Annotated in this window: 57 protein-coding genes, 4 tRNA genes and 1 pseudogene (1 of these 62 running past the window's edge); 18 read left to right on the forward strand and 44 right to left on the reverse strand. The window is 46.7% G+C overall.

What is annotated here, in order from left to right:
• A protein-coding gene (locus tag CHL76_RS06820; protein WP_094908162.1) for an MFS transporter crosses the window boundary here: on the forward strand, positions 1-189 show its 3' end. Its footprint begins 1,059 nt before the window's first position; the window shows 189 of its 1,248 coding nt (coding positions 1,060-1,248); its start codon lies beyond the left edge, outside the window; it ends in the stop codon at positions 187-189.
• Positions 190-206: 17 nt separating this feature from the next.
• Here the strand turns inward: CHL76_RS06820 and CHL76_RS06825 are convergent, their stop codons facing one another.
• Positions 207-476: a hypothetical protein gene (locus CHL76_RS06825; RefSeq protein ID WP_143747448.1), complete on the reverse strand. Its 270-nt coding sequence runs from the start codon at positions 474-476 to the stop codon at positions 207-209.
• Positions 477-881: 405 nt separating this feature from the next.
• Here CHL76_RS06825 and CHL76_RS06830 point away from each other — a divergent pair, with 405 nt between their 5' ends.
• The 5 genes from CHL76_RS06830 (at position 882) to CHL76_RS06850 (ending at position 6,505) form a co-directional block, all read left to right on the forward strand.
• Complete coding sequence (locus CHL76_RS06830; protein ID WP_079475046.1) at positions 882-3,062, forward strand: ATP-dependent Clp protease ATP-binding subunit; 2,181 nt, start codon at positions 882-884, stop codon at positions 3,060-3,062.
• A 437-nt stretch (positions 3,063-3,499) separates the two neighbouring features.
• The gene (locus CHL76_RS06835; protein WP_094908164.1) at positions 3,500-4,549 is read left to right on the forward strand and encodes an NAD(P)/FAD-dependent oxidoreductase; all 1,050 of its coding nucleotides are present in this window, start codon (positions 3,500-3,502) and stop codon (positions 4,547-4,549) included.
• A 54-nt stretch (positions 4,550-4,603) separates the two neighbouring features.
• Positions 4,604-5,119 carry a GNAT family N-acetyltransferase gene (locus CHL76_RS06840; RefSeq protein ID WP_147041511.1) on the forward strand — a complete coding sequence of 172 codons (516 nt, stop codon included), beginning with the start codon at positions 4,604-4,606 and terminating at the stop codon, positions 5,117-5,119.
• Positions 5,120-5,218: 99 nt separating this feature from the next.
• The gene (locus tag CHL76_RS06845; RefSeq protein WP_079474512.1) at positions 5,219-5,533 is read left to right on the forward strand and encodes a DUF3817 domain-containing protein; all 315 of its coding nucleotides are present in this window, start codon (positions 5,219-5,221) and stop codon (positions 5,531-5,533) included.
• 144 nt (positions 5,534-5,677) lie between these two features.
• Complete coding sequence (locus CHL76_RS06850) at positions 5,678-6,505, forward strand: DUF368 domain-containing protein (RefSeq protein WP_079474511.1); 828 nt, start codon at positions 5,678-5,680, stop codon at positions 6,503-6,505.
• 67 nt (positions 6,506-6,572) lie between these two features.
• Here CHL76_RS06850 and CHL76_RS06855 read toward each other — a convergent pair whose 3' ends face one another.
• The 9 genes and pseudogenes from CHL76_RS06855 to CHL76_RS06895 all read right to left on the reverse strand — a co-directional run bounded on the left by CHL76_RS06855 (position 6,573) and on the right by CHL76_RS06895 (position 14,085).
• Entirely contained in the window at positions 6,573-6,950 is a 378-nt protein-coding gene (locus tag CHL76_RS06855; protein WP_079474510.1) for a DUF423 domain-containing protein, read from the reverse strand.
• 18 nt (positions 6,951-6,968) lie between these two features.
• Positions 6,969-7,268 carry a DUF5327 family protein gene (locus CHL76_RS06860; protein WP_079474509.1) on the reverse strand — a complete coding sequence of 100 codons (300 nt, stop codon included), beginning with the start codon at positions 7,266-7,268 and terminating at the stop codon, positions 6,969-6,971.
• A 172-nt stretch (positions 7,269-7,440) separates the two neighbouring features.
• Positions 7,441-8,907 carry a nicotinate phosphoribosyltransferase gene (locus CHL76_RS06865; RefSeq protein ID WP_079474508.1) on the reverse strand — a complete coding sequence of 489 codons (1,467 nt, stop codon included), beginning with the start codon at positions 8,905-8,907 and terminating at the stop codon, positions 7,441-7,443.
• Positions 8,908-9,087: 180 nt separating this feature from the next.
• Positions 9,088-9,273: a hypothetical protein gene (locus CHL76_RS06870; protein WP_022792988.1), complete on the reverse strand. Its 186-nt coding sequence runs from the start codon at positions 9,271-9,273 to the stop codon at positions 9,088-9,090.
• 130 nt (positions 9,274-9,403) lie between these two features.
• A pseudogene (locus CHL76_RS06875) lies at positions 9,404-9,649 on the reverse strand (MerR family transcriptional regulator); the annotation flags it as partial.
• A gap of 48 nt (positions 9,650-9,697) precedes the next feature.
• Positions 9,698-10,405 (reverse strand): exonuclease domain-containing protein, encoded by a 708-nt coding sequence (locus tag CHL76_RS06880; RefSeq protein ID WP_079474506.1) that lies wholly within the window; start codon positions 10,403-10,405, stop codon positions 9,698-9,700.
• The gene (locus CHL76_RS06885) at positions 10,406-11,419 is read right to left on the reverse strand and encodes a DUF294 nucleotidyltransferase-like domain-containing protein (protein WP_094908166.1); all 1,014 of its coding nucleotides are present in this window, start codon (positions 11,417-11,419) and stop codon (positions 10,406-10,408) included.
• A gap of 3 nt (positions 11,420-11,422) precedes the next feature.
• The gene (locus CHL76_RS06890; protein ID WP_079474504.1) at positions 11,423-12,703 is read right to left on the reverse strand and encodes an ammonium transporter; all 1,281 of its coding nucleotides are present in this window, start codon (positions 12,701-12,703) and stop codon (positions 11,423-11,425) included.
• A gap of 332 nt (positions 12,704-13,035) precedes the next feature.
• Positions 13,036-14,085 (reverse strand): AbrB family transcriptional regulator, encoded by a 1,050-nt coding sequence (locus tag CHL76_RS06895; RefSeq protein WP_158219094.1) that lies wholly within the window; start codon positions 14,083-14,085, stop codon positions 13,036-13,038.
• 176 nt (positions 14,086-14,261) lie between these two features.
• Between CHL76_RS06895 and CHL76_RS06900 the strand changes: the two genes are divergently transcribed.
• Positions 14,262-14,750 carry a glutathione peroxidase gene (locus CHL76_RS06900; RefSeq protein ID WP_094908168.1) on the forward strand — a complete coding sequence of 163 codons (489 nt, stop codon included), beginning with the start codon at positions 14,262-14,264 and terminating at the stop codon, positions 14,748-14,750.
• 55 nt (positions 14,751-14,805) lie between these two features.
• On the opposite strand, the gene CHL76_RS06905 is transcribed toward CHL76_RS06900, so the two are convergent.
• A complete protein-coding gene (locus tag CHL76_RS06905; RefSeq protein WP_079474501.1) occupies positions 14,806-15,648 on the reverse strand; it encodes an aldo/keto reductase in 843 nt (280 codons plus the stop codon).
• Complete coding sequence (locus tag CHL76_RS06910) at positions 15,645-16,334, reverse strand: uracil-DNA glycosylase (RefSeq protein ID WP_079474500.1); 690 nt, start codon at positions 16,332-16,334, stop codon at positions 15,645-15,647. The genes CHL76_RS06905 and CHL76_RS06910 overlap by 4 nt, the downstream gene beginning before the upstream one ends.
• 199 nt (positions 16,335-16,533) lie before the next feature.
• Here CHL76_RS06910 and CHL76_RS06915 point away from each other — a divergent pair, with 199 nt between their 5' ends.
• On the forward strand, positions 16,534-16,806 hold the full coding sequence (locus tag CHL76_RS06915) for a DUF4190 domain-containing protein (RefSeq protein ID WP_079474499.1): 273 nt from the start codon (positions 16,534-16,536) through the stop codon (positions 16,804-16,806).
• 549 nt (positions 16,807-17,355) lie between these two features.
• On the opposite strand, the gene rlmH is transcribed toward CHL76_RS06915, so the two are convergent.
• The 22 genes from rlmH to CHL76_RS07025 all read right to left on the reverse strand — a co-directional run bounded on the left by rlmH (position 17,356) and on the right by CHL76_RS07025 (position 35,800).
• The gene (gene rlmH, locus CHL76_RS06925; RefSeq protein WP_079474497.1) at positions 17,356-17,835 is read right to left on the reverse strand and encodes a 23S rRNA (pseudouridine(1915)-N(3))-methyltransferase RlmH; all 480 of its coding nucleotides are present in this window, start codon (positions 17,833-17,835) and stop codon (positions 17,356-17,358) included.
• Positions 17,836-18,187: 352 nt separating this feature from the next.
• Positions 18,188-19,444, reverse strand: a complete 1,257-nt coding sequence (locus CHL76_RS06930; RefSeq protein WP_094908169.1) for a S1C family serine protease — start codon at positions 19,442-19,444, stop codon at positions 18,188-18,190.
• A gap of 213 nt (positions 19,445-19,657) precedes the next feature.
• Entirely contained in the window at positions 19,658-20,452 is a 795-nt protein-coding gene (locus tag CHL76_RS06935; RefSeq protein WP_094908170.1) for an MBL fold metallo-hydrolase, read from the reverse strand.
• Positions 20,453-20,470: 18 nt separating this feature from the next.
• Positions 20,471-21,406, reverse strand: a complete 936-nt coding sequence (gene yycI, locus CHL76_RS06940) for a two-component system regulatory protein YycI (RefSeq protein ID WP_158219095.1) — start codon at positions 21,404-21,406, stop codon at positions 20,471-20,473.
• Between the two features lies 1 nt (position 21,407).
• Positions 21,408-22,772 (reverse strand): YycH family regulatory protein, encoded by a 1,365-nt coding sequence (locus tag CHL76_RS06945; RefSeq protein WP_094908172.1) that lies wholly within the window; start codon positions 22,770-22,772, stop codon positions 21,408-21,410.
• Complete coding sequence (gene walK / locus CHL76_RS06950) at positions 22,769-24,619, reverse strand: cell wall metabolism sensor histidine kinase WalK (protein WP_079474492.1); 1,851 nt, start codon at positions 24,617-24,619, stop codon at positions 22,769-22,771. The genes CHL76_RS06945 and walK overlap by 4 nt, the downstream gene beginning before the upstream one ends.
• A 3-nt stretch (positions 24,620-24,622) precedes the next feature.
• Positions 24,623-25,333 (reverse strand): response regulator YycF, encoded by a 711-nt coding sequence (gene yycF, locus CHL76_RS06955; RefSeq protein WP_079474491.1) that lies wholly within the window; start codon positions 25,331-25,333, stop codon positions 24,623-24,625.
• Positions 25,334-25,559: 226 nt separating this feature from the next.
• A tRNA-Phe gene (locus CHL76_RS06960) sits at positions 25,560-25,635 on the reverse strand.
• Between the two features lie 182 nt (positions 25,636-25,817).
• Positions 25,818-25,893, reverse strand: a tRNA-Asp gene (locus CHL76_RS06965).
• A gap of 59 nt (positions 25,894-25,952) precedes the next feature.
• Positions 25,953-26,027, reverse strand: a tRNA-Glu gene (locus CHL76_RS06970).
• A 5-nt stretch (positions 26,028-26,032) separates the two neighbouring features.
• Positions 26,033-26,108 (reverse strand) — tRNA-Lys (locus CHL76_RS06975).
• 142 nt (positions 26,109-26,250) lie between these two features.
• Positions 26,251-27,543 (reverse strand): adenylosuccinate synthase, encoded by a 1,293-nt coding sequence (locus CHL76_RS06980; protein ID WP_079475045.1) that lies wholly within the window; start codon positions 27,541-27,543, stop codon positions 26,251-26,253.
• Between the two features lie 220 nt (positions 27,544-27,763).
• Positions 27,764-29,128, reverse strand: a complete 1,365-nt coding sequence (gene dnaB, locus CHL76_RS06985; RefSeq protein WP_094908173.1) for a replicative DNA helicase — start codon at positions 29,126-29,128, stop codon at positions 27,764-27,766.
• Between the two features lie 95 nt (positions 29,129-29,223).
• Positions 29,224-29,667: a 50S ribosomal protein L9 gene (gene rplI, locus CHL76_RS06990; protein WP_079474489.1), complete on the reverse strand. Its 444-nt coding sequence runs from the start codon at positions 29,665-29,667 to the stop codon at positions 29,224-29,226.
• Complete coding sequence (locus CHL76_RS06995; protein ID WP_079474488.1) at positions 29,664-31,634, reverse strand: DHH family phosphoesterase; 1,971 nt, start codon at positions 31,632-31,634, stop codon at positions 29,664-29,666. The genes rplI and CHL76_RS06995 overlap by 4 nt, the downstream gene beginning before the upstream one ends.
• A gap of 12 nt (positions 31,635-31,646) precedes the next feature.
• Positions 31,647-32,585, reverse strand: a complete 939-nt coding sequence (locus tag CHL76_RS07000; protein WP_094908174.1) for a YybS family protein — start codon at positions 32,583-32,585, stop codon at positions 31,647-31,649.
• A 249-nt stretch (positions 32,586-32,834) separates the two neighbouring features.
• Complete coding sequence (locus tag CHL76_RS16990; protein ID WP_158219096.1) at positions 32,835-32,972, reverse strand: hypothetical protein; 138 nt, start codon at positions 32,970-32,972, stop codon at positions 32,835-32,837.
• Between the two features lie 163 nt (positions 32,973-33,135).
• On the reverse strand, positions 33,136-33,372 hold the full coding sequence (rpsR, locus tag CHL76_RS07005; RefSeq protein ID WP_079474486.1) for a 30S ribosomal protein S18: 237 nt from the start codon (positions 33,370-33,372) through the stop codon (positions 33,136-33,138).
• Between the two features lie 44 nt (positions 33,373-33,416).
• Positions 33,417-33,905 (reverse strand): single-stranded DNA-binding protein, encoded by a 489-nt coding sequence (gene ssb, locus CHL76_RS07010; RefSeq protein ID WP_079474485.1) that lies wholly within the window; start codon positions 33,903-33,905, stop codon positions 33,417-33,419.
• A 27-nt stretch (positions 33,906-33,932) separates the two neighbouring features.
• Positions 33,933-34,220 (reverse strand): 30S ribosomal protein S6, encoded by a 288-nt coding sequence (rpsF, locus tag CHL76_RS07015; protein ID WP_022792961.1) that lies wholly within the window; start codon positions 34,218-34,220, stop codon positions 33,933-33,935.
• A 138-nt stretch (positions 34,221-34,358) separates the two neighbouring features.
• Positions 34,359-35,459 (reverse strand): redox-regulated ATPase YchF, encoded by a 1,101-nt coding sequence (ychF, locus tag CHL76_RS07020; protein WP_079474484.1) that lies wholly within the window; start codon positions 35,457-35,459, stop codon positions 34,359-34,361.
• A gap of 152 nt (positions 35,460-35,611) precedes the next feature.
• Entirely contained in the window at positions 35,612-35,800 is a 189-nt protein-coding gene (locus CHL76_RS07025; protein WP_079474483.1) for a DUF951 domain-containing protein, read from the reverse strand.
• A gap of 209 nt (positions 35,801-36,009) precedes the next feature.
• On the opposite strand from CHL76_RS07025, the gene yyaC reads away from it, so the two are divergent.
• Positions 36,010-36,732: a spore protease YyaC gene (gene yyaC / locus CHL76_RS07030; protein ID WP_079474482.1), complete on the forward strand. Its 723-nt coding sequence runs from the start codon at positions 36,010-36,012 to the stop codon at positions 36,730-36,732.
• Here yyaC and CHL76_RS07035 read toward each other — a convergent pair.
• A complete protein-coding gene (locus CHL76_RS07035; protein ID WP_079474481.1) occupies positions 36,670-37,380 on the reverse strand; it encodes a DUF554 domain-containing protein in 711 nt (236 codons plus the stop codon). The genes yyaC and CHL76_RS07035 overlap by 63 nt on opposite strands.
• 393 nt (positions 37,381-37,773) lie before the next feature.
• Between CHL76_RS07035 and CHL76_RS07045 the strand changes: the two genes are divergently transcribed.
• The gene (locus CHL76_RS07045) at positions 37,774-38,232 is read left to right on the forward strand and encodes a GNAT family N-acetyltransferase (RefSeq protein ID WP_079474479.1); all 459 of its coding nucleotides are present in this window, start codon (positions 37,774-37,776) and stop codon (positions 38,230-38,232) included.
• An 82-nt stretch (positions 38,233-38,314) separates the two neighbouring features.
• Here the strand turns inward: CHL76_RS07045 and CHL76_RS07050 are convergent, their stop codons facing one another.
• The 9 genes from CHL76_RS07050 to rpmH form a co-directional block, all read right to left on the reverse strand.
• Entirely contained in the window at positions 38,315-39,163 is an 849-nt protein-coding gene (locus CHL76_RS07050) for a ParB/RepB/Spo0J family partition protein (protein ID WP_079474478.1), read from the reverse strand.
• Complete coding sequence (locus CHL76_RS07055; RefSeq protein WP_079474477.1) at positions 39,144-39,917, reverse strand: ParA family protein; 774 nt, start codon at positions 39,915-39,917, stop codon at positions 39,144-39,146. The genes CHL76_RS07050 and CHL76_RS07055 overlap by 20 nt, the downstream gene beginning before the upstream one ends.
• 40 nt (positions 39,918-39,957) lie before the next feature.
• Entirely contained in the window at positions 39,958-40,800 is an 843-nt protein-coding gene (gene noc, locus CHL76_RS07060) for a nucleoid occlusion protein (RefSeq protein WP_079474476.1), read from the reverse strand.
• Between the two features lie 117 nt (positions 40,801-40,917).
• Complete coding sequence (gene rsmG, locus CHL76_RS07065; protein WP_079474475.1) at positions 40,918-41,631, reverse strand: 16S rRNA (guanine(527)-N(7))-methyltransferase RsmG; 714 nt, start codon at positions 41,629-41,631, stop codon at positions 40,918-40,920.
• Positions 41,632-41,749: 118 nt separating this feature from the next.
• The gene (gene mnmG / locus CHL76_RS07070) at positions 41,750-43,630 is read right to left on the reverse strand and encodes a tRNA uridine-5-carboxymethylaminomethyl(34) synthesis enzyme MnmG (protein ID WP_079474474.1); all 1,881 of its coding nucleotides are present in this window, start codon (positions 43,628-43,630) and stop codon (positions 41,750-41,752) included.
• Positions 43,631-43,676: 46 nt separating this feature from the next.
• Entirely contained in the window at positions 43,677-45,053 is a 1,377-nt protein-coding gene (gene mnmE, locus CHL76_RS07075) for a tRNA uridine-5-carboxymethylaminomethyl(34) synthesis GTPase MnmE (RefSeq protein WP_079474473.1), read from the reverse strand.
• Positions 45,054-45,269: 216 nt separating this feature from the next.
• Positions 45,270-45,956, reverse strand: coding sequence for an RNA-binding cell elongation regulator Jag/EloR (gene jag / locus CHL76_RS07080; protein WP_233133256.1), 687 nt, complete (start codon positions 45,954-45,956; stop codon positions 45,270-45,272).
• A 135-nt stretch (positions 45,957-46,091) separates the two neighbouring features.
• Complete coding sequence (gene rnpA, locus CHL76_RS07085) at positions 46,092-46,454, reverse strand: ribonuclease P protein component (protein ID WP_079474471.1); 363 nt, start codon at positions 46,452-46,454, stop codon at positions 46,092-46,094.
• Positions 46,455-46,553: 99 nt separating this feature from the next.
• Complete coding sequence (rpmH, locus tag CHL76_RS07090; protein WP_079474470.1) at positions 46,554-46,691, reverse strand: 50S ribosomal protein L34; 138 nt, start codon at positions 46,689-46,691, stop codon at positions 46,554-46,556.
• Positions 46,692-47,314: 623 nt separating this feature from the next.
• Here rpmH and dnaA point away from each other — a divergent pair.
• From dnaA to CHL76_RS07130, 8 genes are all read left to right on the forward strand, one after another.
• Positions 47,315-48,655: a chromosomal replication initiator protein DnaA gene (gene dnaA / locus CHL76_RS07095; RefSeq protein WP_079474469.1), complete on the forward strand. Its 1,341-nt coding sequence runs from the start codon at positions 47,315-47,317 to the stop codon at positions 48,653-48,655.
• Positions 48,656-48,801: 146 nt separating this feature from the next.
• Positions 48,802-49,944 (forward strand): DNA polymerase III subunit beta, encoded by a 1,143-nt coding sequence (gene dnaN, locus CHL76_RS07100; protein WP_079474468.1) that lies wholly within the window; start codon positions 48,802-48,804, stop codon positions 49,942-49,944.
• A gap of 202 nt (positions 49,945-50,146) precedes the next feature.
• The gene (yaaA, locus tag CHL76_RS07105; protein WP_079474467.1) at positions 50,147-50,371 is read left to right on the forward strand and encodes a S4 domain-containing protein YaaA; all 225 of its coding nucleotides are present in this window, start codon (positions 50,147-50,149) and stop codon (positions 50,369-50,371) included.
• Between the two features lie 10 nt (positions 50,372-50,381).
• Positions 50,382-51,500 carry a DNA replication/repair protein RecF gene (gene recF / locus CHL76_RS07110; protein ID WP_094908175.1) on the forward strand — a complete coding sequence of 373 codons (1,119 nt, stop codon included), beginning with the start codon at positions 50,382-50,384 and terminating at the stop codon, positions 51,498-51,500.
• A gap of 13 nt (positions 51,501-51,513) precedes the next feature.
• Positions 51,514-51,798 (forward strand): extracellular matrix regulator RemB, encoded by a 285-nt coding sequence (remB, locus tag CHL76_RS07115; protein ID WP_094908176.1) that lies wholly within the window; start codon positions 51,514-51,516, stop codon positions 51,796-51,798.
• An 82-nt stretch (positions 51,799-51,880) separates the two neighbouring features.
• Positions 51,881-53,797 (forward strand): DNA topoisomerase (ATP-hydrolyzing) subunit B, encoded by a 1,917-nt coding sequence (gene gyrB / locus CHL76_RS07120; RefSeq protein WP_079475044.1) that lies wholly within the window; start codon positions 51,881-51,883, stop codon positions 53,795-53,797.
• A gap of 119 nt (positions 53,798-53,916) precedes the next feature.
• Positions 53,917-56,385: a DNA gyrase subunit A gene (gyrA, locus tag CHL76_RS07125; RefSeq protein WP_094908178.1), complete on the forward strand. Its 2,469-nt coding sequence runs from the start codon at positions 53,917-53,919 to the stop codon at positions 56,383-56,385.
• A 149-nt stretch (positions 56,386-56,534) separates the two neighbouring features.
• Positions 56,535-57,563 carry an HD-GYP domain-containing protein gene (locus CHL76_RS07130; RefSeq protein WP_094908179.1) on the forward strand — a complete coding sequence of 343 codons (1,029 nt, stop codon included), beginning with the start codon at positions 56,535-56,537 and terminating at the stop codon, positions 57,561-57,563.
• Positions 57,564-57,671 lie beyond the last annotated feature (108 nt).

Genomic DNA, 57,671 nt, shown 5'->3' on the forward strand with positions numbered 1-57,671 from the left:
TCTTACATGGCAATGGAGTCAATGATGTATAATGCCGCCCTCCTTCTCAGCAGTTTTATGCTTACGGCAAGTGCCGTCATTCCTCCAGCGGGAATGTCGACACTATTCGTTCTCTTAGGCGTTGTCGGCTTCATCAGCTACCAGCTCTGCCTTCCGTTAACAAAAAGCGGGAAGGCTCGTGCTTCTTAATTTCTGCCCTCTGGCAGCTACCTTTTTTTTCGCCGGCGCAGGTCTACTGTCAGTGAAGGAATATCCACGCGGAGCAGTGTCCACCGGAACAGCTTTACCTTTAGCTCTCCGGCCACTACCACTGCTTCCACCGGATTCCAGTTTTCAACTCTTCGCGCTGCCTCTACCACAGGCACGTGCGGCTCCGGAAATGTTTTTCTTGGCACTGGACGACTTCCTCCAAACAAGTGGCGGGGCTCTGACAACCTATATATTTTAGTCGCTGGACGCTGCCCGCTGTTTCTCATCTTTTTCCTCCTCTTCTGTATAACTTCGTTTCTTTTTTCCTTTCCCTTTTTTCCGCTAAACCTTTCACCGTCTGTGTTTTTCTTCCAGTTCATCACTTTTTATTGGTCAGAAACGTTTAGACTTTCGCAAAAACGTTAATACATTCTCTACCGTTTTCCACAGATATTATTCGAGCATATTTCTTGAAACTCTCTTCTCCATTTCCTATTATGTAGGTGTAAATCAATTGGTCAGAGAAAATCAAATTTATCTCTTGCATTATACAGGAAGCGGGTATATAATACTGTTACAAGGTCAAAGATAGTCAAAGTCAACGAATTAATTCTGACCTTACGAAGATGAATACGAACGATGCACACGTCAATAATACTACTTTAAAAATAAGGAGGTTCGGTTCAGTTATGATGAGATGTGAACATTGTGAACAGCGTCCAGCACGCATTGAACTGAACATGAATGTTAATGGAAGCCATCAAAAGATGCACCTGTGCGAACGGTGCTATAGAGAAATCCGCCAAAGCATGAATCAGCCATCCGGTCAGGGCGGCTTCGGCGGCTCCCAGTCCCCATTTGACCAATTCTTTAATAATATGATGGGCGGCTCAGAGCAAAACGCAGGACAGGGGCAGGAACAGCAGGCTCAGTCCGGCGGCGGCCAGGGCGGCGGTCTTCTTGACGATTTAGGTAAAAATCTGTCCGACGTTGCACGTGCCGGCCTCATTGACCCAGTCATCGGCCGCGATAAAGAAGTTGAACGTGTCATTGAAACATTAAACCGCCGCAATAAAAACAATCCGGTTCTTATCGGCGAACCGGGTGTCGGTAAGACAGCGATTGCTGAAGGTCTTGCCCTCCGTATTTCGGAAGGTGATGTGCCAAACAAGCTGAAAAATAAAAGCATTTATCTGTTGGACGTAACCTCCCTCGTAGCAAATACTGGGGTACGCGGCCAGTTTGAAGAACGCATGAAGCAGCTGCTGAAGGAATTGCAGGAACGCCAGGATGTCATCGTCTTTATCGATGAAGTCCACCAAATCGTTGGCGCAGGTTCAGCAGAAGGCTCTTCTGACGCAGGCAACATTATGAAACCAGCGCTTGCCCGCGGGGAAATTCAATTAATTGGTGCAACTACACTTGCTGAATACCGCAAAATTGAAAAAGATGCAGCGCTTGAACGCCGCTTTCAGCCGGTCATGGTTAACGAACCAAACCTCGAAGACAGCGTAGCGATCCTAAAAGGCCTGCAGGCAAACTATGAAAAATTCCATCACGTTGCTTTTACCGATGAAGCACTAGAAGCCTGCGTCAATTTGTCCAATCGCTATGTACAGGACCGGTTCCTGCCGGACAAAGCGATCGACTTAATGGATGAAGCAGGCTCCAAGATAAACCTCGCCCACAGCGATGACGACAGCGAGTCCCTGCAAAGCCGCATCGAGCAGATTGCCGCAGAAAAAGAACGTGCCACCCAGCAGGAGGATTACGAACGTGCAGCTAAGCTTCGGGATGAAGAAGCCAAGCTGCAGGAGCAGGTAAAAGAAGCTGAACAAAACGGCAAGATTCAAAAAGAAACACCAACAGTGAATGTAGAAACGATCCAGATGATCGTGGAAAATAAAACCGGCATCCCTGTTCGCCGCCTCCAGCGCGATGAACAAAAGAAAATGCGCGATCTGCCTGAACGTCTAAATGCGAATGTCATCGGCCAGGAAGAAGCTGTAAGCAAAGTTGCCCGTTCCATTCGCAGAAATCGTGCCGGCCTGCGCCGCGGCAGCCGTCCAATTGGTTCCTTCCTATTTGTCGGACCAACCGGTGTCGGTAAAACTGAGCTTTCCAAAACGCTCGCTTCTGAAATGTTTGGCGACCCTGAAGCGATGATCCGCCTCGACATGAGTGAGTATATGGAAAAACACTCGGTATCCAAGCTTATCGGTTCGCCGCCAGGATATGTCGGACACGATGAAGCCGGACAGCTTACAGAAAAAGTACGCCGGAAACCGTACAGCATTATTCTTTTGGACGAGATTGAAAAAGCGCACCCTGATGTGCAGCATATGTTCCTGCAGATCATGGAAGACGGCCGCCTGACTGACAGTCAGGGACGCACGGTCAGCTTTAAGGATACAGTCATTATTATGACTTCAAACGCCGGCTCACAAATGAAACGTGTTACGGTAGGCTTTGGAGACAAGGACCAGGTAGAGCCAAAAATCATGGAATCTCTCAGCGATTATTTCCGCCCGGAATTCCTGAACCGTTTCGACAGCATTGTAAGCTTCAAAGAACTGGCTCGTGAAGATCTGGTCACTATCGTGGATCTGATGCTTAAAGACATCTTAGAAGCAGCCAGTGAGCAGGGATTGAACGTTACCGTCTCTGATGATGCTAAACGCATGCTGGCCGATCAAGGCTACGATCCTGCCTTCGGTGCCCGCCCTCTTCGCCGGGTAATCGAAGAAAAAGTAGAAGACGGCATTGCCGATCTCATGCTTGAAGAAGAGGATGTGCAAAACATTACGATCACCGTAAATGACACTGACATTCAGGTAGCCAGTGCCCAAACATCCGCTTCCACTGAAGAGTAATTCTTATACGAGGACAAGCCCTGCGGCATTCTGCTGCAGGGCTTTTTTGCTTAAGGAAATCTACTGTGAAATGCTTCCTTGTCTTATCCTTTTCCCGAAATCACGCATCAATCAAAGCAGCTTTTTCCGGTTTTAACGCCGCTTTTCCAGAAAGGTTGATTAGATGAGGTAAAATGTACTCTGTTTTTTGTGGGCAATATTTATACTATCCACGGTTCTTTTTACAGCAGCCGGCATTCAGGCTGGAGAATGGAATTTTTTCATCGTTTTATTAAGCACGGTGGCGGGCACGTATTATAAGCTCTCTCCTCTGAAATCTTAAATGTTCCACGTGGAACATTTTTTGTGTAAATATATTTCTCATCTTCCTTTTACTTTTACATAAAAAGAGCGTACAATGTAATTGATAACGATTATCACTAAAGGAGCTGGACACCTTGTCTGACTTTCAAATACATGACGTTACTATCATCGGCGGCGGACCCGCCGGCCTGTATACTGCTTTTTATTGTGGAATGCGGGCGCTTGATACTCACATTATTGAAGCACAGCCGGATTTGGGCGGAAAAATTCACGCCTATCCCGAAAAAATTGTCTGGGATGTTGGCGGCCTGCCCCCTTCCTCTGGAAAACAGCTGATGGATCAGCTGGTAGCCCAGGCAGAAACTTTCCGCCCCGCGATCACGACAAATGAAAAAATTATTCACGTAGAAAAAGACGAGGACGGGCTTTTTCGCCTGGAGGCGGAAACAGGCGGCATTTACTATTCCCGCTCTGTCATCGTCGCTGTCGGGCACGGCATTCTTCATGCCCAAAAGCTCGACATCGAAGGCGCAGAAAAATTCGAGCTTTCCAACCTTCACTATACTGTACAGCACCTTGAGCGATTTCGTAATCAGAGGGTTATCATTTCCGGCGGCGGAAACTCTGCCGTCGACTGGGCTAATGCTCTCTGCCCGATCGCAAGCGAAGTTACAGTCGTACACCGGCGCGATGAGTTCGGCGGCCATGAGCGGCATGTCCAGGAAATGAAGGACTCCGAAGTGAACGTGCAGACTCCTTTTGCCCTTTCCGGGCTTCGCGGCAACGACGCGGGCACCGCTATCGAAAAAGTGCTGTGCACAAATCTTGATACTGACGAACGTGTGGAAAAAGAAGTGGACGCCGTCATCGTGAACCACGGTTTCCAGATGGAATTTGAGCTTCTCGAAAACCTGCAGCTGCAAACAGAAGAAAATAAAATTCTCGTAAACGAGCGGATGGGCACAAATATCGAAGGTTTGTTTGCTGCCGGGGACATTACCAGCCACCATGGAAAGGTTCACCTAATTGCCGGAGCGTTTGTAGAAGGCGCTTCCGCTGCGAACAGCGTCAAGCAGTACCTGGAACCCGGCGCCGGGGCGAAAGCAATGGTTTCTTCCCATAACGAACGATTCGCAGAAAAAAACCAGGAAATTCAAAAAAATCTTCTTTCCAAGCAACTTTAAAAGAGTTTACCGAAAGACTGGGAGACCCGCCAGCTGCTAATTTTAATCAAAGAGGTGAAAGCGTTGCGACTCCCCCGCTCCACAGAACGTCTTTCATTTCGTTCTATGCAGCATAAAGACCACCCACTGCTGAAAAATATTTTTCAGGATAAAGACGTTATGCGCTATTACGCCGACTTAAAGTCCGAAAAAGAAATCAATGAATGGATCCATTGGAACAAAAGTCACTATCTATCATACGGGGTCGGGATGTGGATAGTGGAAGACCGGCACACTCAAAGCTTTATCGGCCAGTGCGGACTTGTGCCCGAAAGAATAGAAGGAAACATTTCTATTGAACTTGGGTACCTGCTCACCCCTGAAAACTGGGGACTGGGCTATGCTTCTGAATCAGCAGCTATGGTCCGGGATTTTGCATTCTATTCACTTGCCATCCCAAAGCTTGTTTCAGTCATCGATCCTGCCAATACGCCTTCTATTAAAGTAGCAGAAAACATCGGGATGACCTACCAGCGCCCTGTCAGGCGGTGGAACCGTTCCTTAAGCTTATATGCGGCTGAACGCTCCTAACGCAACTGTCACAATTCGTCCATTGTTCCGGCTTCCCTCTTGTGCTATGTTAACGATGTATTCTTATCGTGATTTTGCTATTAGAAAGGAAGGCCGTGCATGAATTCTCTCCAATCGCTTAGGTGGGCCGGTATTATTGAAGGAATCTCGTTTCTGCTCCTGCTCTTTATTGCCATGCCGTTAAAGTATGGAGCTGGCTTTGACATGGCTGTTACCGTTGTTGGAGCTGCCCATGGTGGATTGTTTATCTTATATGTAGCTATTGCTCTTTTTGTCTGGATCCAAAAACGCTGGCCGTTTCTGCGTATGCTCATTGCTGTTATTGTATCTGTCATTCCGTTTGGCCCGTTCGTGTTTGAACGAAGCCTCCGCCGCGAAGAAAATGACGAGCTCGAGCCTGACGCCGTTTTTTAAACCGAACCCTTTGTTCGGTTTTTTTCATGGACTGCTGAGGGTTATAGTAATTTCTTTTAAAACGTGATATAAAGAATTGAAGCTGTGAAAAATTTGCAGTTTTTACATAAACCAATTTCTGATGAACGAGGAGTCTCGATGTACATGATTGAATGGAAAAATATTTTACGCGGCATGGCCATGGGCGCCAGTGACGTTATCCCGGGCGTGAGCGGTGGCACTCTGGCATTGATACTTGGCATTTACTACCGGCTTTTGTCTGCGATCAGCCTGCTTTTTTCACGCCAGTGGAAGCAGCAGCTCGGCTTTTTAATTCCTTTGGGAGTAGGAATGGGGGCAGCTATCCTGTCGCTTGCCCATCTGCTCGAATGGCTGCTTGCCGAACATCCACAGCCAACGTTTTTCTTCTTTTTTGGGCTGATACTCGGAACGATTCCTTTTATTTTGTATAAAGTGAATTATAAAACAAATTTCAAAAAGAACCATTACGTCATTTTACTGCTCGCAGCCGTGATTGTCTTACTCTCCGGCCTTTTCCAGGGGGATGAGGAGACAGCTGTGATTGCTACCGGGAGCGCAGGAAGCTTTGCCATTTTGTTTTTCTCAGGCTGGCTTGCGAGCACAGCGATGATTCTTCCCGGCATCAGTGGTTCATTTGTGCTTGTGATTATTGGCGTTTATCAAACCGTCATTAATGCTCTGACAGAATTGAACCTGCCGGTGCTCTTCACCTTCGGCGTTGGCGTTCTTGTAGGAATAGCGATCATGAGCAAGCTATTGCGCTACATGCTGCATGCTCATACGGTGGGAACGTATGCAGTAATTACCGGCCTGCTTGTTGGTTCGCTTTATGTTATATTTCCAGGTTTAAATGACGGCGTAATTGCTTTCGTCGTAAGTCTCGTAACATTTGTTACCGGCCTCGGCCTGGCACTTTTTCTTGGCCGGATTGACCGCACAAGAGCAGTATAGTTTTTATTACAAACAGAAAAAGGCCGGCCGCGGATAAACCACCCGCAGCCGGCCCTTTTTATGCCTTTTAGGCTTTCAGCACATATATAATTAAACAAATCCAACCGGCAATAAAAGCAACTCCGCCTAAAGGAGTGACGGCCCCCAGCCAGGAAATGCCTGAAAGCGACAATGCGTACAAACTGCCTGAAAACAAAACGATACCTGCAAATAAAAGCCATCCGGACCACCCCACCAGTGCTGAACCTCCGCCGGTGTATGCTGCGACTGCACCAATAGCGATCAGCCCCAGGGAATGATACATATGGTACTGCGCGCCAGTCTGATACGTGTCAATCATACGGTCTGAAAGCCGGCCCTCCAGGCCGTGGGCTCCGAATGCCCCTATTCCTACAGCCATCGCAGCGTTCACTGCTCCTAATATCACGAGTACTTTCCAAAGCATGCCCAAATCTCCTTCTTTTTAAAAATCCAGTAAATTACCTTCCGTGGACGGAATTTCCTCTTCCTCCCCGGACGGTTCCCGGCGGGGGTTCCTTGCCGCAGTCACTCCCGAAGCAGAAGCTGGCGCCCCGGAACGAGGGGGCGATGCAACTGGCTGCTTCACTTCAGCCTCCCTTGAAGAAAGCAGAATATCGCAGTAGTTTCGAAGCGTTCTTGCATGCTCCTGCAGCGCCCGCTCGTCTCCTTTTTCCCCCTGCTCGGCGAGCTGGAGCAATTCCTCTTCCATTTTTTCAATCACGGTCTGAACAGATATCTGCATAAGCTCTGCCCTCCCTTTCTTTGCGTTCATCATAGTACAATTAGGATCCTGCCAAATTATATCATATGTGCAGCCCGCAGCCTTACGTTTCCTCTTATTGTCACGAGACGTTCGCAATTGGCTGATGCAAAAGAAATACCGGGGCGGAAAAACCGGCCCGGCAGGCAATTGCTTATTGACTGAACTCATTTTGAATTTCATGCATTTTCTGCACTTTATTTTCCCAGCATTTCGGGCTTAAGTCGACCGGGTATTCTTCCGGGTTTAACGAACGTTTGTATTCTTCCCATAAAAGCGGAAGATTTGATTGCATATAGGCCTGGATATCTGCCATGGAAGGCAGGCTGTAAACCAGCTTCCCATCTTTAAATATTGTTTCATGAAGATTCACAGCTTTGAAATTCCGGACCTTTTTGCTGATGTACGTATGCACGGGATGGAACATATGCAGTTCCTCCTGCTCGTTTGGCTCTTCCCCGGCAAGCGTAACGTAATCTCCTTCTGAGCGTTTGTTTTCAGTATTTATAATCCGATAGACGTTTTTCACACCGGGTGTAGTCATTTTCTCCAGATTACCGGATTTTTTTGCCCCAATCTTCATCGTGTCACGCATGCGGGCGTTATCGCCCTCAATGGCTACAAGCTTGTATACTGCCCCAAGAGCAGGCTGGTCATAGCCAGTAATAAGCTTTGTTCCGATGCCCCACGTATCAATCTCTGCTCCTTGGGATTTCAAATTGGTGATCGTGTACTCATCCAGATCTCCGGAAGCGATAATCTGGGTGTCGGTAAAGCCGGCTTCATCGAGCATTCGCCTCGCTTCTTTGGATAGATAGGCCAGATCCCCGCTGTCGAGACGCACGCCTTTAAAGCGGATATTTTCTCCCATTTCTTCTGCAACCTTAATTGCGTTAGGAACTCCGGAACGAAGGGTGTCGTACGTATCCACTAAGAACACGCAATCCGTATGGTGCTCAGCATACATTTTAAAAGCTTCATATTCAGTCTCGCAGGCCTGAACCATAGAATGCGCATGTGTGCCTGCTGTAGGGAGTCCGAATACCTTTCCTGCCCTGACGTTGCTCGTTACTTCAAAACCGCCGACAAAGGCTGCTCTGCTTCCCCATAAGCCGGCATCCAGCTCCTGGGCCCGCCGCAGGCCAAAATCCATCGCGCGCCCATTTCCCCCTGTCACCTGTTTAATCCGGGCTGCTTTCGTAGCGATCAGCGTTTGATAGTTCACCATGTTTAAAAGCGCCGTTTCGATTAACTGGGCTTCTCCAAGCGGCGCTTCTACTTTGAGCAGCGGCTCGTTGCCAAAGACAAGCTCGCCTTCTTTCATAGCATAAACGCTGCCGGTAAACCTGAGTTCCTCTAAATAGGAAAGAAAATCTTCTCCGTAGCCTGCTTCCCGCAAGTAGGCAAGATCCTCCTCTGTCATCCGGAAGTTTTCTAAAAAATTCACCACCCGTTCCAGCCCGGCAAATACGCCGAAGCCATTACCAAACGGAAGCTCCCGAAAGTATAGATCAAATACGGCATTACGGGTATGCATACCGCTTCGCCAATACGTTTCCACCATATTCACCTGATACAAATCCGTATGCAGCGATAAACTGTCATCTTCATAGCGTGTCATTCCAGTCCCCCTCCTAAAAAACCTGTCATTTATACTTTCCTGAGCCGTTTTTGCACTACTTGTACTTTTTCACTTCTTCTTTCCTTTGAAACCCGTTTCCATTTCCGCTTTTTTCCGGATTTATTTACATTTAAAAAAGAGTCCGCCCTAAAATTTAGGTGCGGACTCTTATACGTGTGTTTACTTCTCTACAAGCTCATAGCCATAGGCTTCGATCTTTGCGTAGTCTTCCTCATCAACCACCCAGTACTGGCCATCGTTATTGCGCACAATAACTTCCTTTTCCGATGCGTCTTCACGGGCGTTCTCAAGCTCGTCGAATTTTTTCGCCGGCACTTGAATATCTTCTACAATGATAAATGACATGAATAAAACACCTCCGTTGTTTCGAAAGTGTTCCCGTTCATTTCTTTATTCAAACAAATATAAAGAATTTTTTTGAAAAAGGGACTTTTTTATTAATACATTTCCAGCCTTCTAATTGTCAGCCGGAATTTTTGTTCCGGGCGGAGAGCACGGCTTTAATGCCGGCAATATTTAACCCCTGGTCAATAAGCTCTTTGATTTCCTGACACCGGTCAATATCATTCATCGAAAACAGGCGCTGGTTTCCTTGGTTTCGTTCCGGATCAATCAGCCCCTGCTCTTCGTAGTAACGGATTTGGCGAGCTGACAATGATGTGATTTCTTGTACCACGCTAATGGGAAAACAGGCAGCGCTACGAGGGATATTACCTTTCACCGCGCCCTCCTCCTTTTTAAATTTTTTCAGCCGGCCGTACGGGGCCGTTCATTTACGGCGGTGACTGAGATGGGCATAGACGTCTTGAAGTGTTTCGTATCCGAGCTCCTGGACTGTCTGAATGGAACGTACCCAGAGCTCGGCAGCCATAATGGCATCCCCGAGAGCATTGTGTCTTCCCTTTATAGGGACATCGTAATAGCTGCAGCAATCATCAAGCGAACGAAACTCAAAGTCCGGCGCAGCAATACTGAACACAAATGAAGTATCAAGCAGGCGGTGCTGAAGATTCGACCCCATTGTCCGGTACGTATACTTCTGCAAAAACTTTCGTTCATGACTGGCATGATGGGCTACGAGTATATCTGCCTGGGCAAATTGATAGAACTGCTCGAGAGCCTCGCTGATTGGCTGGCCGTCCGCCGCTAGCTCCTCCGCTGTTAATCCGGTAACCTCGCTTACCTCCGGGGACACAGCCTCCGGTTCACGAACAAGCGTATAAAAGGCGTCATCCCGCACCAGCCGGTTGTGTTTAATTTTAATAGCTCCCATCGACAATATCTTATCTCCGGCATCCGCATTAAAGCCCGAGGTTTCCAGGTCAAGGACGGTAACATTCAGCGAAGAAACCGATTTCTGCAGAGGCTGCTCCGCTTTTACGTCTTTTTGCAGCTGGCGCATGAAAGACTGGTGCTGGGGGTTCGTGGAGTCCAGGCCGCCAAATCGACTCGAAATACTGCGCATCCATTGGAACATTTAAAAATCACCCGACTCCATGATTTTTTTTGTATGCTGAAACAGGTGCTTTCCTTCTTTTAACGCAGCCTTCAGTTCGGACTTCTGGGTTTTCGAAAGCTGCTGTACCGGCACGTAGTGAACGTCTTCATAGGCGTGCTGCTGCTCGGAAAACGAGGCCCGCAGCTCCAGCAAATTTTTAAAATGTATGTCTTTGCCCTGGACATAAGCATGCTTTTCTGACACCTGGCGGATACGTTCTATCGTGGAAGAAGCATGCACTCTTTCATAAATGGCGAGCAGCCGAAGGGCATGGACATACGGGAAAAAACCTACGTCTTTTATATGCATCGAACCCGCATACGGCCCTTTCTCTTCCGGAAGCAGCTGCCTGAAAGCATTGAGCCCCTTATGCAGGTACGCGGTATTTTCCGATAAGCGTCTTAACACGTCTTCCTGGCCGGCCTGCTCAAAGACATGCTCCTTCACTTCCTCCAGAAGCTTATCTTCTCCAAGCAGCGTTCTGGCATCGATGAAGGTGAGGAGGTGGCGGAACGGCCCCCATTCATCGGCTTCAATCCAGCCGTCCACCTGCTTTTTCCATCCTTCCACATCGTGACACCAGCGTTTATGCGAAGCCATAACCAACCCTTCGCACCGCGGATAGCCAACAACCGCCATCCCTTCCCGTATTTCCGCTCCCAGGCCGAGGAAATAATCCTGATGTTCATCGTCTCTGCCCTCGAAAACAATTCCATGGTCCTGATCACTGAATTTTGCCTGCTCCTGCCTTCCTGCGCTTCCCATAAGAAAAAAAGCAAAGTGAGCAGGAAGGTCTCCCCGCTCACTCTGGTGATGATGAACAGCAAGAGTAACCGTCTCTGAAATCCACTTATCGTGGGCTTCATTAAGCTTTACTGGCTCTCCCGCCAAATCATTCATCTTCTCTTCTTTGTCTTTTTTTATTTCTTCATAGCTCTTAAAGGAAGGTTCTGGTGAAAATCCCTGTACTTGTGAGAATGAAGAATTCGACATATTTTATGCTCCTGTTCTTTCTGAAGAATTGTCCAGAGTAGGCTGCACGTTCTCCGGATAACCGTATGCACCGTGCTCACTCATATCAAGACCCATAATTTCTTCTTCCTCCGATACGCGAAGTCCGCCGATAATCGATTTCGTAATCAAGAGTAGAATATACGAAGCAATGAAAGCGAACAACCCGCATGCTACGACACTGATAATTTGTACCCCAAGCTGGGTTAACCCGCCGCCGTAGAACAACCCGGCGCGGCCGCCATTCATCTCAGCAAGCTGTGGTGTAGCGAAGAAACCGGTAGAAATCGTTCCCCAGGCGCCGGCCATGCCGTGCACTGAAAGGGCGAAGATCGGATCGTCGATGTTGCGTTTTTCAAAGAAACGAACGCTGAAGAAGCAGAGCATACCGCCAATTGCACCGATAACCACAGATGCCCATGGTGCTACAAATGCGCAGGAAGCGGTAATTGCTACCAGCCCTGCAAGTGCTCCGTTGAGCATGCTTGGTACGTCTGCTTTCCCAAGTACCGCCCAGGCAATCAAAAGCGCTGCAAAAGCACCTGCTGCAGCTGCAAGCTGCGTGTTCATAGAAACGTAACCAAAGAATCCGTCCGCTACCCCAAATGTACTGGCACCGTTAAAGCCGAACCAGCCGACCCACAGCAGAAGTACACCTAAGGCAGTAAATACCTGGTTGTGGCCTGGAAGGTTGTTAACTGAGCCATCTTTATTATATTTCCCAATCCGCGGCTTAAGTAAAATTGTTGCCGCAAGAGCACCCATTGCACCAGTGAGGTGGACTACCGTGGAACCGGCAAAGTCCTGTTTGCCAAGACCGGAGATCCAGCCGCCGCCCCAGATCCAGTGTGCTACGATTGGGTATACAATAGCAGAGAATAAAATAGCGAATACTACGTAAGCAGCAAGCTTGGCACGTTCAGCGAATCCGCCGAAAGCAATCGTAAGGGCAATCGCTGCAAACGCCAGCTGGAAGATAAAGTCGACGGCAGGCGTTAAACCGTCTGCAGTGCTTGCATCTCCGTAAAAGAAGTTCGAAAGCCCAATGATACCACCGACATCGTTGCCGTAAATAAAACCGTACCCGACAGCCCAGAAGACAAGTGAGGAAATTCCCAGTGTGAAGATTGTTTTTCCTGCAATATGACCCGCGTTTTTCATCCGGGTCGAACCTGCTTCCAATAGAATAAATCCACCCTGCATAAGAATAACTAAAATAAATCCAATCATAACCCAAAGGTTATCAAGCAATACTATCGGATCCACGTTTTTTCCCCCTCTGTTATTATCGTGCAAGATTCATGTGAACTTAGTTAACATCTTGCGTTAAATAGTATTTTACCGTTTAAATTTTCAGAATCTAGTATTGTGTAAGATAATCTCACACAAAAATATTGCCCTGATTATTTAAAAATTCGAAAAACCAGTGATACATAAGGAGTTCAAAAGGTTTGCTTTTTACGAAATAATTTTATTTCTATTATCATTGAAGCGTTATCGTAAAAAGCCAGCTCTTTTTAACATTTTCACCTCCAAAGAAAGCAAAAAAGACGATAAAATTAATTATCGTCCCAACTGTTTATATCTATTTGTTTCAGCTATGCAGACTGCTTCTGGATCAGTTTCTGCAGCAGACGTACAAAAAACGGCAGGCAGATAAATAACACAAGCACTCTTATAATGTGAAGGCTCGACACAAGAGTAGGCTCAAGGTCTAACGCAATCGCTGTGCTGCTCATCTCCGCTGCCCCTGCCGGTACTGTACTGAGCAGACTCGTTACATACGGCAGGCTGGTCGCAGCGTGAAACAGCAGAGCAAGCAGCAGGCTGAAAATGAAATAAAACCCAAGAAGCACCGCGCTCGGCCGCCCAATCTCTTTTAATTTGTAAAATGTCGGGCGATCAAAACGGATACCCACCATCGCTCCGAGCAGAGCCTGTCCGGCTCCGCCAATAACAGACGGCAGCCCATGGGCTGTGGTCACCACCCAGTGGCCGGCCACAAACCCGATAATCAACCCGTAAAACAGTGTCCCCGCCGGCACTTTATACAAATAATACAGCAGGACTGTCACTGCAACGCAAATGCCGAAGACGCCCATTACTACTGGAGAAACTTCGGACATTGCTGGTCCGGCACTTCCCATCGAACCAATGTCTGCCGTGGTCGTAAGACCAATAAAAATTGGTATTGTTAACACAAACAGCGTTATGCGCGTAGTGTGAAAGGCAGCAACCATCCGGTTATCAGCTCCGTAATCACTGCTCAAGCCGATCACCTCCGAAGCCCCTCCCGGCACACAGCAAAAATAAGCCGTCAGCGGATCCAGGTCCGTCCAGCGGTTCATCAGCCATCCAAGCCCGACACCAAGCGCCATCGTTAAGCTGAGCGTAAGAATCAGCGGAAAAATGTACTGCCCTAGAAGGGCAAAGATGCCGGGCTCCATCATAAAACCAATGTTGCATCCAATCAGGGCAAGGATGGTGCGGAACGGCCAGCCATCAAAGACGAGCCGTCTATATGCCATGCCGCAGGTAACTCCTGTGACAAGCCCGCCGAGCAGCCATCCTGCCGGAATCTGTAAGTAGGAGAACAAGCTGCCTGTGAATATGGCAGCTGACAATAAAAGTAGTTTTGTTCCCTTCATCATGATGCCTTCTTTCCTCATTCATCCATATCGGTTACTATTATAGCACCCTGATGCAATTGAAAAACCTTCCTGCTATTTCCTGCATTAATTGCATTTTGTTCACAGCAAAGGAGTTTAAACGGAAAATACGAAGGTTATACGGAAAGTATCATTCACTCTAAAGGAGGAAACATATGACAGCCGGCATTTATAATATCGAGGCCGTCGAGGCTGACGGCACGGAAAAAACGCTGAGTGAGTACCAGGGAGATGTACTTTTAATCGTCAATACCGCTTCAGAATGTGGATTCACTCCGCAGTATGAGGAACTGGAGGAGCTGTACCAACGCTACAAAAATCGAGGCTTTCAGGTACTGGGCTTTCCTTCAAACGATTTTGGCGGCCAGGAACCAGACACTATTGAAAACATCACGGAGTTTTGTGAAACCAACTACGGAGTCAGCTTTGACATTTTTGACAAAACCCATGCCAGAGGAAATGAAAAGCATCCATTGTTTGCCTGGCTTCTGGACCAGACTGCCCCCGGCCGCGAAATCGAATGGAATTTTGAAAAGTTTCTTGTTTCCCGCCGCGGCGAAGTTTTAGGCAGCTTCAAAAGCAGCACCAGGCCTACTGATCCGCAAATAACAAGTATGATCGAAACCGGGCTTGAACAGTCTTAAAAATTTCACATAAAAAAACAGCCGGCATCACGAATGTGCCGGCTGTTTTACTGCGTTATTTTGTCGTTGATGCATAATCGAATTCATCCGGGTGCATCCCGTAACGGGCGTTTTCGTTCATGCCGTTAATGGTGTCCATATCTTTCGTATCGAGTTCAAAATCGAAGACCTCCGCATTGGAGCGGATCCGTTCGGCTGTTACTGATTTAGGAATAGACACAACGTTGTGCTGGAGTGCCCAGCGTACGAGAACCTGTGCCGGCGTTTTGCCGTGCTTGTCAGCAATTTCTTTCACAGCATCGTGTTCGAGAAGGTCGCCCTTGCCAAGCGGTCTCCATCCTTCAAGTTGAATGTCATGGTTTTGGCAATATTCCAGCAGCGCTTTTTGGAACAGGCGCGGATGGAACTCTACCTGGTTAACCATCGGTGTGATTTCCGCTGTTTTTAGCAGCTCTTCGAGGTGCTGGTCCGTAAAGTTACTGACGCCTATGGCGCGCACCTTGCCATCTTTATACAGCTTTTCGAGCGCTCCCCAGGTTTCTTTAAACATTCCGGGCACCGGCCAGTGGATTAAATAAAGATCCACTACATCGACACCGAGTTTTTTACGGGAACGCTCAAAGGCTTCCAGCGCTTCGTCGAAGCCATGTTCGTTGTTCCAGAGCTTTGTGGTAATAAATAATTCATTACGCGGCACTCCACTTTCCTGAATCGCTTCTCCGACACTTTCTTCGTTGTCGTAAAAGGATGCAGTGTCAATAGAGCGGTAGCCTGTCTGCAGGGCTGTTAACACAGCATTTTTCACCTCATCGCCCTTTTCTGCCTGGTAGACACCAAGGCCGAGCCAAGGCATTTTTACTCCGTTTGCTAACGTTGTTGCAGATGTTTGGATACTCATGTCTGATCTTCCTCCTCTGTTGGAATACACCAGTCAATCTCCGGCCGCCCGGCTTCTTTTAAAAACTGATTTGTTTTTGAAAATGGACGGCTGCCGAAAAATCCCTTGTTTGCGGAAAACGGACTCGGATGTGGTGATTTAATGACTAAATGGTGCTCATTAGTAATAAGTTCTTCTTTCGCCTGAGCATGGCGCCCCCACAAAATAAATACAACAGGATACTCTTTTTCATTCGTCAGCCGGATAACTTCATTCGTGAAGTCTTCCCACCCTTTTCCTTTGTGCGAATTTGCTTCCCCTTTTCGCACCGTAAGTACTGTGTTTAGCAGAAGCACTCCCTGCTTTGCCCAGGAAACCAAAGACCCATGCCGGGGCCTTTCACATCCCAGATCTTCTTCAAGCTCTGCGTGAATATTTTTTAGCGATGGCGGAATAGAGACCTCCGGATTCACTGAAAAACTTAACCCATGAGCCTGGTTTGGCCCATGATAAGGGTCCTGGCCGAGTATAACTACTTTAGTATTTTCATAGCCAGTGTAATGCAGCGCATTAAAGATGTCGTGCATATCAGGATAGACGGCATGCTCCTGATATTCCTTTTTTAAAAATTCCCGCAGCTCCTGATAGTATTCTTTGTCGAACTCTTTCTTGAGTACAGGATCCCAGTCATTCTGCAGAATTTCCATCACGGCGTCGACTCCTTCATCAGCTGACTTCTTTTACTGTCCATCCTAAATCATTAATATCCTTTTTTTCGACAGATCAAACGTAGCCCGACCCAGAATTGTCAATAGAAAGCCACTCCTATCCATTGTTTTTGCTTTACGGGCGCGTTACGATAAAAGAACATGAATGTGAGACAGGAAAGTGAAGGAGCGGCAGGCCATGAACGATACTCATACAGAAGCAAGACAGCCAAGCAGCATTAAAGCCATTATTTCGTTAGTACTTGGTTTTGATGCATTTATTTTTCTTGTAATTCTTTTTCCTTTCAGCCTAATTTTTGGCATTATCGGTTTGTGGACCGGCCTCAAAGCATTGAAGGATATTAAGAACCATCATTACCGAGGCAGAAAAGCGGCCTGGGCCGGAGTGATTTTCAGCTTAATTGGAATGGTGACAGGAGCCATTATTACGTTAAATGTATTTGTGCTATGAGAAAAGGCCGGCGGTTTCAGATGTGTATATTCTGATAGCGCCGGCCTTTTTTGCATAAAAAAAGAAGCACCTGGCAAATAAATGTTTGTTTATCCTCTGCTAAAACAGTACTATATAACCACTAAATACATTTTACAGAGAGGTATACGAATAAAAAGTTTGCCCTTTCCGTAGGTCTTGTTTCTTTACTCTCATTGTCAGCCTGCAGCACTTCCGCAAATTCTGAAGCTGCTGGAGGGATCTTCTGCGAAAGAAGAACTGCAGGAAGAAACGGCAGAAACTTTCCTTGAACCCAGCAAAGAGACAGAAGCTACACCAACGTTATTGCTTCTATTACGGAAAGCGACGCAGACGACCGCCTATCAAAACTTATCAGAGCTTTCCATCCAATACCGGTTCGAAAGAAACACTGCTGCAACATGCTTATGACACCGGAAATACATCTTTGTTATAGTCGAATTCGCATATGAAGAACAATTAAGTGGCTACAATGATTAAAACTCACTCAAGCGCATACTCCTTCAAGAATAAGCGCTTTTTGCATAGCTTTTATTTATGATACGGACTTCCTGCGTTAATCTGTACAGCCCGGTAAATCTGTTCTGTAAGCATCAAGCGTATTAATTGGTGCGGAAAAGTCAATTTGGAGAATGACCATTTAAAATCAGCCCGTTTTAATACTTCTTCAGAAAGACCGAGCGATCCCCCTATAACAAAAATGATAGTACTGGTTCCCTGTACAGCTGATTCGTGAAAGGTTGCAGCCAGTTGTTCAGAAGAAATCATTCTGCCTTCCGGCTCAAGAGCGATCACATACCCACGTTCGGGAACCTTTTTGAGAATACGTGCCCCTTCTGTCTCCTTCACCTGCTCCTTCTCCTTCTCGCTTGCCTGTTCCGGTGTTTTTTCATCCTTTACTTCCACAATTTCCACTGAGCCTTGTTTCGTTAGTCTTTTTCTATACTCAGCGATTCCTTCATTGATAAATGCTTCTTTGCATTTGCCGACAGCAATGATTAATATATTCACAGGTACTCCTCCAAAGTCTTAATTTTCCACAGAAATTGTCCACATATTCACAAGTGAACGACCTTAAATTGACACGGTAAATACTGATCTTTTTGTAAAATACTCACAGCCTGTGGATATTTTTTAGTGTTTATCCACAATTTTATACACACCCGGAGCTTTTTCTCTACCGTTTTCCACGGCATCATCCAACGCTTCTTCTAAGCGTTCTTCACAGCAGTATACCAAGGGGTTCCGTTGTTTCGCTTCCCGATTTTTTCAGCATCCATTGTAGCACAAATTCTTTTTCCAGCCATCGCCCTCCCTATTTATCCACAAAAAAAAGACCTTCGTTAAAAGGTCTTTAAATAATTTATTCACCTGTGGATGCAGTTTGGGTTAATTCTATCTCTGTAGTCTGCTTCTCTCCGTCCCGGTAATACGTTATAGTAACCGTATCCCCAATCTCAGCACTATTATACAGATACTCCCGGAGATCGCTGCCTCCCTGCACTTCTTCACCGTCAATTTGCGTAATGACGTCGTTTTGCTCAAGGCCTGCCTCCTGGGCATCAGAATTTGGCTGTACCTGAGTCACATATACTCCGTGATCCACGTCTTCCGGAAGCCCTAATTCTTCCGTCCAGTTATAGCTTGACAGCTCAGAAATAGATTGAATGGCTACTCCCAGCTGCGGGCGTTCTACTTCACCGTCTTCTTCTAAATCCTCAATGATCGGCACAGCTACCGACGTCGGAATTGAAAAGCCGATGCCTTCCACGGAAGATTGTGCAATTTTCATCGAATTAATTCCGATTACCTGGCCGGCACTATTAACCAGAGGGCCTCCGCTGTTACCTGGGTTAATCGCAGCGTCTGTCTGCATAACGTCTGCTTCCCAGTCATTCTGGCCGTCCCCGTTGTAATCGACAGGGATACTTCGGTCTTTTGCGCTGATAATCCCTTCAGTTACCGTCCGTGTTAAGTCTGTACCGAGCGGGTTCCCGATAGCGATAGCCTGGTCGCCAACCTGCACATCCTCGGAGCTGCCAAAGTCCGCGACGGTATTTATTTTTTCGCCGTCTACTTTTAACACAGCCAGATCAGTATAAGGATCGGTGCCGACAATTTCTGCTTCCAGCCGCGTATCATCCGCTAAGCTGATTTCTACAGAATTGGCTCCTTCCACTACATGATTGTTGGTCACAATAAATGCCGAGCCGTTTTCTTTTTTATAAATGACACCAGAGCCGGTTCCCTGTTCCACAGAGCCATCTTCCTGCCCCTCACTTCCCTGGCTGCCTTGAACGCCGGCGTTTTGTGCCTGTACCTGGTTAAATACTCCAACTACAGCGCCGGAGACTTTATCCGCTGCTGCTGTCACCGTACCGGAATCAGCGCTTACTTCCTCCGTGGAAACATTGGACCCGGAGCTGTCGTTTGAAAGATCAGCCGTCCCATCAACCGTTTCCGTGTTTTCCCCTGAAACTGAATCATATATAAAAGGTGCTGATACTGTCATTACCCCTGCACCGATAATGGCCCCCACAAAGCCTGCGATACCTACATTTCTGCGATTTCTTTTTTGTTTATGGCTTTCTTTTCTTGCATGATCATCATAATAACCCATATTCCGACACTTCCTTTTCCATAAGATACCGGGACTTCTTCCAGTGCTTTTGATGCAGGTTGAAACAAGAGCCCTTTATCATACCCGTCTCGGGTGCCGGGATGTATATTTATTGTACGAAGAAAAAGCACGCTCCGTCTAGTAAAAGGGCGTGCTTTTGATAATTTTTTACGTTTATAAAAAATACCCGGCAGGTGTACTACATGTCTTAGGTTAGAGGGTATGCAGGCTGGTGGGAACAAACGGATCCGTATCGTAAAGGTGAAACGTATGGCCTATCCCTGTTTCCTCTTCCTCAAGTACCTGCTGCACCGTCATTCGTGCCAGGTCTTTCATATTATTATCCCGACTTAAGTGAGCAAGATAAATTCTACTCGTCCGGTCACCGACAACATCAGCGAGTGCATAGGCGGAGTCTTCATTCGATACGTGGCCGGAATCACCAAGGATACGTTTTTTAACATTCCACGGATAGTGGCCCATGCGCAGCAGATTAATATCATGATTTGACTCAAAAATGTACGCATCGGCATTTTTTACCGTGCCTTTGATCTGGTCGCTGACATACCCCATGTCTGTGGCAAGCGCCAACTTTTTACCTTCATTATGGAAAACAAAAAACATTGGATCCACAGCATCATGCGATACATGGAACGGTTCGAGCTCAATGTTTCCGAACAACGCCGGCTGATTCCGTTCAAGATGAAATTTTTGTTCGAGAGGCACCTTGCCGATCAGCCCTTCCATGGCCTGCCAGGTTTTTGGGTTGGCATAAACCGGCAGCTGGTATTTTCGGCTTAATACTCCCGCACTTTTAATATGGTCGCTGTGTTCATGCGTGATAATCAAGGCATCCAGTGCCGCTGGATCAACGCCAATGGCACATAAATTCTCCACTATTTTTTTGCCGCTCAAGCCTGCATCAATCAACAAACGCTGCTTTCCGGTCTGTACGTATATGGCATTACCTGTACTGCCGCTGGCAAGTACGCTGAACTGCAATGTCATTCTATCCTCCTGCTTTCTCTATTCACCGGCCGGTGCTTCTTCCCCGTTTTCTGCCGGTCCATTCTCTTCCGCATTTTCCTCAGAGCCGGTGCCGTTCTCAGGCACTTCCGGCTCGACCATAACGTCTTCTTCGCCGTTATTCTCCATAACCTGATCCCATGACTGGACACGCTGAGTTCTTGCGTTCACCAGGTACCTGGATTCTCCATTTACTTCTACAATATACATGGGTGTATATAAATAAACGTTTTCCCCCTGTGGTGTCACCTGGTTAAAGTAACCGACGCTCACATCGGTCACCGTATCGTTAGTCTGCAAAATACCGTTACTTGGGTTCCCCAGGGCTTCGATAGCATCCTCTGGGGGAATTGTACTATCGGCAGGAGTGGCGTCGAGCTCAAAATATGACTGGCGGAAGCCGACAATCTCGTTTTGGTCGTTAAACACCAGTTCAAGCTGAGCAGACGTTTCCGGCTTATATATTTGTTTATTGTCAAATGTCTGGTAGTAATACTGCCTGTTTAACTCTTCATCCATCTGGCCCTGCTCATAGTCTTCCGCTCTCCAGACATAATTGTTTAAAAAGGCAGCCAAATCTTCGTTCCGGTTATCCTCAGATATTTCTACCGGCTCCTCGAGGGTAGCGCTCATTCCAATCAATCGTTCGTTTGATATATACGTAATATCGTTGATGTTTGAATTACCCTCTACTTTCTGGGAGCGGTTGCCGCTTTCAAAATCCATGTAGCTCGCTTCGAGGTGAAGCTGTTCAATCCGCTCCGGAAGCTCCTCTTCCTCGTAACCATAAAGCCGCTGTTCCGATTCTTCTCCGCTCGTTTGAGAGGCGGAGCTTTGCTGGTAGTTGGTCTGCTGTTCTAAATAGCTAGAGAGCAAAAACGTATTAAGAAGCAGGAAAACAATAATAAAAATGGTCTTTGTTCTTGCCCAGTCCATCTTATTCTCCTCCTTCTCCGTTGTCGTCTCCATTAAAGTCCACAGGGGACCAGCTGCCGTCGCAGCGGACAAACCATCCGGGCTCCAAGTCATAATAGCCGGAATTCTCCCCGTTCCTTGAAATGCTGTATCCAATTTGGAGATCCTCGATCAGGGAGGTACTGCACTGCTCCTGGACCGTGGCGAGCGTCTCTTCCCCAGTGGGAAGATCGGTGGAAACACTAGCGTCCCCGGTTCTGACCGGGTTGTTTTCCAAATCAAACAGCGGACGCGAGTATCCACTCGTCTGCGTGCCCACATTAGACACCTGAATGGAAGCAAAATCGCTGCCGTTGGAATCACGAAAGACGGGCAGGCCCCCTTTATTCATCCTGAACGTAACCGTCGTTTCCCCGTCCAGGGTATTAGAATCATAATACTGGTAATCATCCGACCAGCCGGCGTGATTATTTACAAATTCAAATGAAGAAACCAGGCTGCTCGTGTTATTCCCGTCTGTCTGCTCGGAGTAAGTCGGATTAGCGTAGCGAAGGTAATCGCCGGCATTGTTAATCCGCAGCTCTCTCGTGCCGTCTGTAATAACCTCTGACGAGTCATAGTTATACGTCTGAAGGTTTTGGCCATTTCCTTCCGGCAGCAATACCTGCTGAAAGCTGTCGGCTGACAGACTTGTTGAAGCGTAAGTATAGTTCGTACGGGAGCCGGGATTCTCAGGAATATAAATATGCTTTTCATACCCTTCCTCATCAGTGCTGTATGTGAGCATGCTTTCGTGCTCTGTGAGATACCGTTCGTACTCTACATCGCTTTTATCAAGGCTTGTATTGCTGTTTACAACGACACCTTCACTATAGGAAACAAATGCAGCGTTCAGTTCTTCGCTTCCAGGTGAAGCTGTTAATATAATACGGTCAATTGAGCCGTCCAGGATGCTGGAGGCTTCCTCGCTTTCATCTTCAAAGCTGAATAACTCGTTTACCATCGACCACGACACCGGTGACGGAAATACAAACTCCGTGGAGTACTCCGCTGAGGAAGCGTTTTGATACAGTTCGTCATGATCGAGATCGGTTGCTGTTGTTTCTGTAATACTCGCTTCCTCAAGCTGCCGGAAGGCTTTATCCAGATCGGTTGAAGCCTGGTCCTCTGTCATGAGAACATTTCTTCCATTTGAACGCACGACTGCCTGATTCGGGCGGATGACTTCTCCTGCTTCCCGGGTCTCTGCTATTTCCGTCGTTTCCTGTACGCTTTCAGAAGAATTGACATTATCATATTCGGGCTGAAACGACCAATTCTGCCAGGTAAGAAGCAGACTTCCCAGCACTAGAATCGTCAACACCCAGGATTTAATGGTTTCTTTCATGATCCAGCCTCCGCTTTATTAATTACTGAATACGGCAGCGTAATTAATATAGTGGTTCCTTTTTTCCATTCGCTGTCAGCCGCAATCCTTCCACCGTGTGCGTGGATAAATTCTTTGGCAATCGCAAGCCCCAGGCCGGTACCGCCAAGATTTCTCGCTCTTGCTTTATCCACCCGGTAAAAGCGATCAAAAATACGGTGCTGGCTTTCTTTTGGAATTCCAACGCCCTGGTCGCTGATTTCAACATCTACAGCGTCAGCACGCGTAAACATCTGCACACTGATTTCTCCTCCATCCGGTGAGTATTTCACGGCATTCGAAAGCACATTATCAAATACTTGATAAATTCTGTCTTTGTCCATGTCTACATATACCGGGTAGGAGGGGACCTCTTTATAGAAAGCAATGTTTTTATCTTTATTAATCATTTCAAAACGTTCAATGACCTGGTTTATCATTTCAGACAGATCCACTGTAAAAAACTCCAGGCTGATTTCGTCACTATCCATCCGTGAAAGCTGAAGCAGATCATTCACGAGCCGGATCATTCTGTCCGTTTCATTCTGGGTTACCTGTAAAAACCGGGGCCCAAGATTTTCGTCCTGCATCGCTCCGTCCTCCAGGGCTTCCATGTAGCTTTTCAGCGTAGTCAGCGGAGTTCTTAATTCATGGGAGACGTTCGATACAAATTCCCGGCGCTCTCTTTCGATTTTTTCCTGCTCCGTGACATCATGAAGCACTGTAATCAGCCCGGTCACCGGCCCGTCTTCGTTCCGTACGATCGAAAAGTTTGCCTGCAGCAGAAAATCCTGTTCCTCGCTGCTGAAATCAAGCATAATCGCTTCATTATAATCGTACAGATCACTCGACGTTAACGTCTCTGACAGGTGCAGCGCCTCCGTAATGTACGTGCCTTCCATTTCATCGCTGTTTTTGTTCAACAGCTGCTCGGCACGCTTGTTCATCAAAATAATACGGCCAAGTTCGTCAGTAGCTATAACGCCATCCGTCATATGGGTCAACACCGAGCTTAATTTCTTTCGCTCGTCTTCGGTGCTTGCCTGGCTTTCTTTTAATTTCAGCGTCAGCTGGTTAAAGGAATGGGCCAACTGCCCAATCTCATCGTTACCATACACACGAACTCTGCGGGAAAAGTCTCCCTCTCCCATAATTTTCGCCTGGCGCTGCATATCTGCGATTGGGCGCGTAATTGTGCGCGCAAGCAGAATTCCAAGGATGGCATTTAAAATCAGCACGATAATGCTTGCTGCAATCAAAATACTGCTAATATCGTTTACCAGGCTGTATACGCTCGACATGTCAGAACGCACATACAATACGCCCAGAATTTCCCCATCCTCTTCGATCGGCCGCACAATTAAGCTGACCCTGTGGCCGCTCTCGGCATCCCAGCGTACTTCCTCCAGCGTATTTCCTAATAACGCCCGCTGCACAAGGTCATCGTTCGATTGATTATTGACGATATCCTGCTCATTTATATTCGACGTACCTAAAATAATTTGATTGGAGCCGATGACCCTTGCTTCCGGACTCGAGTGGCCGGGATCATTGTTGGCTCCTGAGTTGGCAAATTGGCTTAATAAACTGTCGATATCTTCCTGAACCGTATTATCGTCTTCTCCCCGACTCTGTGTCAGTTCCTCCTGCACATTATACTCCAGAAGATCTGTCTGCTCGGCGAGCGTATCATTAAAATTCTCTACGAGCGTATCTTCAAGCGCGCTCGTAAAGAATACGGTAATGAACTGCATCGCTACAAAAATCAGCAGCACGAAGATCAAAATGAGTTTAAAATGAATCGATTTGAAAAAATCGATAATCTTCATACCTTACTTCTCCTGTTCTGGATGTTTTAAGTAGTAACCTACCCCACGTCTTGTCACAATCCATTCAGGGAAGCTCGGATTGTCTTCTACTTTCTCTCTCAGACGGCGTACCGTTACGTCCACGGTACGTACGTCCCCAAAGTAATCGTAGCCCCACACCGCCTGAAGAAGATGCTCTCTCGTCATCACCTGGCCGATGTGGCGGGCAAGATATAGCACCAACTCAAATTCACGGTGCGTAAGATCCATCGGGTCCCCGCGTTTTGTTACCAAATACGCATCCGGATCTACTAGAAGGTCGCCGATTTTTATAGCGTTCTGGGGCTCCGTACTTCCTTCTTCCGCTGCCGGCTGTTTCCTGCGGAGATTGGCTTTCACTCTGGCCAGAAGCTCCCGGTTGCTGAACGGCTTTGTTACATAATCATCTGCTCCAAGCTCCAGGCCGAGAACCTTATCGATTTCCCCGTCTTTGGCGGTTAACATAATAATCGGCATATCAAACCGTTTTCGGACTTCTCTGCATACTTCCATGCCATCCTTGTTTGGAAGCATGACGTCGAGAAGAATAAGGTCAGGACCGAAATTGTCCACCTTTTCTAGTGCTTCATCACCATCGTAAGCACAAACGACCTGAAACCCTTCTTTTTGAAGATTAAACTCCAATATATCAGCAATTGGCTGTTCATCATCGACTACTAATATTTTCTCGTCCATGTTCCCACCGCTCCATTCCTCAAATGTGAAAAGGCATAAATTCACTCATCTATGTGTAGTAACACTCAGCACGGGCATGCCTTTTTATGTTTATTGCAAAATATTTAAGCGGATTACAATACTCTTTCATATTGTAACATAGCTCTTTATCTCTTCCTATCGAGGCCCGGAGCCTGTGAAAAAAGCGCCTGGACGTTGAAGTCCAGGCGCTGGTTATCTTATAAAATGGTGGCTCGAGACGGAATCGAACCGCCGACACGAGGATTTTCAGTCCACTGCTCTACCGACTGAGCTATCGAGCCATAATAAAAGAGTATTTCTGCTTGAATGCTTTTCTTGCCTTTAGACTAATTGTCCTTATCCTCATTCTTTGCTTATTCGATGAAGCAATTAGGGACGGACAACTCGCAGAACATTCGGAGAAGTAATGCTTGCTGTTCTACTGACCGAGCCGCCTTAAAATTTGCAAATCAGAAAATTAAAATGGCGGGCCTGACGGGATTTGAACCCGCGATCTCCTGCGTGACAGGCAGGCATGTTAACCACTACACCACAGGCCCTTTTAAAAAGAATACACCGTGAATCTTTAGTCTGTTCCATTTCTTTTTGCTAAAGAAAATGGTGACCCGTACGGGATTCGAACCCGTGTTACCGCCGTGAAAGGGCGGTGTCTTAACCACTTGACCAACGGGCCTTTCATGGTGAGCCATGGAGGATTCGAACCTCCGACCCTCTGATTAAAAGTCAGATGCTCTACCAACTGAGCTAATGGCTCTTGATACGAAGAAATTGTCGCTGTGGATAACGACAACATGAGTAATATTATCACGTCACAGTATCAATTTCAACTAGTTTTATATGAAAAAAATGATTCTTGGAAAAAAGCATCTGCCTCTGTGGCAGATGCTTAGTGATTTTTATTGGATCGCCCATACACCGCGGACCATATTTGTCTGATTCCGATCCGGGCCTACGGAGAAAATGCTGATAGGAATGTTGGTCAGCTGGGAGATACGTTCAATGTAGTGACGGGCGTTTACTGGAAGGTCCCCGAGCGAAGAAGCACCGGTGATGTCTTCTGTCCAGCCGGGCAGTTCTTCATAAATCGGCTCGCACTCGGCAAGTACTTTAAGACTCGCAGGGAATTCTTCCATAATCTCTCCCCGATACTTGTAGGCTTTACATATTTTCAATGTTTCAATACCGGTCAAAACATCAATGGAATTTAAGGATAAATCGGTAATACCGCTCACTCTGCGCGCATGGCGTACGACAACGCTGTCGAACCAGCCAACTCGGCGGGGCCGGCCGGTAGTAGTTCCGTATTCGTTTCCAACTTCACGAATCTGCTCTCCGGTTTCGTCGGAAAGCTCTGTTGGAAACGGCCCGTCACCCACACGGGTTGTATATGCTTTAGAAACACCCACCACATGCTGAATTTTGGACGGTCCTACCCCGGAGCCAATAGTTACGCCGCCGGCAATAGGATTCGAAGACGTTACAAATGGATATGTGCCCTGGTCAATATCAAGCATGACACCCTGCGCGCCTTCAAACAGTACACGGCGGCCTTTATCGATCGCTTCATTCAATTCTACCGAGGTATCACATACGTACTTCGCAAAAAACTGGCCGTAGTCGTAGTATTCATCCAAAATATCTTCAAGTTCAAATCCTTCTGCGTCATACATTCTTTCCAGCAGGCGATTCTTTTCTTTTAAATTCCGTGACAGCTTTTCCCGGAATTCATCTTTGTCCAGAAGGTCCGCAATACGGATGCCGACACGCGCCGCCTTATCCATATACGCCGGGCCGATGCCTTTTCGGGTCGTTCCAATTTTATTTGTGCCTTTGCTGTCTTCTTCCACAGCATCGAGACGCAGGTGATACGGTAGAATAACGTGCGCCCGGTTGCTGATACGCAGATTGCTTGTATCCACCCCGCGCTCATGAAGATATTCCAGCTCTTCGACAAGCGCTTTCGGGTCGATAACCATGCCATTTCCAATGACACAGGTCTTGTCATCATAAAAAATTCCGGACGGAATTAAATGAAGTTTGTATTTAGTTCCCCCGAACACAATCGTATGACCCGCGTTATTTCCACCCTGGTAACGAGCCACAACCTCTGCATTTTCTGATAAGTAATCCGTCACTTTTCCTTTTCCTTCGTCTCCCCACTGAGTTCCTACAATTACTATTGACGACACAGCGTCCACCTCCACAATCTCTCCTGCCGGCACCTTAGGCATGTTTTTTCTTTGCTTATTCGATAACGTTCAGTTGGCTTCATTTAAAACTTTCATATGAATTCCACTCTGGAGAAAATCCCTTAGATAGTCTATCAACCACGGCTGACAAAGTCAATAAAACACGAACATTAAAAGTTTTATTAGCTTAATTTGTTCGTTTATGTAAAAAGCCCGAAGCTTAAGCTCCGGGCGGGATTTGATTATCGTCATGTCGCCGGTCCAAATTAACGAATTTATTGTATTCCTTAATAAAAGCAAGCTCTGCCGTACCGACCGGGCCATTACGTTGTTTGGCGATAATAATTTCAATAATATTTTGGTTTTCAGATTCCTGGTCATAGTAATCATCACGGTACAAAAACGATACGATATCTGCGTCCTGCTCGATACTTCCAGATTCCCTCAGGTCAGACATCATCGGGCGTTTATCCTGCCTGGACTCTACTCCGCGGGAAAGCTGGGACAGCGCAATCACTGGCACATTGAGTTCACGGGCAAGAGCTTTTAAATTACGGGAAATTTCCGAGACTTCCTGCTGGCGGCTTTCTCCGCCCCTGCTGCTTCCCTGGATCAACTGCAGATAATCAATCAAAATCATGCCAATACCCCGTTCCTGCTTCAAACGAAGGCATTTTGCGCGTATGTCGTTTACCCGGATGCCCGGGGAATCATCAATAAAAATGCCAGCCGAAGATAAGCTTCCCATCGCCATCGTCAGCTTTTCCCAGTCCTCTTCCTGCAAAGCACCGGTACGAAGACGATTGGCGTCAATATTTCCTTCCGCACAGAGCATACGCTGCACAAGTTGGGCAGCACCCATCTCCAGGCTGAATATTGCTACGTTTTCTTCAGACTTTGTCGCAATGTTCTGGGCGATATTTAAGGCAAAAGCTGTTTTCCCCATCGAAGGCCTGGCAGCTACAATAACTAAGTCACTGCGCTGAAAACCGGCTGTCATATGGTCAAGTTCGGCAAAGCCGCTTGCGATTCCGGTGACATCATTTTCCCGGTTTTGCAGCATTTCAATATTGTCATATGTTTCAATGAGTACGTCTTTAATAGAAACAAAGGCCGAGGACCGGCGTTCCTGTGATACTTCCATAATGGTTTTTTCAGCTTCATTAAGTACTTCCTCTACATCGTGTTCTCCGCTGTAGCCTTCATTTACTATGTTGGTTGCTGCCCTTATCAGCCGCCGAAGCAGGGATTTGCTGTATACACCCTGGCTGTAATATCCAACGTTTGCTGCTGTCGGTACAGCATTTGCCAGATCGGTCAGATACGACAGGCCGCCGATTTCTTCAAGTGCCTGCTTTGTCTGCAGTTCCGTGCTGACTGTAATAAGGTCGACCGGTTCTCCCCGTTCAGACAGCTCAATCATCGTATTAAAAATACGCTGGTGCGACTGGCGATAGAAGTCTTCCGGCACCAAATGCTCCGTGGCAGTAATGAGTGCTTCTCCCTCTAGAAAGACAGCACCTAAAACGGCCTGTTCTGCTTCAATATTCTGCGGGGGGACCCGTTCTGTGAAAATATCATTCATTGCTTTCACCTCGATAGAACGTGTTGAAAAAAGAGCCTGGTTCTTACCCTCTGTTTATGACGGGGAAACAGGCTCTTTATTCATCCACGCAGCTGTTACTCTTCGGTCACGTGTACGTTTACGACAGCCGTGACTTCAGGATGGATCTTGATTGGTACTTTTGTGTAGCCAAGCGAACGAATTGGCTGGTCAATTTCTATTTTTCTTTTATCTACTTTCATGTCCATGCTCTTCAGTTTTTCAGCAATTTGTTTTGTAGAAACCGCTCCGAACAAACGGCCGCCTTCGCCCGCTTTAGCTGTGAGCTCCACATCTGTTTTTTCGAGCTGCTCTTTAAACTTCTTCGCCTGCTCGAGCTCTTCCTGCTCCCGCTCTTTTTGCTTTTTCTGCGTAGCTTCCAGGTCCCGCAGGTTGCCTTTGCTCGCTTCTACGGCAAGGTTTTTCTTTAACAGGTAGTTTCTGGCGTATCCTTCGGAAACGTCTGCAACTTCACCTTTTTTCCCCTGGCCCTTTACGTCCTGCTTCAATATAACTTTCATTCGGTTGTGCCCCCTTGCAAATATTCATCAATGGCCTGCTTCAGGCGTTTTTCCGCTTCATCAATCGTAACGTCGGTCAACTGCGTTGCTGCATTCGTCAAATGACCGCCTCCGCCTAAAGCTTCCATTATTAACTGCACGTTCACTTCACCCAGTGAACGGGCGCTGATACTAATTTTATCATCCTGGCGCTTAGATATCACAAAAGAACCTTTAATATCATTCATCGTAAGCAGGGTGTCTGCTGCCTGGGCGATTAAAATCTGGCCGTACATTTCGTCTTCTGCTGCTGCTGCGACAGCCATTCCATCCCGGTACACTTCTGCCCGTTCGATAAGGTGCGACCGCTCCACGTATTGATCGAGATCTTCTTTTAACAGCATCTGCACCATCGTCGTATCGGCCCCGTGCATTTTTAAAAATGAGGCTGCATCAAATGTTCTCGATCCTGTCCGGATGGCAAAGCTTTTCGTATCCACAATAATGCCTGCGAGCATTGCTGTTGCTTCAAGCACGTCCATGCTGAGCTTTTTCGGCTGATACTCCAAAAGCTCCGTTACAAGCTCGGCTGTGGAGGAAGCGTACGGCTCCATATATACAAGCACCGGGTCTTCAATGAACTCTTCTCCCCGGCGGTGGTGGTCAAGCACAATCGTACGGTTCACGCGGTCAATCAGCCGCGGCTCAATAACCATGGATGGTTTGTGTGTGTCCACGACAACAAGCAGCGTATGCTTTGTCACTTCATCCATTGCTTCTGAAGGCGTAATAAATTGAGACCACAGATATTCATGGTTTTCGATTTCTTCCATCAGCTTTTTCACGTCCGGATTAATTTCATCCGGGTCCACTACAACATACGCATCCGTATTGTTTACTTCCGCGATTTTAAGTACACCGATCGCAGCGCCAATCGCATCCATGTCCGGGTTCTTATGCCCCATTACAATAACCTGGTCGCTTTCAAGCACGAAATCACGCAGCGCGTGGGAAATAACTCTAGCGCGAACTCTCGTGCGTTTTTCGACTGCGTTGGACTTTCCGCCATAAAAACGCACTTTTCCATTAGCATCTTTGATGGCTACCTGGTCGCCTCCACGTCCAAGCGCCAGATCCAAACTGGACTGAGCCAGCGAACCAAGCTCCTGGAGCGAAGGCTCGCCCGCTCCAATGCCAATGCTCAGCGTAATGGTTACTTTTTCTTTACTGGTAATATCACGAACGTAATCGAGTAGTTCAAACTTTGTCTGCTCGAGATGATCAAGGGCCCCCTGATTCATGACAGCAATAAACCGGTCCACTGCAATACTTCGCAGTAAAATGTCATGATCGCCCGCCCATTCATTTAAAGCGGTGGTTACATGACTCATCAGCCGGCTTCTTGTCTGATCATCCATGCCCTGGGTGACTTCGGTGAAATTATCTAAATAAATAAATGATACAACGGATTTTTCTTTTTGATAAAGCGCCTGGGTATCTATCGTTTCGGTCATATCAAAAAAGTACAGCAGGCGTTCTTCGCGGTGAATATACACTGTGTAATGGCGATTTCTCATCGTCAGCTGTATTTCACTTTCGCCCTGCTTAATCGCTGCAGACAGACGTTCAGAAACAGTACTGAGCGGTTTTCCCATGAACTCTTTCGGTAGATAGGAAAGAATAAAGGGATTTGCCCACTGTACTTGATAATCCCTGTCGTACAGCAATATGCCTATGGGCATTTCAGTGACTGCTTCTTCCCCCGCCTTGTTCACCCGGTGGGTCAGCGTAGATATATACCGCTCCAGCTCTTTTTCAAATGAACGCTCCGCCTGGATAACATAAACAGCCAAAGCTCCGAGCAAAATAAAACCTACAGCCCCTATTTCCCATTGAAACCATGTGAGAAAGGCCAGGGCTATTCCGGCTAGTATGAACAATCCGACGATATGATAGCCGTACCACCGCCGTATTAAAAACTTCGGCATGTAACTCAACCCCTACTTCGTGTCGGTTTGAATGCGTTGCTTCAAATTTAGACCTAAATCTATTATACCTAAAATGCGGGCTAAAAATAATGCTATTGTTGATAATAATATACTCCCGACGATAATGAGAACCCCGTAGTATTTTGGATAGGATTTGGCATGCAGAAAATAGAAAATAACGGTAAAGCCCTGAATCGCTACAGCCAGCTCCAAAAGAGGGAAAAGGTTCATGACAACAATATACATAGCTGTGCCTTCTTCAAGCCCAATCAAAATAAATATAGAACCGGTCAAATAATACCATATAAGGGACCTCGGAAAGTTCCAGTTTCGAAATGCCGGAAACTGCTGATAATCCACCCGGACACGCTTCAGAATAATGTGGGCAAACGCCTGAGTTATAAACGAAAGAATAATGCCTGTACCGATAAGGAGAACTGGGCCGATATATTGAATCAGCGTAACCATCTCAGCCAGGGCGTCCAGGTTCGAGGTATTTTGATCAATGCTTTCCATCATGCTTCTCGCCTGGGAAATAGACTCGTTCAGTGTTTGTTGTATTAATTGGATAGGGTCAATATTAAACAGAAAAACGGAGCTCAAATAAAATAGAACCAGGCCGGTTATATATGCCACAGTCCCCGCAGCAAACACAGCAAAAGCGGGTTTCCTTTGATGAATAAGTGCCCCGGCCGCAATGCCTCCAAGACCGAAAATCAAAGCCGTCGGAAAGCCGATCCCACCCGTAAACAGAGTGGCAAGCAGCGCACAGACAATAAACATAAAAATGCCCGGCTTCCATCCGTTTCTTGCTACAAAAATAATAAACGGAAGCGGCATCGCTATCGTTAATAAACTCCCCAGGACCGGCACAAAAATCAACAGCAGTACCAGCACCAGGAACACAGCGCTAAAAACAGCTGCTTCTGCGACACTTCTAGCGTTTCTCACTTCACGTTCACCTCATTTGCAAAGGCAGTCAAATAAATGTACAGCAGCCGCTCAGCGCTTTCACTCCAACATTATCCCCGTGCTGCCTTTATTCCTTCGTATTCATGGAAATTCCATTCGTTCATTTTAGCTTATTCCTTTTCAAAAAGAAAGACGAAAAGCCGAATAGTCAAAGGCTGTCCATATTTAAAAAGCGCTGACTTCCGCCAGCGCCCTGTTTCATTTATTTGCTTGCTGAAAAGCTTCTTTCTATTCTTCCTTCGGCAGTTTGAAAGAAGAGTTATCCGGCACTTCTGCTTCTATGTTTTCCTCTGCGGCCTGAATATCATCCTGTTTCAGTTCTTCCAGCTGTTTATTAATTTTTGTAATATAAGACTGAACGTCCATACAAAAGCCTCCCTCTTGGTGTATAAAGTGCGTCAACGATTACTTTATGTATACCCTGGAGGAAAAACACTAAACATCGAGACGATGCAAAACAGCTCCGCCGAAAAAAACAAACACCCCTTTCCAGGCATGAAACCTGGAAAAGAGTGTTTAGATGTTTTCCTTACTGCTCACGCACATAAGGAAGCAATGCTACGTGACGGGAACGCTTAATAGCGCGGGTCAACTTACGCTGATATTTCGCACTCGTTCCAGTTACGCGGCGTGGAAGAATCTTCCCTCTTTCTGAAATAAACTTCTTCAAGAGTTCAGTATCTTTGTAATCGATATGAGTAATTTTGTTTACTGTGAAGTAACAAACTTTCCGTCTTTTTCCTCTACGACGTGCTGCTGCTGCCATTGTTTATCCTCCTTTATAAAAGATTGTTTATGCTCTCAGGGGTTTTAGAATGGCAAATCGTCATCTGAAATGTCGATTGGCTGCCCGTTGTCCGAAAACGGATCATCGTTTAAATTAGACGAATCGCGATTTTGCTGGCCTGAACCTGAGCTTTGGCTGTTCTGCTGCTGAGAATAGCCGCCTCCCTGCGAAGAACCTCCGCCTCCGGATGCTCCGCGCGGCTCAAGGAACTGCACGCTCTCCGCCTGAACTTCTACTACTGTTACACGACGGCCTTCCTGGTTTTCATAACTCCGGCTCTGCATACGTCCGTCTACACCGGCCAGGCTTCCTTTTTTCAAGTAATTGGCCACATTTTCTGCCTGCTTCCGCCAAATGACGCAGTTAAGAAAGTCTGCTTCACGTTCGCCCTGCTGGTTGGTAAATGGACGATTTACCGCAAGGCGAAAGTTAGCGACTGCTACGCCGTTCGGGGTATAACGCAGATCAGGGTCCGCGGTCAGCCTGCCGACTAACACGACACGATTTATCATTTAAACCCCTCCTGATTGTTAATGAAATTAGTCGTCGTTACGAACAACTAAGTGGCGGATTACGTTATCATCGATTTTAACCAGACGGTCAAATTCGTTGGTAGCGTCCGCGGTGCCTTTAATGTAAGTTACAACGTAATACCCGTCACGAAAATCATTGATTTCGTATGCGAGACGTTTTTTCCCTACTTCGTCTACTTTTTCAATTTCAGCGCCGTTATCTGTTAAGATTTTGTTGTACCGTTCGATTGTGTTTTTCACACCATCTTCGTCAACATTCGGGCTGATAATGTAAAGTACCTCATAATTCCGCATGCTGCGTCACCTCCTTTTGGTCTTCGGCTCTTTTCCAGTGGAAAAGAACAAGGAGCAAAAAACGCTTCTCCGTTTTTAACTCGCAAGTTAAAATTATATCAGCTTGACTTTCATTTTACAATATTCCCGGCAGAAAAATTAAACGTTAAAGCGGAAGTGGACAACGTCCCCGTCTTTAACAATATATTCTTTGCCCTCAAGCCTTACCTTGCCTGCGTCTTTGGCACTGTTCATTGCACCTGCCTGCATTAGGTCTTCATAACCGACTACTTCTGCACGAATAAAGCCCTTTTCAAAATCACTGTGAATAACTCCGGCTGCCTGCGGTGCTTTTGTATTTTTGCGGATCGTCCAGGCGCGCACTTCAGGTTCGCCTGCAGTAAAGTACGTCTGCAGCCCAAGCAGGGAATAAGCTTCCCGGATCAGCTGGTCGAGTCCCGGTTCTTCAATGCCGAGATCCTGAAGAAATTCATTTTTTTCTTCTCCCTCAAGCTCTGCAAGCTCCTCTTCAATTTTCCCGGAAATAACGACCACGCCGGCGCCTTCAGCTGCTGCAAATTCTTTTACGCGGGAGACATGTTCATTGTCCCCTTCCTCCATTAAGTCGTCTTCACTGACATTGGCTACGTACAATACCGGCTTCATCGTGAGGAGCTGGAAGCCCTTGACGATTTTCAGCTCTTCCTCGGTCCACTCCAGGCTGCGCACTGGCTGCTCTTCTTTTAATGCTTCGATGATTTTTTCGAGAACCGCATGCTCCTGCATCGCGTCTTTATCTTTGGACTTGGCAAGCTTTGCTACCTTATCAATCCGCTTTTCTGCTGTTTCAAGGTCTGCAAGAATCAGTTCAAGGTTAATTACTTCGATATCGTTAATCGGATCTATTTTCCCGGACACGTGGGTGATGTCATCACTATCAAAGCAGCGTACTACATGGGATATCGCATCCACTTCCCGGATATGAGACAGAAATTTATTCCCGAGGCCTTCCCCTTTGCTTGCGCCTTCCACAATGCCGGCGATATCTGTAAATTCAAATGCGGTAGGAATCGTTTTTTTCGGCTGAAACATATTTGTTAACTGCTCGAGCCTGCTGTCCGGAACTTCTACTATGCCTACGTTGGGGTCAATGGTGCAGAACGGATAGTTGGCAGACTCCGCCCCTGCCTGCGTAATCGCATTAAACAATGTTGACTTCCCGACATTTGGAAGCCCGACTATACCTGTAGTTAAAGCCATTTATTATTTCCTTCTTTCTTTCAATTAATATTTCTCTAAACATAACAAAGAGGACAACCGCAGCTGTCCTGTAAAGCAACTCTTTATCGTTAGTATATTGCTTTGAGTATAGTATAATTTCTTTTCTGCGACAACAAGAGCGGCTTCGATGGTTATTCGAGCACCTTTTTTACCTTTTTATTGAACTCTTTTCTCGGAAGCATCACGCTGTGCCCGCACCCCTCACATTTAATCCGGATATCGGCGCCCATCCGAATAATTTTCCAGCGGTTTTCTCCGCACGGATGCTGTTTTTTCATTTCTACAATATTATTGATTTCAAAAGGCTGCTTTTCCGCCATAGCTCCCGTTTCTCCTTTCCCATCATTTTTACCTGAACAATTTGATACTTTTTATCCTATCTTACTCCGCCGCAAACCTCAATAAAACCAGCATTTCCTTATTCACGAAGCCTGTCGCTTAAATATAACCGTTATTTTTGCCCACACGCGGGTATAGTAGGCTAATATCATTTATTTTTGGCTGCAATTCCGGAAAGGGGCTATCTGCTATGGGGAAAAAAGCTGTTTCACGTGAAACCTATCGTACTCACTGCCATGTCAGCATGAATGAGCCCGAAAGCGCTGGAGAACTGGCAAAATGCCTGACCAGCCATCTCCGTGAGCGTGTCACAGACGAAGACATTATAGTCGTGTGTATCGGAACAGACCGATCCACCGGAGATTCACTCGGCCCTTTGACTGGCAGCAAGCTTCTTGAAAAAAGACTGGAAAATTTTTATGTATATGGTACTCTCCAATACCCAGTACACGCTGTTAATTTGGAGGAAACGCTCTCTCTCATTGAAGCAGACCATCCGCATGCTTTTGTTATCGCTGTCGACGCCTGCCTTGGCTATCTGCAGAATGTCGGAAAAGTTACTTTGAATGAAGGAGGAGTAACTCCAGGGGCTGCGATGAAAAAGAAACTCCCTATAGTTGGAGATATGCACATTAACGGCATAGTGAATGTCAGTGGGATGATGGAATATTTTGTACTGCAAAACACCCGGCTTTATACTATCAATACGATGGCTTCTTTAATAGCAGACACCTTTCTTCTCGTTGATCAGTCATTATCAAAGCAGGATATTTTACGCAGGGGAAAAGCTGCTGCTCTTCCCGTTACATTTCATAATGATGATGATCATATCCGTTTTCTGCGTGAAGCTTCATCCGCCGAACAGGCGGATAATAAACACAAAAAAAGCCACCATCGGTATCGCCGGAAGTAGATTGGCTACCCGGATTTCTAAAAGCCCCACTAACTTCAATCCAATGGCGATAATCATCACGCCGCCAGTAGCCGTCATTTCGGTAATAAAGGTATCCATGGCTTCCTGGGGTACCAGCCTGTCAATTTGGACAGCAAAAAGAGCGATTGATCCCTGATAGAGGACAACAGGTATAAATGAAAAAAGCACACCTATCCCCATCGTCGTTGTAAAGATAAGCGCTGAGAACCCATCCAGCATTGATTTTGTAAATAAAACGTCGTGTTCCTGGCGCAGGCCGCTGTCCATTGCTCCAAGAACCGCCATCGCTCCCACCACGTAAACCAGCGTGGCCGTTACAAAACCTTTGGCTACTTTATTATCTGCACTACCGCTTCCAATCCGTTTTTCCACCCACCGCCCAAGAGATTCCAGTTTGTCCTCAATTCGTATCCGTTCTCCTGCCCAGGCTCCTGTCACCAGGCTGCCTACGACAATTAAAAATTGTTCTGTCTGCAGTCCCATCTGTATGCCGAGAAGTACAACAGCCAGCGCCAATGCCTGCATAATGGTAGTTTTCATTCTTTCCGGAATACGGTGAAATAACAATCCCATTAACGATCCAATAATAATGGTCACTCCGTTAACCAGCGTTCCTGTAAGCACCATAAACGTCCGCTCCCTTTTCCTGCTTGTTTCTTTGTTTTTATATGTGCCCATCCAGAACTCAAAATCATAACGGTAAACGTTTGTCAGAAGCAGGAACAGGCTTTGCTTTCCTCTTCGTTTTCTTTCGGGAGTTCTTTTCAGCTGTCATTTCATTCTTTCCAGGTTGGATAAAAGCTTTCCTTTTTGCTTGCATACAGCATGTCTTAAAGATCTCCGTGCCCCGTCTCTTCTGGCAGGCACTCTCCAACTGCCGTTCACCTTTGTTAGTAACGGCTGGGCTTTAAATATTTTACTATAAAATGAAATAGAGCGGGCCCGTACTATACGGCAAAAGTTACATAGCCAAGATCTTTTACAGTTCCCCCGCCTCTTTCATTTCAAGGAGAGATCGTTATGATTGTCCAGTTATCCAATCATAAATACGAAACCGCAAAAAGCATACTTGCTCTGCAGCAGCAATCCTACTATACAGAGGCTGTGCTTATAGATAATTTTGATATCCCTGCTTTAAACGAATCAGTAGAAGCCATCCGCTCTTCGAAGGAAACTTTTGTAGGTTATTTTGTAGAGGGTGAACTCCGTGCTTTAATTGCTTATGAACACCAGGAAAAAAAGCTGCAAATTACAAGGCTCGTCGTGCATCCGGATTTTTTCCGGCGGGGCTTTGCTTCCTACCTGATGAAATATCTATTAAACCACCATCTCGATACTTTAATTTACGCTCATACGAGCGAAAAGAATCAGCCGGCGATCGATCTTTATTATTCTTTTGGATTTGTCATATCCCGTAAATTCAATCTCCCGGACGGGCATCCTATGGTAGTGCTAGAACGCTATTCTTCCTATGCCTGAAAAGGTCTTTTTCCCCGGGAGGCCTCTTTTGAACTATAAAAATTAGAAAAGGCTCCCGTTTTGATAACTGGAAGCCCTTTCGTTATTCTTTCTCTTCGCTCAGAAGCTGGAGGATCCGATCGAGATCCTCATCCGAAAAGAATTCAATTTCAATTTTGCCTTTATTTTTCCCCTGTTGAATAGAAACAGAAGTTCCGAAATACGATTGAAGCTCTTCTGCTTTCTGCTCGAGAAAAGGAGAAGCAGGTTGCTTCTGCTTTGTTTCACGTGGAACACCTTCATTCATCTGCTGAACGAGCTTTTCCGTCTGCCTTACATTAAGAGACTGTTTAACAATCTGCTCGCTCACCTTAGCGGCCAGCTCTTTCTTTCTCAATCCAAGAAGCGTTCTGGCATGCCCCATAGAAATTCCCTTTGTTTCCACGAGCTTTTGTACTTCTGCTGGCAGCTGCAGAAGCCGGATATAGTTGGCAATGTGCGGTCTGCTCTTCCCGAGACGCTTAGACAGTTCATCCTGAGTAATATCGAGTGACTCCACCAGGCGCTGATACGCATGGGCTTCTTCCAAGGGATTCAAATCTTCCCGCTGCAAGTTTTCAATCAAAGCGACTTCCATCATCCGTTCATCGCTTAAATCCTTTACGATTGCCGGAATTTCTTTTAATCCCGCTGCCGAAGCAGCCCGGAACCGCCGCTCTCCGGTGACAATATCATATCCTTTAATACTTTTGCGGACAAGAATTGGCTGCAGAACGCCAAACTCTGCCACAGACTGCTTCAGCTCTTCAATGGCTTCTTCTTCAAACCGTTTTCTCGGCTGATAAGGGTTGGGCCGCAATTCCTGTACTGGTACCGCAGTGATTTGATCTTCGTTGCTGCCTGTTTCTTCCGGAAAAAAAGCGTTCAACCCTCTACCTAGACCTTTGGCCACCAGCAACCACTTCCTTTGCTAATTCTAAATAGACCTCGGCACCCTTAGACTTCGCGTCATACATAATAATTGGAAGACCGTGGCTTGGAGCTTCCCCAAGTCGTATATTCCGGGGGATAATCGTTTCAAATACTTTTTCCTGAAAGTATTTTTTTACTTCTTCTATGACCTGGAAACCAAGATTGGTCCTTGCATCGAGCATCGTAAGAAGCACTCCTTCAATTTCCAAATCATGATTTAAGTGCTTCTGTACGAGACGGACCGTATTGAGCAGCTGACTTAATCCTTCCAAAGCGTAGTATTCACACTGTACCGGAATTAAAATCGAATCCGAAGCAGAAAGCGCGTTAATCGTTAGAAGTCCCAGAGAGGGCGGGCAATCGATTATTATGTAGTCGTACTGCTCAGCCACATCCTCCAGAGCATTTTTTAGTCTTATTTCCCGGGAAATAGTGGAAACCAGTTCAATTTCTGCTCCGGACAGCTGAATAGTGGCAGGTACTACGTCCAACTGTTCCAAAGCAGTCCCCCGCACAATATCACGAATGTCCGTGTCTTCGACGAGAACGTTATATATGCACCGCTCCACGTCCCCTTTTTCAATACCGGCCCCACTGGTGGCGTTTCCCTGCGGGTCAATGTCTACGAGAAGCACCCGCTGGCCTACATGCGCCAGGCAGGCGCTTATGTTTACTGCTGTTGTTGTTTTCCCAACGCCGCCTTTCTGGTTGGCGATAGCAACAGTTTTTGCCATCGATACACCTACTTTCCAAGTTCCATGCTGTTCTTCTTGTTTACTGCTTTGATTTTGGTATTCGAATAGTCACCTGATAATAACCATCGTAGTCTTCCTCATTTGTATCAATCACCATACCGCTTTTTGTTACCATCTCTATTGACTCGCGGATCGTATTTAAGGCAATACGGGTATCCCTGGAGACATGCTTCTTCGGCTGCTTTGTTTTTTTCGGCTTAGGATCGAGCAAAGCAGCAATCTTATCTTCCGTCTGTTTTACATTCCAGTCCTTTTCTATCGCTTCATCAACGATACGATCCTGGCGCTCTGCATCCGGAAGCTTTAGAAGTGCTCTGGCGTGTCGTTCAGTAATAGTTTTTTCTGACAGCTTATCCTGCACATACTCAGACAGGTGTAAAAGACGAAGCTTATTAGCGATCGTAGACTGGCTTTTCCCCAGCCGCTGCGCCAGACTTGCCTGCGTGAGCTGATTCATTTCGAGCAGCCTGGCATAAGCAGCTGCTTCTTCAAGCGCAGTTAACGCTTCCCTCTGCAAATTTTCAATAAGCGCAATCGAAGCCGTCTGTGTATCATTAAATTCTTTCACCAGCGCCGGTATCTCTTTCCAGTCAAGCTTTTGCGAAGCGCGCCAACGCCTTTCACCGGCAATTATTTCGTACCCCCCGGACTGCTTTCTGACCGTAATTGGCTGCAGGAGCCCGTGCGTCTGCAGCGACTGGGCTAACTCCGAAAGCTTTTCATCTGAAAAGATCGTCCGCGGTTGAAATGGGTTAGCCATGATTTGATGAATTGGAATCATTTTGACTTCGTGTTCATTAATGCCGCTTTTTTCAGCCTGATTATCGCCCAGGCCGAACCATTTTTGAATCGACTGTTTCATACCCGTATATCACCTCACTTAAAAACTGCGACCCTTGATGCTTCACTAGTGGATTTCGTGCCTTTGCTATTTTCATTCTATCACGTTTCTAAAGGTTGTCGAATGAGCCGGTAGTGATTATAAAGGATTTTTTGCCGGTGTTCCTGATTTTCTTGGATACGCCTTTGGGGTTTTTTTCTTTTTTGCGAATGTTAGAAGCACTCGTTCACTGTTTTCTTTCGGGAGTTTCATTTTCTCCGGGCTCCCAGCTTCTGCTTCTAATTTTGCCAGGGCGTTCTCCGCAGTGTGAAGTTCCTCTTCGCCACTTGCTCCCTTCCATGCAATAAATACGCCTCCCGGCTTTACAAAAGGCAGGCATAGCTCCAAAAGCACCGGAAGTCTGGCCACAGCACGGGCACTGGCCATATCGAACTGATCCCGATACGCTTTTTGCCGTGCAAGCTGTTCGGCCCGGTCATGGATTAGAGTCACTCCCTCAAGCCCAAGCTCACTTACGATTTCTTCCAGAAAACCAATACGTTTTTTTAAAGAATCAACAATCGTAACCTGGAGTTCCGGGAAGCATATTTTTAGCGGCAGGCTCGGAAATCCGGCCCCCGATCCTACATCGATAAAAGATCCTTCTGCCTTGAAAGCCGGGAGAGAAGCTCCGGTGAGAGAATCATAAAAATGCTTCTCATACACCTCCTGTTCTTCGGTAATCCCTGTCAGATTCATGCGTTCATTCCATTCAACAAGCAGTTGATAATACTGCTCAAACTGCTTTTTCTGTTTATCATCCAAAGTAATATGTATGGCTTGAAGCCATTCTGGAAACGCTTCTTTACTCATTTTATCTTTCCTGCCCTTCACTGGATAATACAACACTCCCGGACTTTCTTCCGGGAATAGAGATATCTTGAAAAAAGCCCCTGCTTACTGAAAGCAGGGGCTTAGTCATGCGCTACTGTTACGTTGTTGCCATACGGCCCTGTTCGATATATACAAGCAGTATAGATATGTCGGACGGGTTCACCCCGGATACACGGGAAGCCTGGCCGACAGACAGCGGACGTACTTCTGAAAGCTTTTGTCTTGCTTCGATTGCAATACCCGAAATGTCATGATAATCGATGCTCTCCGGAATCTTTTTCTCTTCCATTTTCTTCATACGCTCCACCTGTTCAAGCTGTTTCGAAATATATCCTTCGTATTTCACTTGAATTTCCACCTGCTCGGCTACATCCGGCGCAATTGACGAAGGCGCCTCAGCAAACGGAGCGATGTCAGCATAACCGATTTCCGGCCGCTTCATCAGGTGGGCTGCCGAAGCTGCTTCCTTCATCGCTGTAGATCCCTGGGAAATAAGCATTTCATTAATCGCTTCATGGGGCTTCAAGGTAAAGCTTTCCAGTCGTTTTTTCTCGGCTTCGATCGCTTCTTTTTTATGAATAAATCGCTCGTAGCGGGCCTCCGGGACTAATCCGATTTCGTGGCCGGTTTCGGTTAAACGCAGGTCAGCATTATCATGACGGAGAAGGAGGCGGTATTCCGCTCTCGACGTTAACAGGCGATACGGTTCGTTAGTGCCCTTAGTGACCAGGTCATCAATCAATACACCGATATAGGCATCCGAACGGTCGAGGATAACGCCTTCCCTGCCCTGAGCCTTGCGGGCTGCGTTAATACCGGCCATGATTCCCTGCCCGGCAGCCTCTTCGTACCCGGACGTACCGTTAATCTGACCTGCGGTAAATAGACCTTCCACCGTTTTGGTTTCAAGCGTCGGCCAAAGCTGCGTCGGTACAATGGCATCATATTCAATCGCATAGCCCGGACGCATCATTTTTACGTTTTCGAGCCCCGGGATCGTTTTAAGGATACCGAACTGAATGTCTTCCGGAAGACTGGTGGACAGCCCCTGTACGTATACTTCATCTGTGTTTCTGCCTTCAGGCTCAAGGAAAATCTGGTGCTTTGGTTTGTCATTAAAACGCACGATTTTATCCTCAATTGAAGGACAATACCTCGGTCCGGTTCCTTCGATCATACCCGAATACATCGGCGAACGCTGCAGGTTGTTTGTAATCAACTCATGTGTCTCCGAACCGGTATAGGTAAGCCAGCATGGCAGCTGATCAGTAATAAATTCCACCGTTTCGTAGGAAAAGGCTCTCGGCTGCTCATCGCCAGGCTGAATTTCTGTTTTGCTGTAATCAATAGAATTACTGTTTACCCGTGGCGGCGTGCCAGTTTTAAAACGGACCATGTCCAGGCCGAGTGCTTTAATGCTGTCCGATAAATTGATGGAAGGCTGCATATTATTCGGCCCGCTTTCATAAGCCAGTTCTCCGAGGATAATTTTACCGCGCAGGTAGGTGCCCGTAGTTACTACAACCGATGAAGCGTAGTAGCTGGCACCAGTATTAGTCACTACACCCTTACAAACGTTATCTTCAACGATCAATTCCTCTACCAGCCCCTGGCGAATCGTTAAATTTTCTGTGTTCTCAAGAGTCCGCTTCATTTCCTGCTGGTAAAGAAACTTATCAGCCTGCGCACGAAGTGCCTGGACTGCCGGGCCCTTCCCCGTATTAAGCATTCGCATTTGAATATGCGTTTTATCGATGTTTTTAGCCATTTCTCCACCGAGTGCATCAATTTCACGGACGACGATCCCTTTTGCCGGTCCTCCTACGGACGGGTTACAGGGCATAAAAGCTACGGCGTCCAGGTTCAGCGTCAGCATCAATGTATTGGCCCCCATGCGTGCAGAAGCAAGCCCTGCTTCTACTCCCGCGTGTCCGGCGCCGATGACGATCGTGTCATAATTTCCTCCGTTGTAACTCATTACGGTTCCTCCTTCTAGTATTTTCCTCCGCCTACAGCGGATATATCTATTTTCCGAGACAAAACTGGGCAAACAGCTGGTCAATTAATCCATCATGTACGTTTTCCCCGACAATTTCGCCGAGCTGTTCCCAGGCCCGCGTAATATCAATCTGTACCATATCTACAGGCACTCCCATTTCCACAGCTTCCAAAGCATCATTCACCGAACGTTTGGCCTGATTCAATAACCCGATATGACGGGCATTGGACAAATAATTCATGTCTGCCGCTTCCACCCCTTCATCAAAAAAGAGATGGGCGATCGCTTCTTCAAGACTGTCGATGCCTTCATCATTCAGAAAAGAAGCAGCAATAATCGGCCGGCCAGATGTAAACTCCCGGAGTTCTTCCTCGTCTACTTGCTTGGGGAGATCCGTTTTGTTCATTATAACAATAACATTCATGCCTTGAACTGCCTGAAATAATGCTCGGTCTTCATCAGACAGCGGCTCTGCGCTGTTAATGACAAGAAGGATCAGTTCCGCTTCCTGAAGTACTTGCCGGGAACGCTCTACGCCAATCTTTTCCACAATATCTTCGGTTTCGCGTATACCGGCAGTGTCAATTAAACGAAGAGGCACTCCCCGGACATTCACATATTCTTCGAGCACGTCCCTGGTGGTGCCGGGGACTTCCGTTACAATCGCTTTATTCTCATGCACCAGGTTATTCATTAACGAGGATTTCCCTACGTTCGGGCGGCCGATAATCGCTGTACCAAGCCCTTCACGCATAATTTTTCCCTGTCTTGCCGTTACAAGCAGCTGATCAATCTCTTCGCCGACAAACGCTACATTTTCCTTTAAAACGTTCGTGGTCACGACATCAGCATCAAATTCGGGGTAGTCAATATTCACTTCCACATTGGCTACTGTTTCGAGAAGCTTTTGGCGGAGTTTACGGATGCGTTCGGAAAGCCTTCCCTCCACCTGTTTTAAAGCACTCTGCATGGCACGGTCGGTTTTAGCTCTGATCAGATCCATAACACCTTCTGCCTGGGTGAGATCAATGCGTCCGTTCAAAAACGCCCGTTTCGTAAACTCTCCCGGCTCCGCCAGCCGTGCTCCCTGACTTAATACGTTATTAAGAACCCGGTTGACCGACACCAGCCCGCCGTGGCAATTAATTTCCACAATGTCTTCTCTTGTAAATGTTTTTGGGGCCCTCAGGACAGAAATCATGGATTCTTCAATCACAGAGCCATCTGCCGGGTCAATAATATGTCCGTAATGGATTGTATGAGTTTCCACTTCATGAAGAGATTTTTTGCCTTTATACACATGGTCTGCAATATCAAGCGCTTCGTCTCCGCTCAGGCGGACAATTGCAATAGCCCCTTCCCCGCTCGGAGTGGAAATCGCAGCAATTGTGTCTGTTTCCATTCATCAACCCTCCCTGGGTTTTTCTTCGTCTATTAGACACACGAAAAGGACGACACCTTTTTCGGCATCGCTCGCGTCGTTTTCCTTCTATGCTTCTAACTAAATAGAATATCATATGAAAGCATTTCGCAAAAGACTTTTATCCACATGTGGATAACCTGTGTATAAACGGCTTGCGAACAAAAAACCGCCTGGCAGCCCAGGCGGTGGTTAAATTTATTTTGGATTTTCTTTTGCGGCAGGTGTAATTACCACATGGCGTCTCGGTTCTTTGCCTGTAGAGGTCGTTTCGATATCCGGGTGCCGGTGCAGCGTTTGATGAACAATTTTTCGTTCTGCTGCATCCATGGGCTCGAGCTTAATCGTAATGGCTTCCCGACGAGCTTTCCCGGCCATACGCTCCGCAAACCGCTGCAACGATTCTTTTCGATTTTGACGATAATTTTCAGCATCAAGCACAATATGCTGTTTAGCATTGGCATGCTTGTTGGCGACCGTGTTCGTAAGGTGCTGAAGCGCATCAAGAGTTTTCCCCCGTTTTCCAATTAAAAGACCCAGAGAATTACCTTCGAGCTCCATCGAAATAAGTTTTCTTGAGATTTTTACTTCCACTTCTGCTTCTACGTTCATAGCCTGAACCACATCTTTTAAGTATGCCGCCGCCTCTTCTACAGGATCAACCCGCACGGATACTTCCACGTAAGCCTGCCTCGCTCCAATGCCTAAAAACCCTTTTCGTGGTTCTTCAAGCACCTGGTATTCGATACGGTCTATTGTTGTTCCCCATTCCTGCACAGCTTTATCTAAAGCTTCTTCTATTGTTTTACCGGAAATTTTCATCGATTGATTCACTGTCAGCCCGCCCTCCTGAAGCCTTACGTTTCTTTGTGGCAAAGATTTCATGTACAATCATGTGCAAAAATAATTCAGGTGAGTCAGCCCCTCTAGCACTTTAAATACATTCTCCATCAGCCCGGGAAATTCCTGCTCTTTGTCAGCATTTTACCATGCTGAACAGAACCGGGAGCAGAGGAGTGCCTATTTTTGTGGCTTTGCCTTGCTGGGGGTTAATAGACCAGCCTTTTTAAACACGTGAGTGAGGCTCTTTTTCGTTTCATGGTAATCCATCTCTGCTACTGGTTTTCTGGCTATAACCACTAGGTCATAGCCTCCAGGGATGCGGGGCTCAAGTTCCGATACAGCTTCCCGAAGATAGCGCTTAATCCGGTTGCGCATGACGGCATTTCCCATGCGTTTACTTACTGTCAGCCCTGCACGGTAATGAACCTGATCCTCCTTCTTTAAGGTGTAAAGCACAAACTGCCGGTTGGCAAAGGAAGTCCCGTGCGCAAAAATATAGCTGAATTCGTGATTCTTTTTTAAACGATTATACTTTTTCATTACCCGGTTTTCCCCCTTTTTCCTTTAACAACCGCCGGTATTTTTCTTTCCAGCTGAAGACAGAAAAAAAGACCACTGGATAGAATCCGTGGTCTCTTTTTATGCAGATAATACTTTTCTACCTTTACGACGACGATTTTTCAAAACCTGACGGCCGTTTTTTGTTCCCATTCTCGCACGGAAACCGTGTACCTTTTTACGCTTCCGGTTGTTCGGGGTAAATGTTGGTTTTCCCATAGTGTATCGCACCTCCTCAAGGAGTAATAAACGTTCGAAAACATTCCCGTAAATTATATAGAGAATAAGAAAAACTGTCAACCATCCCCTTGTGAAAACAGGCAGCTGGTTCCTTTGTTTGTACACATCTGATTTAACCGATTGTGTGGATAAACAAAAGCGAACATAAAAAGCACCCACAGCATTATAAACAACTTGTACACATAATCTAGTGTTGTGGATAGTTTCTATACACAAGTTCTTGAGTTTGTGGATAAGCAAATATGTTCCCGTTGTTATTCATCTTTTTATTTGCTATCATTGATTAAGTTTCTGTTAATAACATTTCATACAACAACGTCTTATCCACACGTGTTGATAACTTTGTGGATAATTTTCCACAGCCTCCGGATAATATTATTCACAGCCTTGTGTATTATGTGTATTTCTTTTTTTACATAATTTTATTATTATTGCACAATAATTTTATAACGCATGCAATATGCATTTTCCGCATATTTTACTTATTGGGTTTCTTTCTTTCACCATGATAAGATAGAAGCCTTTTCCGTCTTTCTAAGGATTTAAGTTCCCAGCCAAGCCACTGTATACTGCTAAGCCTGTACGAGAGGAGTGCATCCTTATTGGAAAATATTACTGATTTATGGAACCAGACATTGGAACTAATGCAGGAAAAAGTAAGTAAGCCAAGCTATGAAACATGGTTAAAAGCGACAGAAGCTTCGGATCTTCAAGGAGACACTGTAATTATTGAAGCACCGAATGAATTCGCCCGTGACTGGCTTGAAAGCCGATATACAAACCTGATTACTGACGCTTTAGAAGATATTACCGGATCTGCACTGCAGGTGAAATTTGTCATTCCCCAGGCTGAATCCCCGGTAGAAAACGAACCAGCGCCGCCAAAGGCTGCACCTCCCGCCTCCAGCCAGGACCTTCCAAAGAGCATGCTGAATGATAAATACTCGTTTAACACTTTTGTAATTGGTTCTGGAAATCGTTTTGCCCATGCTGCCTCACTTGCAGTAGCTGAAGCTCCGGCCAAAGCGTATAATCCATTGTTTATTTATGGTGGAGTCGGCCTTGGAAAAACACACTTAATGCATGCTATTGGACACTACGTTATTGACCATAATCCAAATGCCAAAGTCATGTATTTGTCTTCTGAAAAGTTTACCAATGAATTTATTAATGCTATCCGGGACAATAAAGCCGTACATTTTCGAAACAAATACCGGAATGTCGATGTGCTGCTTATCGATGATATTCAGTTTCTAGCTGGAAAAGAGCAGACACAGGAAGAATTTTTCCACACCTTTAACGCTCTTCATGAAGAAAGCAAGCAGATTGTCATTTCAAGCGACCGGCCGCCAAAGGAGATACCAACGCTTGAGGACCGGCTCCGTTCCCGGTTTGAATGGGGGTTGATCACTGATATCACGCCGCCGGACCTGGAAACAAGAATTGCTATTCTGCGCAAAAAAGCAAAAGCAGAAATGCTCGATATTCCAAATGAAGTTATGCTTTATATTGCTAACCAAATTGATACAAACATCCGTGAGCTTGAGGGGGCACTTATCCGCGTCGTCGCTTATTCTTCTTTGATCAACCAGGATATGAATGCTGATCTGGCGGCTGAAGCTTTGAAAGACATTATTCCCACTGCCCAGCCTAAAACGGTTACTATAGAGCATATTCAGGAACGGGTAGCGACGCAGTTTCAAATGCCTGTACCGGAATTAAAGGCGAAAAAACGCACGAAAAGCATTGCTTTTCCGCGCCAGATCGCGATGTACCTCTCCCGCGAAATGACGGATGCCTCTCTTCCAAAAATCGGTGAAGCTTTTGGAGGCAGGGATCATACAACCGTCATTCACGCCCACGAAAAAATATCAAATTTAATGTCTACGGATACGGATCTGCAGAAAACCGTTCAAGGAATCATCGATCAGTTACGCACATAGGTGTGGATAACACCACAACGCTATACACAACTTATTCACACGTGGAAATCCCTGATCTGGCAGTGCAAACCTTATTTATCCACATTACTAACAGGCCCTACTACTATTACTACTTTAAAAACAATATATATAAAGGGAGATGACCTATGCATTTCACCGTTAATCGAGATCAATTTGTGCAACATGTACAAAACGTAAATAAAGCTGTCTCCTCGAGAACGACAATCCCAATACTGACTGGTATCAAGATCGTTGCCGCTGCTGATGGCGTAACATTAACCGGAAGTGATTCCGATATATCGATCGAAACGTTTATTCCGACAGAAGAAAACGATAACCAGTATGTTCAAGTGCACGAGCAGGGAAGCATTGTGCTTCAGGCCCGTTTTTTTGCAGAAATTGTAAAGAAACTCCCGGGCGAGGAAGTTGAAGTTGTTGTACAGGACCAGTTTGCGACTACGATTCGTTCTGGTTCGGTCGTGTTTAACCTGAACGGCCTGGATCCTGAAGAATACCCAAGGCTTCCCCAGCTTGATGATACAAATATGTTTCACCTGCCACAGAGTCTGCTTAAGGATATGATCCGACAGACTGTTTTCGCCGTATCAGCGCAAGAAACCCGGCCAGTGTTGACAGGTGTAAACCTCGAAAGCGAAAACGGGGAGCTGATCTGTACGGCTACAGACAGCCACCGTCTTGCTCTCCGAAAAGCAAATCTTGAAGCAGGTTCGGATGCGCCCGATTTATCTAATATTGTTATCCCGGGTAAAAGTCTAAATGAGTTAAGCCGCCTGCTGAGCGATGATGATTCCACCGTTGAAATTATTATTACGGAAACCCAGGTAATGTTTCGTTTTCCACATCTTCTGTTTTATTCACGACTCCTCGACGGGAAATACCCGGTAACAAAAAATATGATTCCTTCCGAGACCAAAACCGGGGTGGAGTTGTCCACAAAAGAGCTGCTGCAGTCCCTCGACCGGGCACTGCTGCTATCAAGAGAAACAAAAAACAACGTGATCAACTTGAAAACGCTCGGGGACGGACGAGTTGAAATTAACTCCGTTTCATCTGAAATTGGAAAAGTGACGGAAAACATCGATTGTGATAAAATAGATGGAGAAGAACTTCGCATCTCGTTTAACGGAAAAAACATTACAGATGCCCTGAAGGTAATCGACAGCGAAAAAATCCATATTCAATTCACCGGAGCTATGAGCCCATTTGTTGTACGTCCGACAGACCACGATCAAATGCTGCATTTATTCTCACCGGTACGCACGTATTAAAGTTAAACGAGTATACGGCCTTTTGTATAAAACAGGAGGCCGTTTTTCTTATGTTGTGCTGGCAGGGCACGTGAAACGAATAGTGCGATATACTGGCATTTTTCGCTTATTTTTAGTAAAATATAGAGTATGAATGAAATATGTTCGGAAACAGGCAGAAGTAATAATTATGCTTTGAATATCCGGCGTCGGGAGGATCGATATGGGAGAGGCGATTAATATCACAACCGAATATATAACACTCGGCCAGTTCCTCAAAGAAGCTGGAATCATCGATACAGGTGGTATGGCGAAGTGGTTTCTCTCTGAGTTCGCTGTGGAAGTGAACGGGGAAGAAGAAGCCCGCAGGGGAAGAAAGCTCTATCCAGGAGACGTAGTGGAAGTCGAAGAGAACGGAACCTTCACTATCGATACCGGCGAAGGATGACTACAGGCCTGTGTATGTAAAAAATATTCGGCTCAAGCAGTATCGGAACTATGAAGATATTGCTTTGCAAATAGAGAACACTGTAAACGTTATTGTTGGAGAAAATGCCCAGGGAAAAACGAATTTGATGGAAGCTATTCATATGCTTGCTTTTGCGAAGTCCCACCGGACCTCCAAGGATAAGGAGCTAATCGGCTGGAACCACGATTTTGCCCGTATTGAAGCTTCAGTAGAACGAAAGCAGCGGCACGTTGATCTTGAAGTCGTTCTTTCTGCTAAAGGAAAAAAAGTAAAAAAGAACGGCATTGAACAAAAAAAGCTAAGTGAATATATAGGCGCCTGCAACGTCGTCATGTTTGCCCCGGAAGATCTTAACCTTGTAAAAGGCGGGCCGAATATGAGGCGGCGTTTTATTGATATGGAGATCGGCCAGATCAGCCCGGTGTATCTGCACGACCTCTCCAAGTATCAGCGCATTCTGAAGCAGCGCAACCAGCTGCTGAAGGGCATGTTTCCCGTGCCCAGCCAAGAGCAGGAATTAACGCTTGAAGTAATTGATGAACAGTACATTGAAGCAGCCGTGAAGGTAATTCAGCGTCGTTACGGCTTCCTGCAGCAGCTTGAGCGATGGGCCTCAGAGATCCATACGCGGATCACACAGAACCGGGAGCGCCTTGAGCTGCGGTACGACCCCTCTGCAAACATACATGCAGAGATGGAGCCCTCCGTGCTTGCTGAAGAGCTTCGTACAGAGCTAGGCCGACGTAGGGAAAATGAGGTCCGCCGGGGGCTTTCGCTTGCAGGACCGCACCGGGACGAAATGAAGCTCCTAGTCAACGAAAGGGACGTACAAACGTACGGTTCCCAGGGCCAGCAACGAACAGCTGCCCTGTCCCTGAAAATGGCAGAGATAGAACTTATCCGCGCTTATGTAGGAGAGTATCCTATTCTTCTGCTTGATGATGTGCTTTCGGAACTTGATCAGCATCGGCAGTCTCATTTATTGGACGCGATTCAGGGGAAAGTACAAACCTTTGTTACCACGACAAGCATTGAAAGCATCAAGCACGAGACAATCGAGCGGGCAACCGTGTTTACAGCCCGCAAGGGTCAATTGGAAAAACAGTAGGTGGTGAATCACATTGTTTATACATTTAGGCGACGGCACCGTAATACGTTCGAAAGACGTTATTGCGATTTTAGATAGTAACAGCCAGAATTCTTCAAGCATCACATGGCAGTTCCTGCAGGCAGTCGAAAGTGACGACAAAGAACAAATCGCAGATTCTGAAGCAAAATCCGTCGTGGTTACGGAAGAAAAGGTATATTTCTCACCTATTTCTTCTTTAACGCTGAAGCGCAGATCGCAGATTATTTCAGAATATGATGAATATCATGAAGAAATACAGGCAGCTAAAGAAGACTAAGCGTGCAAAAGCATGAAAACGAGCGCAGGTATTTACGGACTACACGCGAGAGTTGATCCCGCAGGAAGCGAAGGTGAACAGATTGTCGATGAACCAAAATTCATACGATGAAAGTCAAATACAGGTACTTGAAGGACTCGAGGCAGTCCGGAAGCGTCCAGGCATGTATATCGGCTCTACAACGTCCAGAGGACTTCACCATTTAGTGTGGGAAATCGTGGATAACAGTATTGATGAGGCCATGGGCGGCTATTGTGATCAGATCTATATTACGGTTGAAGAAGATAACAGCATTACCGTAGAAGATAACGGGCGTGGTGTTCCTGTTGGTATGCACGAAAAAATGGGTCGTCCGGCGGTAGAGGTTATTATGACCGTACTGCACGCCGGCGGTAAATTCGGTGGAGGCGGCTATAAGGTTTCCGGCGGTCTTCACGGCGTTGGGGCCAGCGTAGTAAATGCTCTTTCCGAAACACTTGATATTGAAGTGCACCGTGAAGGCGAAATTTATCAACAGGCTTACCGCCGTGGTATTCCGCAGCATGATCTCGAGAATGTAGGCAAGACAGATAAACGGGGCACAAAGATCCGTTTTAAACCAGATCCGGAGATCTTTGAAGAAACCACCGAATTTGAATACGAAACACTTACGAGCCGTGTACGGGAGCTCGCGTTTCTTAACCGCGGACTCCAAATTACCTGCACCGATAAGCGCACCGAAGAAGAACAGGTGCAGACCTACCATTACGAAGGCGGTATTGCTTCCTTTGTGGAATACCTGAACCGCCAGAAGGACACACTCCACAAAGAGCCGATTTTTCTTGAAGCGAACCGCAACGGCATCCAGGTGGAAGTTGCCATGCAGTACAACAATGGGTACACGAGCAATGTGTATTCGTTTGCCAATAATATTAATACCCACGAAGGCGGAACTCACGAGTCGGGATTCCGGACGGCTCTGACGAGAGTTATTAATGATTATGCCCGCAGAAACAGTCTTTTCAAGGAAAACGACCCTAATTTGATCGGGGACGACGTGCGTGAAGGGCTGGTGGCGATTGTTAGTGTGAAAATTCCCGATCCCCAGTTTGAAGGACAAACAAAAACAAAATTAGGAAACGGGGAAGCCCGGACTATCACAGATTCGTTATTCTCAGAGCATTTCTCGAGATTTATGAGTGAAAATCCGGATACGGCGAGAACAATCGTAGAAAAAGGGTTGATGGCTTCACGTGCCCGCGATGCGGCGAAGAAAGCCAGGGAATTGACCCGGCGTAAAAGCGCCCTTGAGGTCAGTTCGCTGCCAGGGAAACTGGCTGACTGCACCTCAAAGGATGCGGCCAGCAGTGAAGTGTATATCGTGGAGGGCGACTCTGCCGGCGGCTCGGCCAAACAGGGACGGGACCGGCATTTCCAGGCGATCCTGCCGCTGCGCGGAAAAATTTTAAACGTAGAAAAAGCGCGCCTGGATAAAATTCTTGCCAACAACGAGATCAGAACCATAATTACGGCTCTTGGCACAGGTATAGGCAATGAATTTGATATCGAGAAGGCCCGCTATCACCGTATTATTATCATGACAGATGCGGATGTGGACGGGGCCCACATCCGGACGCTTCTGCTGACCTTCTTTTACCGTTACATGCGGCCGTTAATCGAAAGAGGCTATATTTATATCGCCCAGCCGCCTCTGTATAAGGTCCAGCAAGGCAAACACGTCCGCTATCTCTTTTTCGAACGTGAACTTCAGCCGGCCTTAGCAGAGCTTCCGGCACAGCCAAAACCAAATCTTCAGCGCTATAAAGGCCTCGGGGAAATGAACCCGACCCAGCTTTGGGAAACTACTATGGATCCGGAGTCAAGGACGACGATGCAGGTGACGCTTGAAGACGCTATGATGGCGGACGAAGTGTTTGAAACATTGATGGGAGACCAGGTAGAACCCCGCCGTGATTTTATTCAGGAAAACGCACATTACGTCCAGAACCTCGACGTGTAAGAGACGGCATCAAGGTGACACAAAGAAACCCCCGCTTAAATCTTTCGCGGGGGTTTCTATCGAATATAGCAACAATAGGCATTTAAGCCTGATGGAATAGAAAGTAGGAGGTTACTGCAATGGCAGAAAACGAATCCAGAGTCACGGAGATCGGTATTGGCGAAGAGATGCGCACCTCGTTTTTGGACTACGCGATGAGCGTTATCGTCAGCCGTGCTCTTCCGGACGTTCGTGACGGAATGAAGCCGGTGCACCGGCGTATTTTATTCGCAATGAGCGAACTTGGCATGACCCCGGACAAACCGTTCCGGAAGTCAGCCCGTATCGTTGGTGATGTTATCGGTAAATACCATCCACACGGCGACTCTGCAGTTTATGAAACAATGGTGCGGATGGCACAGGATTTCAGCTACCGCCACCCAATTGTTAACGGTCATGGGAATTTTGGTTCCGTAGACGGGGACGGCGCAGCAGCGATGCGTTACACTGAAGCGAAAATGTCCAAAATATCGCTTGAAATGGTCCGCGATATTAACAAAGACACCATTGACTACCAGGAAAACTATGATGGCAACGAACGGGAGCCTGTGGTGCTGCCGGCCCGCTTTCCGAATCTGCTGGTTAATGGAACCTCCGGAATTGCGGTAGGAATGGCTACCAATATTCCACCGCACCGGCTGGAGGAAGTCATTGACGGAGTGCTCGCCCTGAGTGAAAACCCTGATATTACGGTAGAAGAGCTGATGGAATACATTCCCGGGCCTGACTTCCCGACAGCTGCTTCCATTTTAGGACGCTCCGGTATCCGGAAAGCCTATCAAACGGGTAAAGGTTCAATTATTATCCGCTCGCATGCTTACATTGAGGAAGATAAAAGAGGCAAGGAAACCATTATCGTAGATGAACTGCCGTACCAGGTGAATAAAGCCCGGCTGGTAGAGCGTATTGCAGAGCTGGTGCGCGAGAAAAAAATCGACGGCATTACTGATCTGCGCGACGAATCAGACCGTAACGGCATGAGGATCGTCGTGGAAGTACGAAGAGATGCCAACGCCAACGTCATTTTAAATAACTTATACAAGCAAACGGCCCTGCAGACGAGCTTTGGCATTAACATGCTTGCTCTCGTTAACGGCCAGCCGAAAGTGCTGGATCTTAAAGAATGCCTGTACCACTATCTTGAACATCAAAAAGTAGTGATTCAGCGCCGCACTGCTTTTGAACTCCGAAAGGCAGAAGCCCGGGCTCATATTGTGGAAGGCCTGCGGGTAGCGCTTGATCATCTTGATGCAGTGATTGAGTTGATTCGGGAATCAGATACGACGGAGATTGCAAGAAATGGCCTGATGGAAAACTACGATTTGAGTGAAGATCAGGCGCAGGCCATCCTCGACATGCGTCTGCAGCGTTTAACAGGCCTCGAGAGAGATAAAATTGAGCAGGAGTACCGGGAGCTCATGGAGCGGATCCGCGAGCTGAAAGACATTTTAGCCAACGAAGAGCGGGTGCTTGAAATTATTCGGGAAGAGCTTACCGAGGTGAAGGAAAAATTCGGGGACGACCGTCGGACCCGCCTGGAAGCCGGAGAGAACTCCATCGAAGATGAGGACCTTATTCCGCGCCAAGACGTAGTAGTCACCATTTCGCACCAGGGCTATATTAAGCGTATGCCGATTGATACGTACCGGAGCCAACGCCGGGGTGGCCGGGGCGTACAAGGAATGGGCACGAACGAGGATGACTTCGTAGAGCATCTGCTTACGACTAATTCTCACCAGACGATTTTATTCTTTACCAACAAAGGGAAAGTGTATCGCCTGAAAGCATATGAAATTCCTGAATTAAGCCGTACGGCTAAAGGAATTCCATTAATCAACCTACTTCAGATTGATAAAGGGGAGTACATCAGTACCGTCATTCCAATCGAGGAGTTCTCGGAAAATGCTTACCTTTTCTTCCTAACGAAAAAAGGGATTTCAAAAAGAACCGTTCTTTCTGCGTTTTCGAATATCCGCAAAGGCGGCCTGTTCGCTATTAATGTCCGGGAAGACGATGAGCTTCACGGTGTGCGTCTCACTTCCGGGGACGATTCCTTAATTATCGGTACCAAACAAGGAATGTCTATTCACTTTGAGGAAGAGGATGTACGCTCGATGGGACGGACTGCTTCCGGTGTTAAAGCAATCTCGCTTCGAAATGGCGACGAAGTAGTGGGTATGGACATTGCACAGGAAAATGAAATGATCTTAATGGTAACGAACAAAGGATATGGAAAGCTCACATCACTTGAAGAATTCAGTAAACAAAACCGCGGCGGCAAAGGGCTAAAAGCCATTAAACTTACGAGCCGTACCGGTGAACTTGCAGCGATGCGTTCCGTACCGGTAGATATCGACCTGATGGTTATGACTATCCAGGGAATAGTTATCCGCATGCATGTTGGCGACGTTTCCAGGCTCGGCCGATACGCCCAGGGCGTGCGTCTCATCCGCCTTGATAAAGGGGAAGCTGTTTCTACAGTAGCGCCTGTAATCGAACACGAAGTGAACGAAGAAGAAAACGTGCCAGCAGAATCCGAAGAAGAATAGTGTAACTCCCGGCCGTATGCTGAACGGCCGGGTATTTTTTTATGGAAGCCTATTCTAAAATTATCCAATCAAAATAGTGAAAATAATGGAATTTTTCAAGGAAAATAGTACAATGAAAGTACTATATTAGAAGAAGTGGAGGAGGCTCCATGCGGATACATATTAATCAGGCAGTACCCGGATGCGTACTGGTGAACGATGTTTTTGCAGTGAACGAAACGCCGGTGGTTAGAAAACAAACAGCATTAACAGAACAGTTGGTTGAAATTATCAAACAGTTTCTTATAGAGTACATTGAGGTAAAGCCGGTGCTTGTTAACGGCGACCCTTTTTCACCAGTCAAAGAGGCTGAGGTAAACAGCAGGCATCAACAGCCGGAATTTGAAGATATATATGATACAGCGGTAGAAGCCCATGAAGCTATGTGGCGCTCTTGGAAAGCCGGGGGAGCCATTGAGATGACAAAAGCCCGGGCGGTCCTTGCTCCTCTGCTCGAAAGTCTTGAAGAACATGCCTCCAGCGTTTTTACGAGCTATCAGTTTATAGATCAGGAAAAGTACGATAGCCATCACGCAATCGCAGTGGCTCTGCTAGCTGCCTTTCTGGCCAAAAAGCATGGCTGCAGCCGAAAGGAATGGGCCGGAGCAGCACTGGCCGGGCTCTTATGTGACGCTTCCCTGGCCAGAAATTCCGCGTCGGGACAATCGGAAGCAGATAAGCATCCGATTCAGAGCTACCAGATGGCAAAGGCTGCCGGGACGGTCAGTGATGAAGTATTGCTTGCGATTCTGCAGCACCATGAACGAGAAGACGGGAGCGGCTATCCGCTCAAAATGAAAAGCGGCAAAATATATGTACTGAGCAGCCTTGTTGCAGCGGCGGATATGTATCACGCCATGGCAGGCGAGAGGCTGAACAGCGAAGGAAAATCGGCGTTTCATGTGATGCAGGAGCTGGCAGTCCATTCGTTTGGAAAACTGCCTCCCGCCGTAATAGAAACGTTAACAGAGCAGTTCATAACTGTAATGACTGGAAAGAAGGTGCAGCTTGCCGACGGCAGAACGGCCTCCATTGTGCATTTGGACCGCCGGGAGATAGAATATCCGCTGGTTCAGCTTGATAAGGACAAAGAGGTCGTTCAACTAAATGAAACATTAGCCATACACCATGTTCTCTAGCATGGTGTATTATGTATGAAGTAAAAACAGTGAAATCCTTTACATAAATATTAGCAGTTATTTATAAATTTTCGGAAAAATAAAACATATTCCTTTTGCTTCTGAGAC

Origin of the sequence: Marinococcus halophilus, from assembly GCF_002265875.1 — a bacterium.
Taxonomy (GTDB): Bacteria; Bacillota; Bacilli; order Bacillales; family Marinococcaceae; genus Marinococcus; species Marinococcus halophilus.

What these genes read in the sequence shown, in the direction of transcription:
- CHL76_RS06870 (WP_022792988.1), bottom strand. Translation starts at nt 9,273, where the DNA reads ATGTCATTTATCATTGTAGAAGATATTCAAGTGCCGGCGAAAAAATTC.
- yyaC (WP_079474482.1), top strand. Translation starts at nt 36,010, where the DNA reads ATGGGGAAAAAAGCTGTTTCACGTGAAACCTATCGTACTCACTGCCAT.
- rsmG (WP_079474475.1), bottom strand. Translation starts at nt 41,631, where the DNA reads ATGAGTAAAGAAGCGTTTCCAGAATGGCTTCAAGCCATACATATTACT.
- dnaB (WP_094908173.1), bottom strand. Translation starts at nt 29,128, where the DNA reads ATGAATGATATTTTCACAGAACGGGTCCCCCCGCAGAATATTGAAGCA.
- dnaN (WP_079474468.1), top strand. Translation starts at nt 48,802, where the DNA reads ATGCATTTCACCGTTAATCGAGATCAATTTGTGCAACATGTACAAAAC.
- CHL76_RS06935 (WP_094908170.1), bottom strand. Translation starts at nt 20,452, where the DNA reads ATGACATTGCAGTTCAGCGTACTTGCCAGCGGCAGTACAGGTAATGCC.
- rplI (WP_079474489.1), bottom strand. Translation starts at nt 29,667, where the DNA reads ATGAAAGTTATATTGAAGCAGGACGTAAAGGGCCAGGGGAAAAAAGGT.
- CHL76_RS06845 (WP_079474512.1), top strand. Translation starts at nt 5,219, where the DNA reads ATGAATTCTCTCCAATCGCTTAGGTGGGCCGGTATTATTGAAGGAATC.
- CHL76_RS06905 (WP_079474501.1), bottom strand. Translation starts at nt 15,648, where the DNA reads ATGAGTATCCAAACATCTGCAACAACGTTAGCAAACGGAGTAAAAATG.
- CHL76_RS06910 (WP_079474500.1), bottom strand. Translation starts at nt 16,334, where the DNA reads ATGGAAATTCTGCAGAATGACTGGGATCCTGTACTCAAGAAAGAGTTC.
- CHL76_RS06915 (WP_079474499.1), top strand. Translation starts at nt 16,534, where the DNA reads ATGAACGATACTCATACAGAAGCAAGACAGCCAAGCAGCATTAAAGCC.
- CHL76_RS07025 (WP_079474483.1), bottom strand. Translation starts at nt 35,800, where the DNA reads ATGGCGGAAAAGCAGCCTTTTGAAATCAATAATATTGTAGAAATGAAA.
- CHL76_RS06830 (WP_079475046.1), top strand. Translation starts at nt 882, where the DNA reads ATGAGATGTGAACATTGTGAACAGCGTCCAGCACGCATTGAACTGAAC.
- ychF (WP_079474484.1), bottom strand. Translation starts at nt 35,459, where the DNA reads ATGGCTTTAACTACAGGTATAGTCGGGCTTCCAAATGTCGGGAAGTCA.
- mnmE (WP_079474473.1), bottom strand. Translation starts at nt 45,053, where the DNA reads ATGGAAACAGACACAATTGCTGCGATTTCCACTCCGAGCGGGGAAGGG.
- CHL76_RS06995 (WP_079474488.1), bottom strand. Translation starts at nt 31,634, where the DNA reads ATGCCGAAGTTTTTAATACGGCGGTGGTACGGCTATCATATCGTCGGA.
- CHL76_RS07035 (WP_079474481.1), bottom strand. Translation starts at nt 37,380, where the DNA reads ATGGTGCTTACAGGAACGCTGGTTAACGGAGTGACCATTATTATTGGA.
- CHL76_RS06850 (WP_079474511.1), top strand. Translation starts at nt 5,678, where the DNA reads ATGATTGAATGGAAAAATATTTTACGCGGCATGGCCATGGGCGCCAGT.
- CHL76_RS06880 (WP_079474506.1), bottom strand. Translation starts at nt 10,405, where the DNA reads ATGTTCCAATGGATGCGCAGTATTTCGAGTCGATTTGGCGGCCTGGAC.
- CHL76_RS06855 (WP_079474510.1), bottom strand. Translation starts at nt 6,950, where the DNA reads ATGCTTTGGAAAGTACTCGTGATATTAGGAGCAGTGAACGCTGCGATG.
- rpsF (WP_022792961.1), bottom strand. Translation starts at nt 34,220, where the DNA reads ATGCGGAATTATGAGGTACTTTACATTATCAGCCCGAATGTTGACGAA.
- CHL76_RS07045 (WP_079474479.1), top strand. Translation starts at nt 37,774, where the DNA reads ATGATTGTCCAGTTATCCAATCATAAATACGAAACCGCAAAAAGCATA.
- rpsR (WP_079474486.1), bottom strand. Translation starts at nt 33,372, where the DNA reads ATGGCAGCAGCAGCACGTCGTAGAGGAAAAAGACGGAAAGTTTGTTAC.
- CHL76_RS06885 (WP_094908166.1), bottom strand. Translation starts at nt 11,419, where the DNA reads ATGTCGAATTCTTCATTCTCACAAGTACAGGGATTTTCACCAGAACCT.
- CHL76_RS06900 (WP_094908168.1), top strand. Translation starts at nt 14,262, where the DNA reads ATGACAGCCGGCATTTATAATATCGAGGCCGTCGAGGCTGACGGCACG.
- CHL76_RS06860 (WP_079474509.1), bottom strand. Translation starts at nt 7,268, where the DNA reads ATGCAGATATCTGTTCAGACCGTGATTGAAAAAATGGAAGAGGAATTG.
- noc (WP_079474476.1), bottom strand. Translation starts at nt 40,800, where the DNA reads ATGAAACAGTCGATTCAAAAATGGTTCGGCCTGGGCGATAATCAGGCT.
- yycF (WP_079474491.1), bottom strand. Translation starts at nt 25,333, where the DNA reads ATGGACGAGAAAATATTAGTAGTCGATGATGAACAGCCAATTGCTGAT.
- yycI (WP_158219095.1), bottom strand. Translation starts at nt 21,406, where the DNA reads ATGGACTGGGCAAGAACAAAGACCATTTTTATTATTGTTTTCCTGCTT.
- CHL76_RS07055 (WP_079474477.1), bottom strand. Translation starts at nt 39,917, where the DNA reads ATGGCAAAAACTGTTGCTATCGCCAACCAGAAAGGCGGCGTTGGGAAA.
- CHL76_RS06930 (WP_094908169.1), bottom strand. Translation starts at nt 19,444, where the DNA reads ATGGGTTATTATGATGATCATGCAAGAAAAGAAAGCCATAAACAAAAA.
- CHL76_RS06865 (WP_079474508.1), bottom strand. Translation starts at nt 8,907, where the DNA reads ATGACACGCTATGAAGATGACAGTTTATCGCTGCATACGGATTTGTAT.
- rpmH (WP_079474470.1), bottom strand. Translation starts at nt 46,691, where the DNA reads ATGGGAAAACCAACATTTACCCCGAACAACCGGAAGCGTAAAAAGGTA.
- yaaA (WP_079474467.1), top strand. Translation starts at nt 50,147, where the DNA reads ATGGGAGAGGCGATTAATATCACAACCGAATATATAACACTCGGCCAG.
- mnmG (WP_079474474.1), bottom strand. Translation starts at nt 43,630, where the DNA reads ATGAGTTACAACGGAGGAAATTATGACACGATCGTCATCGGCGCCGGA.
- CHL76_RS07130 (WP_094908179.1), top strand. Translation starts at nt 56,535, where the DNA reads ATGCGGATACATATTAATCAGGCAGTACCCGGATGCGTACTGGTGAAC.
- rnpA (WP_079474471.1), bottom strand. Translation starts at nt 46,454, where the DNA reads ATGAAAAAGTATAATCGTTTAAAAAAGAATCACGAATTCAGCTATATT.
- ssb (WP_079474485.1), bottom strand. Translation starts at nt 33,905, where the DNA reads ATGATAAATCGTGTCGTGTTAGTCGGCAGGCTGACCGCGGACCCTGAT.
- jag (WP_233133256.1), bottom strand. Translation starts at nt 45,956, where the DNA reads ATGAAATCTTTGCCACAAAGAAACGTAAGGCTTCAGGAGGGCGGGCTG.
- gyrA (WP_094908178.1), top strand. Translation starts at nt 53,917, where the DNA reads ATGGCAGAAAACGAATCCAGAGTCACGGAGATCGGTATTGGCGAAGAG.
- walK (WP_079474492.1), bottom strand. Translation starts at nt 24,619, where the DNA reads ATGAAGATTATCGATTTTTTCAAATCGATTCATTTTAAACTCATTTTG.
- CHL76_RS06825 (WP_143747448.1), bottom strand. Translation starts at nt 476, where the DNA reads ATGAGAAACAGCGGGCAGCGTCCAGCGACTAAAATATATAGGTTGTCA.
- CHL76_RS16990 (WP_158219096.1), bottom strand. Translation starts at nt 32,972, where the DNA reads ATGGACGTTCAGTCTTATATTACAAAAATTAATAAACAGCTGGAAGAA.
- CHL76_RS06945 (WP_094908172.1), bottom strand. Translation starts at nt 22,772, where the DNA reads ATGAAAGAAACCATTAAATCCTGGGTGTTGACGATTCTAGTGCTGGGA.
- CHL76_RS06895 (WP_158219094.1), bottom strand. Translation starts at nt 14,085, where the DNA reads ATGAAGGGAACAAAACTACTTTTATTGTCAGCTGCCATATTCACAGGC.